Source organism: Acidimicrobiia bacterium (genome assembly GCA_035471805.1).
In the GTDB taxonomy this organism is placed as follows: Bacteria; Actinomycetota; Acidimicrobiia; order Spongiisociales; family JAHEDJ01; genus JAHEDJ01.
Window position 1 is genome coordinate 56,778 of the sequence record DATIPS010000023.1, and the last position, 57,671, is coordinate 114,448.

General features: G+C 63.4%; 49 protein-coding genes (2 of these 49 cut by a window edge). 18 read left to right on the top strand and 31 right to left on the bottom strand.

The window, feature by feature from the left end; all coding sequences use genetic code 11:
* From fabI to VLT15_05010, 4 genes are all read right to left on the bottom strand, one after another.
* Window positions 1–304, bottom strand: partial view of an enoyl-ACP reductase FabI gene (gene fabI, locus VLT15_04995; GenBank protein HSR44574.1) — the 5' portion only. It extends 479 nt beyond the left edge of the window; only the first 304 of its 783 coding nucleotides appear in the window; its start codon is at window positions 302–304; its stop codon lies beyond the left edge, outside the window.
* A gap of 7 nt (window positions 305–311) precedes the next feature.
* Window positions 312–680: a hypothetical protein gene (locus VLT15_05000; GenBank protein ID HSR44575.1), complete on the bottom strand. Its 369-nt coding sequence runs from the start codon at window positions 678–680 to the stop codon at window positions 312–314.
* Window positions 681–747: 67 nt separating this feature from the next.
* Window positions 748–1,026: a hypothetical protein gene (locus VLT15_05005; protein HSR44576.1), complete on the bottom strand. Its 279-nt coding sequence runs from the start codon at window positions 1,024–1,026 to the stop codon at window positions 748–750.
* A 115-nt stretch (window positions 1,027–1,141) separates the two neighbouring features.
* The gene (locus VLT15_05010; protein HSR44577.1) at window positions 1,142–1,744 is read right to left on the bottom strand and encodes a PH domain-containing protein; all 603 of its coding nucleotides are present in this window, start codon (window positions 1,742–1,744) and stop codon (window positions 1,142–1,144) included.
* Between the two features lie 974 nt (window positions 1,745–2,718).
* Here VLT15_05010 and VLT15_05015 point away from each other — a divergent pair.
* From VLT15_05015 to VLT15_05035, 5 genes are all read left to right on the top strand, one after another.
* Entirely contained in the window at window positions 2,719–3,507 is a 789-nt protein-coding gene (locus tag VLT15_05015) for a PD-(D/E)XK nuclease family protein (GenBank protein HSR44578.1), read from the top strand.
* 113 nt (window positions 3,508–3,620) lie between these two features.
* Entirely contained in the window at window positions 3,621–3,743 is a 123-nt protein-coding gene (locus VLT15_05020) for a hypothetical protein (protein ID HSR44579.1), read from the top strand.
* Window positions 3,744–3,767: 24 nt separating this feature from the next.
* Entirely contained in the window at window positions 3,768–6,767 is a 3,000-nt protein-coding gene (locus tag VLT15_05025) for an ATP-dependent DNA helicase (protein ID HSR44580.1), read from the top strand.
* Window positions 6,764–9,826: an ATP-dependent DNA helicase gene (locus tag VLT15_05030; protein ID HSR44581.1), complete on the top strand. Its 3,063-nt coding sequence runs from the start codon at window positions 6,764–6,766 to the stop codon at window positions 9,824–9,826. The genes VLT15_05025 and VLT15_05030 overlap by 4 nt, the downstream gene beginning before the upstream one ends.
* A 65-nt stretch (window positions 9,827–9,891) precedes the next feature.
* Entirely contained in the window at window positions 9,892–10,533 is a 642-nt protein-coding gene (locus tag VLT15_05035; GenBank protein ID HSR44582.1) for a DsbA family protein, read from the top strand.
* Between the two features lie 16 nt (window positions 10,534–10,549).
* Here VLT15_05035 and dtd read toward each other — a convergent pair whose 3' ends face one another.
* Together dtd and VLT15_05045 are read right to left on the bottom strand one after the other, a co-directional pair.
* Window positions 10,550–11,002, bottom strand: a complete 453-nt coding sequence (gene dtd, locus VLT15_05040; protein HSR44583.1) for a D-aminoacyl-tRNA deacylase — start codon at window positions 11,000–11,002, stop codon at window positions 10,550–10,552.
* Window positions 11,003–11,040: 38 nt separating this feature from the next.
* Window positions 11,041–11,502, bottom strand: coding sequence for a cyclic nucleotide-binding domain-containing protein (locus tag VLT15_05045; protein ID HSR44584.1), 462 nt, complete (start codon window positions 11,500–11,502; stop codon window positions 11,041–11,043).
* Between VLT15_05045 and VLT15_05050 the strand changes: the two genes are divergently transcribed.
* On the top strand, window positions 11,440–14,019 hold the full coding sequence (locus VLT15_05050; protein ID HSR44585.1) for a glycerol-3-phosphate 1-O-acyltransferase: 2,580 nt from the start codon (window positions 11,440–11,442) through the stop codon (window positions 14,017–14,019). The genes VLT15_05045 and VLT15_05050 overlap by 63 nt on opposite strands.
* Before the next feature lie 30 nt (window positions 14,020–14,049).
* Here the strand turns inward: VLT15_05050 and VLT15_05055 are convergent, their stop codons facing one another.
* The 3 genes from VLT15_05055 to VLT15_05065 are packed head-to-tail and all read right to left on the bottom strand — an operon-like array spanning window position 14,050 to window position 17,334.
* Window positions 14,050–15,207 (bottom strand): ABC transporter permease, encoded by a 1,158-nt coding sequence (locus VLT15_05055; protein ID HSR44586.1) that lies wholly within the window; start codon window positions 15,205–15,207, stop codon window positions 14,050–14,052.
* On the bottom strand, window positions 15,204–16,385 hold the full coding sequence (locus VLT15_05060) for an ABC transporter permease (GenBank protein HSR44587.1): 1,182 nt from the start codon (window positions 16,383–16,385) through the stop codon (window positions 15,204–15,206). Before VLT15_05060 ends, VLT15_05055 begins: the two co-directional genes overlap by 4 nt.
* Window position 16,386: 1 nt before the next feature.
* Window positions 16,387–17,334, bottom strand: coding sequence for an ABC transporter ATP-binding protein (locus VLT15_05065; protein HSR44588.1), 948 nt, complete (start codon window positions 17,332–17,334; stop codon window positions 16,387–16,389).
* A gap of 184 nt (window positions 17,335–17,518) precedes the next feature.
* On the opposite strand from VLT15_05065, the gene VLT15_05070 reads away from it, so the two are divergent.
* Window positions 17,519–18,166 carry a phosphoribosyltransferase gene (locus VLT15_05070; GenBank protein HSR44589.1) on the top strand — a complete coding sequence of 216 codons (648 nt, stop codon included), beginning with the start codon at window positions 17,519–17,521 and terminating at the stop codon, window positions 18,164–18,166.
* A 35-nt stretch (window positions 18,167–18,201) separates the two neighbouring features.
* Here VLT15_05070 and VLT15_05075 read toward each other — a convergent pair whose 3' ends face one another.
* The 5 genes from VLT15_05075 to VLT15_05095 form a co-directional block, all read right to left on the bottom strand.
* Window positions 18,202–19,506, bottom strand: coding sequence for a radical SAM protein (locus VLT15_05075; GenBank protein ID HSR44590.1), 1,305 nt, complete (start codon window positions 19,504–19,506; stop codon window positions 18,202–18,204).
* Window positions 19,507–19,543: 37 nt separating this feature from the next.
* Complete coding sequence (locus VLT15_05080) at window positions 19,544–20,461, bottom strand: 2Fe-2S iron-sulfur cluster-binding protein (protein ID HSR44591.1); 918 nt, start codon at window positions 20,459–20,461, stop codon at window positions 19,544–19,546.
* Window positions 20,458–22,296, bottom strand: coding sequence for an NAD(P)H-dependent oxidoreductase subunit E (locus VLT15_05085; GenBank protein HSR44592.1), 1,839 nt, complete (start codon window positions 22,294–22,296; stop codon window positions 20,458–20,460). The genes VLT15_05080 and VLT15_05085 overlap by 4 nt, the downstream gene beginning before the upstream one ends.
* Before the next feature lies 1 nt (window position 22,297).
* A complete protein-coding gene (locus VLT15_05090; protein ID HSR44593.1) occupies window positions 22,298–24,193 on the bottom strand; it encodes a molybdopterin-dependent oxidoreductase in 1,896 nt (631 codons plus the stop codon).
* A gap of 154 nt (window positions 24,194–24,347) precedes the next feature.
* Window positions 24,348–25,283: a pyridoxal-phosphate dependent enzyme gene (locus VLT15_05095; protein HSR44594.1), complete on the bottom strand. Its 936-nt coding sequence runs from the start codon at window positions 25,281–25,283 to the stop codon at window positions 24,348–24,350.
* A 73-nt stretch (window positions 25,284–25,356) separates the two neighbouring features.
* Between VLT15_05095 and aceE the strand changes: the two genes are divergently transcribed.
* Window positions 25,357–28,041, top strand: a complete 2,685-nt coding sequence (aceE, locus tag VLT15_05100) for a pyruvate dehydrogenase (acetyl-transferring), homodimeric type (GenBank protein HSR44595.1) — start codon at window positions 25,357–25,359, stop codon at window positions 28,039–28,041.
* Here aceE and VLT15_05105 read toward each other — a convergent pair.
* Window positions 28,031–28,975 (bottom strand): hypothetical protein, encoded by a 945-nt coding sequence (locus VLT15_05105; protein HSR44596.1) that lies wholly within the window; start codon window positions 28,973–28,975, stop codon window positions 28,031–28,033. The genes aceE and VLT15_05105 overlap by 11 nt on opposite strands.
* A 149-nt stretch (window positions 28,976–29,124) precedes the next feature.
* Between VLT15_05105 and polX the strand changes: the two genes are divergently transcribed.
* Window positions 29,125–30,855: a DNA polymerase/3'-5' exonuclease PolX gene (gene polX / locus VLT15_05110; protein ID HSR44597.1), complete on the top strand. Its 1,731-nt coding sequence runs from the start codon at window positions 29,125–29,127 to the stop codon at window positions 30,853–30,855.
* A gap of 128 nt (window positions 30,856–30,983) precedes the next feature.
* On the opposite strand, the gene VLT15_05115 is transcribed toward polX, so the two are convergent.
* Both VLT15_05115 and VLT15_05120 read right to left on the bottom strand, forming a co-directional pair.
* Window positions 30,984–33,182, bottom strand: coding sequence for an APC family permease (locus VLT15_05115; GenBank protein HSR44598.1), 2,199 nt, complete (start codon window positions 33,180–33,182; stop codon window positions 30,984–30,986).
* Between the two features lie 49 nt (window positions 33,183–33,231).
* Entirely contained in the window at window positions 33,232–33,720 is a 489-nt protein-coding gene (locus VLT15_05120; GenBank protein ID HSR44599.1) for a hypothetical protein, read from the bottom strand.
* Window positions 33,721–33,823: 103 nt separating this feature from the next.
* On the opposite strand from VLT15_05120, the gene VLT15_05125 reads away from it, so the two are divergent.
* The gene (locus VLT15_05125; protein HSR44600.1) at window positions 33,824–34,588 is read left to right on the top strand and encodes an NAD-dependent deacylase; all 765 of its coding nucleotides are present in this window, start codon (window positions 33,824–33,826) and stop codon (window positions 34,586–34,588) included.
* A 292-nt stretch (window positions 34,589–34,880) separates the two neighbouring features.
* Here VLT15_05125 and VLT15_05130 read toward each other — a convergent pair whose 3' ends face one another.
* Window positions 34,881–35,507 (bottom strand): NifU family protein, encoded by a 627-nt coding sequence (locus tag VLT15_05130; GenBank protein HSR44601.1) that lies wholly within the window; start codon window positions 35,505–35,507, stop codon window positions 34,881–34,883.
* 77 nt (window positions 35,508–35,584) lie between these two features.
* Here VLT15_05130 and VLT15_05135 point away from each other — a divergent pair, with 77 nt between their 5' ends.
* From VLT15_05135 to VLT15_05150, 4 genes are all read left to right on the top strand, one after another.
* Entirely contained in the window at window positions 35,585–36,805 is a 1,221-nt protein-coding gene (locus VLT15_05135; GenBank protein ID HSR44602.1) for an ATP-grasp domain-containing protein, read from the top strand.
* An 82-nt stretch (window positions 36,806–36,887) separates the two neighbouring features.
* Window positions 36,888–38,378, top strand: coding sequence for a 4-alpha-glucanotransferase (gene malQ, locus VLT15_05140; GenBank protein HSR44603.1), 1,491 nt, complete (start codon window positions 36,888–36,890; stop codon window positions 38,376–38,378).
* A gap of 24 nt (window positions 38,379–38,402) precedes the next feature.
* Window positions 38,403–40,364, top strand: a complete 1,962-nt coding sequence (locus tag VLT15_05145) for a S9 family peptidase (protein HSR44604.1) — start codon at window positions 38,403–38,405, stop codon at window positions 40,362–40,364.
* 110 nt (window positions 40,365–40,474) lie between these two features.
* The gene (locus VLT15_05150) at window positions 40,475–41,122 is read left to right on the top strand and encodes a thiamine diphosphokinase (GenBank protein HSR44605.1); all 648 of its coding nucleotides are present in this window, start codon (window positions 40,475–40,477) and stop codon (window positions 41,120–41,122) included.
* A gap of 75 nt (window positions 41,123–41,197) precedes the next feature.
* Here VLT15_05150 and VLT15_05155 read toward each other — a convergent pair whose 3' ends face one another.
* The gene (locus tag VLT15_05155) at window positions 41,198–42,178 is read right to left on the bottom strand and encodes a D-glycerate dehydrogenase (GenBank protein ID HSR44606.1); all 981 of its coding nucleotides are present in this window, start codon (window positions 42,176–42,178) and stop codon (window positions 41,198–41,200) included.
* Window positions 42,179–42,211: 33 nt separating this feature from the next.
* Between VLT15_05155 and VLT15_05160 the strand changes: the two genes are divergently transcribed.
* Window positions 42,212–44,260, top strand: a complete 2,049-nt coding sequence (locus VLT15_05160) for a prolyl oligopeptidase family serine peptidase (protein ID HSR44607.1) — start codon at window positions 42,212–42,214, stop codon at window positions 44,258–44,260.
* 33 nt (window positions 44,261–44,293) lie between these two features.
* Here VLT15_05160 and VLT15_05165 read toward each other — a convergent pair whose 3' ends face one another.
* From VLT15_05165 to VLT15_05180, 4 genes are all read right to left on the bottom strand, one after another.
* Window positions 44,294–45,613 carry a glycoside hydrolase family 3 N-terminal domain-containing protein gene (locus VLT15_05165; GenBank protein ID HSR44608.1) on the bottom strand — a complete coding sequence of 440 codons (1,320 nt, stop codon included), beginning with the start codon at window positions 45,611–45,613 and terminating at the stop codon, window positions 44,294–44,296.
* Window positions 45,614–45,637: 24 nt separating this feature from the next.
* The gene (locus VLT15_05170; GenBank protein HSR44609.1) at window positions 45,638–47,416 is read right to left on the bottom strand and encodes a long-chain fatty acid--CoA ligase; all 1,779 of its coding nucleotides are present in this window, start codon (window positions 47,414–47,416) and stop codon (window positions 45,638–45,640) included.
* Window positions 47,417–47,495: 79 nt separating this feature from the next.
* Window positions 47,496–48,623: a CaiB/BaiF CoA-transferase family protein gene (locus tag VLT15_05175; GenBank protein ID HSR44610.1), complete on the bottom strand. Its 1,128-nt coding sequence runs from the start codon at window positions 48,621–48,623 to the stop codon at window positions 47,496–47,498.
* Between the two features lie 2 nt (window positions 48,624–48,625).
* Window positions 48,626–49,702, bottom strand: coding sequence for an AI-2E family transporter (locus VLT15_05180; GenBank protein HSR44611.1), 1,077 nt, complete (start codon window positions 49,700–49,702; stop codon window positions 48,626–48,628).
* A gap of 224 nt (window positions 49,703–49,926) precedes the next feature.
* Here VLT15_05180 and VLT15_05185 point away from each other — a divergent pair, with 224 nt between their 5' ends.
* Window positions 49,927–50,112: a hypothetical protein gene (locus VLT15_05185; protein ID HSR44612.1), complete on the top strand. Its 186-nt coding sequence runs from the start codon at window positions 49,927–49,929 to the stop codon at window positions 50,110–50,112.
* A 21-nt stretch (window positions 50,113–50,133) separates the two neighbouring features.
* On the opposite strand, the gene VLT15_05190 is transcribed toward VLT15_05185, so the two are convergent.
* On the bottom strand, window positions 50,134–50,904 hold the full coding sequence (locus tag VLT15_05190) for an SDR family NAD(P)-dependent oxidoreductase (GenBank protein ID HSR44613.1): 771 nt from the start codon (window positions 50,902–50,904) through the stop codon (window positions 50,134–50,136).
* A gap of 66 nt (window positions 50,905–50,970) precedes the next feature.
* On the opposite strand from VLT15_05190, the gene murI reads away from it, so the two are divergent.
* Window positions 50,971–51,744 (top strand): glutamate racemase, encoded by a 774-nt coding sequence (gene murI / locus VLT15_05195; GenBank protein ID HSR44614.1) that lies wholly within the window; start codon window positions 50,971–50,973, stop codon window positions 51,742–51,744.
* Here murI and VLT15_05200 read toward each other — a convergent pair.
* The 5 genes from VLT15_05200 to ychF form a co-directional block, all read right to left on the bottom strand.
* Window positions 51,741–52,052: a cytochrome c gene (locus VLT15_05200; GenBank protein HSR44615.1), complete on the bottom strand. Its 312-nt coding sequence runs from the start codon at window positions 52,050–52,052 to the stop codon at window positions 51,741–51,743. The two genes, murI and VLT15_05200, sit on opposite strands and share 4 nt — an antisense overlap.
* A 4-nt stretch (window positions 52,053–52,056) precedes the next feature.
* A complete protein-coding gene (locus VLT15_05205; protein HSR44616.1) occupies window positions 52,057–52,560 on the bottom strand; it encodes a small multi-drug export protein in 504 nt (167 codons plus the stop codon).
* 263 nt (window positions 52,561–52,823) lie between these two features.
* The gene (locus VLT15_05210; protein HSR44617.1) at window positions 52,824–53,027 is read right to left on the bottom strand and encodes a flagellar biosynthesis anti-sigma factor FlgM; all 204 of its coding nucleotides are present in this window, start codon (window positions 53,025–53,027) and stop codon (window positions 52,824–52,826) included.
* A gap of 48 nt (window positions 53,028–53,075) precedes the next feature.
* A complete protein-coding gene (locus tag VLT15_05215; GenBank protein HSR44618.1) occupies window positions 53,076–53,252 on the bottom strand; it encodes a flagellar biosynthesis anti-sigma factor FlgM in 177 nt (58 codons plus the stop codon).
* Between the two features lie 31 nt (window positions 53,253–53,283).
* Complete coding sequence (gene ychF / locus VLT15_05220) at window positions 53,284–54,360, bottom strand: redox-regulated ATPase YchF (protein ID HSR44619.1); 1,077 nt, start codon at window positions 54,358–54,360, stop codon at window positions 53,284–53,286.
* Between the two features lie 73 nt (window positions 54,361–54,433).
* On the opposite strand from ychF, the gene VLT15_05225 reads away from it, so the two are divergent.
* Window positions 54,434–55,426: an NAD(P)H-dependent glycerol-3-phosphate dehydrogenase gene (locus VLT15_05225; protein HSR44620.1), complete on the top strand. Its 993-nt coding sequence runs from the start codon at window positions 54,434–54,436 to the stop codon at window positions 55,424–55,426.
* Window positions 55,427–55,429: 3 nt separating this feature from the next.
* On the opposite strand, the gene VLT15_05230 is transcribed toward VLT15_05225, so the two are convergent.
* Together VLT15_05230 and VLT15_05235 are read right to left on the bottom strand one after the other, a co-directional pair.
* Window positions 55,430–56,344: a hypothetical protein gene (locus VLT15_05230; protein ID HSR44621.1), complete on the bottom strand. Its 915-nt coding sequence runs from the start codon at window positions 56,342–56,344 to the stop codon at window positions 55,430–55,432.
* A protein-coding gene (locus tag VLT15_05235; GenBank protein ID HSR44622.1) for an SMC family ATPase crosses the window boundary here: on the bottom strand, window positions 56,341–57,671 show its 3' portion. It continues 1,054 nt past the right edge of the window; 1,331 of the gene's 2,385 nt are visible here — the last part of the coding sequence; its start codon lies beyond the right edge, outside the window; its stop codon occupies window positions 56,341–56,343. The genes VLT15_05230 and VLT15_05235 overlap by 4 nt, the downstream gene beginning before the upstream one ends.

Here is a 57,671-nt window from a genome sequence, read left to right on the forward strand (position 1 = left end):
TGCCGCCAAGCGCATCCTGCGGTGCGAACGCAATGGCGTGAAGCGCTCCGTCGACGACACCCCAACGTGAGTGGAGATCGGCGGCAAGCGCATCCATATGCGACTGGTCGTTTATGTCGAGTTCGAGAACATCGGCAGCCTTGGGAAGGCGCTTGGAAGCTCGTTCCGTCAATCGCATACCGCGTCCGAAGCCCGTCAGCACGATCTCGGCTCCCTCTTCCTGAGCAATGCGCGCTGCATGCCAGGCGATTGACGTATCGGTTACGACTCCGGTAATGACGAGTTTCTTTCCCTCTAGCAGCATGCCTCTCCTATCCACCAAAGTCCGTGCCGATATTGGCGACTGCGCGGAAGCCGGCACCCATCAGAAACAGCAGGAGCAACCCCCAGGCCAGAGCAGCACGTTTCTCGATCTCGGCGCGATATATGTAGGCAAACGCCACCGTCGCGGCGATGATCATTCCGTAGAAGAGGTGTCCCGACCCCGGTTCGCCCTCGCCGGCGAAGAGCACCAAACCGACTGCACCTTGCGCGAGCATCACCGCGACCGCCACAAGCGAGGCCCGCTTGAACAACGGTCCTGGTTGGCGCTTGATAGCGGCAAGAAAGAGACCCCATATCCCGGTCGCCCCGGTCAATCCGATCGCGATCCAGGCACCGATACCGTGGAACTCGGTCACGCTCCTCCTCTCAATGGTCGGAGGGACCTTACCTGCTGACGGCCGCCGGCGAGCGTCGCGCTTCTGCTCAGTCGACTTCGACCAGCTGGCCGGTGCGCAAATCGAGAACGAACTCCTGGTTGTTGGAGGAATCCGCTATCCAGTTCGCCAGTTGGGCTCCCGGACTTCGAACAACCCACCAGGCATACTCGGATCGCCCGGCCGCGTGGAAGTCCTGTTTGGCGAGTCGGCCGGCGGCGACAGCTTCTCGTTCGTCGGTGAAGGTGCCGATGACTCGCTCGCTCGGAGTCGGGTTTGGGCGGCCGACAACCTCTTCGATTTCGACGAATTCAACAGCTTCGAACATCTCGCCCTCCCGATGACCGACTGACCCATATGTTACCGGCCCGCAACGATTCGCGACAGGTTATCCGCGCCTTCCGATGAATGGCTAGTGCGCTCGAATCTCTGCCCGCTGCAGATCAGATCTCGTCGAGGAGCTTCTGCTTCTTGGCCGCGAACTCCTCGTCGGTCAGGATGCCGTCCTTGTGAAGACGAGCGAGTGCCTCCAGTTGCCCGGCCGCTCCTCCTCCTCTGCCGCCTTCGAGCTCGACCGTGCGCTTTTCCCGGAGTTGGTAGATCACAGACTGGACGTCCTCGGGGCGCGGGATGTCGGTGAAACGGCTCTGCCCGTGCTCTCCCGCCGACTCGATCAAGAGATCTCCCGACCGGACCAGCCGCTCCAGAATCGACTGGGAGAAGGCAACGTCGTTGATCACCTCGAGCGGGATCTCCTTTCCGCGACGGGCGAGAACTCCGGATCGGGCTATCAAGCGCTCGGTCGTGATGATGTAGCGGGTGAACCACCAATCCAGGTAACGCGGCAGCGCAATGACGAGCCAGACGAGTGCCAGCGCGGCGATGGACATCCACCTGGCGACGTCCTCGAGCAGGACGGCGACGGCCACCTCGGCGGCAATCGCGACGACCGTCACAACAGCAGGCACGATTATTCGCTGCCAGTGCGGTCGGAACTCGACTTGAACCGTTTCCCCGGGACTCAGCAAGCGTTCTGGATATGGCATGGGCACATAGTACGCGAGTTGCGAGTCGCGAGCCGCCTCCGCGGACGCGGAAAACCCCGAGAAAGCTCTGACCGAAGTCATCACCCTCTCGGGGTTCCCGAACCCCGCTCCGGTTCGAGTCCCGAAGGACCCAGCGCCGAGGCGAGTTCCGAAGCAGTGTTTCCACTACTCCAGACCCAAAGCCTTTCAGCTCCAGGTGCCCTCCACCAGGCCCGAAGGTCCGGTGTCGAACATCTCCTCTTTCGAGGAGCCTCTCGTTTCGGATCGACACCACCCGTTTCCAGGAAGTGCCTCTCGTTTCCGAGAGGGTGGCTTCCCGTTTCCGAGAAACCCGGTCGCCTCCGAAGAGGAAACCAACACTTCAGCCGGTCGCCCGCTCGACCCGAAGGTCTCCCGGAACGGGCGATCCTTACGAACCGCCTCTCCCTTTCAGGAGTCCACCGAAGTGGTTGTCCCTTCCAAAACCGCTCGGTTTCCCAAACGGACCCTTCCGGGACGATGCCGTCTCGGGGTCTCCCCCAAACCGGCAGAACGGGAACTTATCTGCCGTCCCCGCCCAGCGCAAGCCAGGAACGAACCTAGATTTCGCGACCCTAAAAATAGAATTCGCGGGCCACCCGATCCGCGAACCGGTAGGCAGCAGCATCAGCGACTCACCTCCCCCGGACGCGGAAAACCCCGAGAAAGCTCTGACCGAAGTCATCACCCTCTCGGGGCTACCGGTCCCGGGAACTCCTGGCCCGAAGGCTCGGTCTTCCCGAAACTGCCTTCACCGGCGTTGCCGCCGATGCCGGCCCGAAGAGTCCTCTCGGTCTCTTCAGTTCGCTGTGCAGTTTCCTGCGCTGCGATAACTTGAACATAACGCCCTGCGTCGGACGGCGTCAAGGCACAGCGCTGTGTTCTTTTCGCGACCTAACTGGAGTTTTCGCGACCCAGATCTCAGTTCTGTCATTCCCGTGCCGTATAGTCCTGACATGCCATTAGAAACCCTGTCGCCGAGCAGAGCGAGCGACTTCAAGCAGTGTCCGCAGCTCTTCAAGTTCCGCTCGATCGACCGCATCCCGGAGCCCGTGACCGTCCATCAGGCTCGCGGGACGACGGCCCACCTGGCCCTGCAGGACCTGTACGACTTCTCCCCCGAACAGCGCACTCCGGAGGCCCTCTTCGACCTCTTTCGCAAGGCGTGGACGGATCTACGGGCAACCGACGAGTACGCCGACCTGTTCGCCTCGGACGAGGAAGAACGCTCGTGGGGAATCGAAAGCCTCGAACTACTGGCCAACTATTTCGCGATCGAGAACCCGAGCGAGGTAGCCCCTCTGGAACGCGAGATGGACATGCTCGAGGATCTCGGCGGAATCACAATTCGCGGGATTCTCGACCGAATGGACGAACTGCCGGAAGGCGACCTGGTCATCACCGATTACAAAACGGGGAAGGCGCCACCCGAACGTTTCGCTCTCTCGGCTTTCTTCGCACTGAAGATCTATGCGCTCTTGATTCGACACAAGACGGGCCGATCACCGGTCGAGGTCCGCTTGTTGTATCTCAATGGACCAACGCTCTATCGACTCCCGATCAGCGATGGCCACCTGAATGGAATGGAACAGCAGCTACGAGCACTGTGGGCGGCGATCGACAGAGCAATCGACACGGGCAGCTTCCCTCCCCGCCCCGGACCACTCTGCGACTGGTGTTCCTTCCAGGATCGATGCCCGGCATTTGCGGTCGAGGAAGTAGAAGTCCCGACGAGGCAGGCGTGATCTCCGGCACGGACCTACCGGTGATCCTTCGTTCGGCGGCGTGACGAGCTTGGATAACGCCGTCTCCCGTTACGAAGAGTTTTTCTGTCACAGCCATCCGATACGTTGGTGTCATGAACGAGATACAAGCCATCCAGCGAATGCTGTCAGAGGTCGGAATCGAAGCCGAAGAAGTGTTCACCGGAGAGAGCCGGGCATGCCCGGTGTGCCGGTGCGAACGGCCACTAGCGGCATAGCCGAACGCTCGGGATCGAGTGGAGATGTCTGAGTGGCGGATTGGTCCTGAGGATTGGCCGGAAGCCGTCGCACGGGTCGGCGGTTCGCAGATAGTCGTGGCGGGACCGGGGACCGGCAAGACAGAGTTTCTCGTGCGCCGCTTCCTGGAACTCACCGAGCTGCACTCGGTGCCGGCGGAGCGTATCGCGATGCTGACCTTCTCCCGGCGAGCTGCCTCAGATCTCAAGGACCGGGTACTCAAGCGGTCCGGCGGCTCGACCACCGAAGTCCCTGCCTCGACATTCCACTCTCTCGCCTTCCGACTCCTCGAGCGACACGGTCGGGATTGCTTTGGCTGGGAAGAGATGCCTTCGCTCCTGACGGGCCCGGAACAGGTCGCCCTCGTCTCAGAACTACTCGCTTCGGAAGAACCCGATCGATGGCCGGTTCTGTTTCGCCCGCTCCTTGGTTCGGTTTCTTTCGCAGAAGAGGTCGCCGACTTCATCATGCGAAGTCGCGAATATCTGCTCGGTGATGCAGAGCTTCGCTCACTGGCCGGCCGAAGGGACGACTGGCGGGCGCTTCCCGACTTCCTCGAACGATACGCAAAGGAGTTGACCAGAAGGGGAAGGCTCGACTACGGATCACTCCAGATGCTCGCCGTCGAGCTCCTTCAGGATCCCGGTGTCCGGGAGCAGGTGGCAGAGCAGTTCCACTACCTGATCGTCGACGAATACCAGGACACCACGGCCGCCCAGTCCGAGATGCTGGCCAGGTTGACGGAAGGCCACCGCAACATCACCGTGGCAGCAGACCCCTATCAATCGGTCTACTCGTTTCGGGGTGCCGAGCTTCACAACGTGGCAGATTTTCCGGGACGGTTCACCAACCCGGACGGATCACCGGCAGCGAGACTGGTCCTGACCACCTCCTTCCGTGTCCCTCCTGAAATCCTCTCGGCTGCCGTGCGGCTGACTGCCGGGGGCGATCTGCCCGGTGGGACGGGTCCGGTGGTCCCAGCCTCGCATTCCGGCCGGGTCGAGGTCCGCAGGTTCCGGCAGCAATCAGAGGAAGCCGAATGGATCGCCGGTGAAATCGAACGCCTCCATATCGAGGAAGGGCTCCCGATCAGGACCATCGCCGTATTGGTGAGGTCCAAGCGCAGATTCCTTCCGGAACTGTCGCGGGCACTGGAGCGCCGATCGATCCCACATGATCTTCCGGATGCCCGGCTCGTCGATCATCCCGGCGTGAGGCTCATCTTCGATATCGTCCTTGCCGCGCAGGCCGACGACACAGCCGGAGGTAGCCTCGACGCCGACCGGGTCATCAGACGCCTGCTTCTCGGACCGCTATTCGGTGTTCCGCTGAGCATCGAGCGAGAGGCATACCGGCATCGCCTCCGTTCCGGCCGGCCCTGGCCGGCAATCCTCGAGGAATCGGTTCCGGGAGCCGATGCACTGGCCGCGTTGCTGTCCGACTCCTCCTGGGCGACTTCGGGCTCGGCCGCCGCCGGGTTCTGGGTTCTCTGGAACACGCTCCCGCAGTTCGATGCGCTTGTCCACGACCAGGACCGGGCGGATTATCGTTCGGCGTGGTCGGCGTTTGCCCAGGTCCTCAGCCGCCAGGAGGCTCGCGATCCGCATCTCACGCTCGCCGGCTACGTCAACCTGGCCGAGCGGGAAGACTTCGAGGCGACTCCACTGCTCCGCTACTCCGGCGACGCGAGCGACCGGTTGACCCTGACGACGCTCCACCAGTCGAAAGGCCTCAGTTTCGAAGTCGTCTTCATCGCCGACGCAGTTGAGGGTGTCATGCCCGACCTGCGAAGGCAGCGCTCCATTCTCCAGACACGGCTGCTTTCTCCTCACCACGATCCAGACCCGCTCGCGGCACGGCAGTTCAGATTGCAGGAGGAAATGCGGCTCGCATATACGGCAATGACCAGGGCAACCCGCCGGGTCGTCTGGACGGCGACGGACGCTGGAAGTGAAGACCCGCGCCGGAGGCCCAGCCGATTCCTTTCGGCGATCGGTATCGAACCGATGGATGCGGCGGCTGAGCGGGAACCCCCGATGGACTCGAACGAAAGAGCCCCGGTCACCCCGGCGGAGGCCGAAGCCCACCTCCGGCGTATGCTGGTGGACCCCGCAACCGCACCCTCGCGCCGGTTGGCGGCGGCAGCAACCCTCCATCGTCGGCCCAATCCGGCGATACGGCCGGTGGACCAGCTGGCCGGAATGAGGCCGCGCGGGGTCGATTCCGGGATCATCGACTCCGGCCTGACCCTCTCCCCCAGCCAGGCAGACACCTACGCGACCTGTCCGAGGCAGTATGCGCTCGGACGGCGGCTCGATGCTGCCGGAGACGCCGGACCGTACGCTTCCTTCGGACAGCTCATCCACGATGTTCTCGAACGAGCTGAACGCGCGGCGGTCGACGCGGGCGCTGCCCACGGCTCCGTCGATGTTGCGCTCGGGCATCTCCGAGAGCTCATCTCGTCGACCGACTTCGGACCGGCTGCCCGCCGGGAGGCCTGGCGCAAACGAGCCGAGCGCCTGCTGGTCGGAATGTATGAAGCGTGGATCAGGCCCGGTTCGGTGCCCGTCCTTTTGGAACACCCGCTCGAGGCAACCATCGACGGTATCCGATGGAGAGGCAGGGCAGACCGAATCGAACTAATACCTTCGGGCGGAGTACGCATCGTCGACTACAAGACAACAGCTTCACCCAAACCGGCTGCCGAAGCTGCGGTATCCATCCAACTGGCGTTCTACTTGTTCGCTGCAAAGGGCGACCCTGCGGTCCGAGAACACGGCGAGCCGACCGAAGCCGAGTTCTGGTATCCGCTCGCCAATCGGAAACAACGGTGGTCGGCCCTGGATACGGCCCAGATGACCGGTGTCGTGGAAAAGATGGCCGAGATCGGCCGATCGATCGCCGCCGAGAACTGGACGCCCACTGTGAGCGCCGCCTGCCCGGGATGTCCGGTTCGGACCGTTTGCCCCGAATGGCCGGAAGGACGGGAGTCGTTCACGCGATGAAGCTGATCCCGACGCCCGAGCAGACCGAAATAGTCGAGTACCCCCCATTGCCGCTCCGCATCGCCGCCGGAGCAGGGACCGGAAAGACCACTACCCTCGCAATGCGGATCGCTCATCTGGTTGCGACGTCGGCCGCGCAGCCCGAACAGATCCTCGGCATCACGTTCACCAACAAGGCTGCTCAGGAGTTGGGTGAGCGAATCGCCGAGATGCTGGACGGAACCGTTCAACCGGGTCGCGATGTCGAGATCCACACCTACCACGGTTTCGCAGCACTCATACTGAGTGAGTTCGGGGCACTGGCCGGGGTGGAGCACGACGCGAAGATCATCACACCGACCTTCGCACGACAACTGTTGTTCGACTCAATCGAATCGGGGTCGTATGAACACCTCGACATAACCTGGCGCGGCATCGTCGACCGGCCGGAAAAGCTCGCATCCGATCTGGGAGACAATCTCCGGACCGCAGCAGACCTGGTGGAACATTCTGCCGAAGGCTCCGGCGACCCCTGGAACGAGCGGGGTGAACTGGCTGCAATCGTCGCCAGATTCGAAGCGGAGAAGAGACGCCTGGGAACCGTCGACTACTCCGACCTGGTACGGCTGGCCTACGACGTTGTCGCAGATCACCCGGACGTCGGAGCTCGTATTCGCTCCCGCTATCGGATCGTGCTGCTCGACGAATACCAGGACACAAACCCGGCCCAGCGCGAGCTCCTGTTGAGGATTTTCGGAGAGGGATTCCCGGTCACGGCAGTGGGAGATCCGGACCAGACCATCTACGAATGGCGCGGGGCTTCGTTGGAGAACTTCGCCGCGTTCCCCGAACACTTCCCACAGACCGATGGCTCCCCCGCCAGGACCCTATCTCTGACGGTGAACAGACGATCGAGCCAACGGGTGATCGCACTCGCAAATGCAGTTCGGAAAGGAACGGGCGAGAGTACCGGAAGGAACCTGGTCGCGGTCGACGGGACCGGCCCCGGCTTTGTCGCTACCCGCTGGACTCGCACCGCGATCGACGAAGCCGAATTCATCGCCGATACGTTGCTCGACCTGCGAGCCGAAGGTTACGAGTGGCGGCAAATGGCCGCCTTGTTCCGCAAGAACAAAGACATAACCCTCATACAACAGGCCCTCGAGGAACGTCAGATTCCTGCCGAAGTGGCGAGCATCGGGGGCCTGCTCGCCATTCCCGAAGTCGTGGAACTGCACGCCTGGCTGAAGATCCTGAACAACCCGGCCGCAAGCCCGGCCCTCATGCGCATCCTCCTGGGCAGCCGCTACCGGCTCGGTTTCGCAGACATCCTGCCGCTCACACGTTGGGCACGATCCCGCCTCACCGGCCACGAGGTTCTCAAACCCACACTGCTGGAAGCCATCGACAACCTCGACTCCATCGTCGGGCTCGAGTCGGCGGCCTACAACGCTTTGGAAGCATTCCGATCGCTGTATCGGAGCCTCCTCCAGGACGCCCAGGGGGCCAGCCTCGTGGAGCTGGCCAGGCTGATACTTCAAGCCACCGGATCCTGGCAGGAGATCGAAGCGATGCCGGATCAATCCCGATTGTCGGTTCGCTTGAACCTCCACCGATTCCTCGATCTCGCCGAGGAGTGGAGTCCGTTGGAGGGCCGCCCGTCCCTTCCCGCCTTCCTCGAATACCTGGACGTCATGGCGGACGGCAACAGCGAGGAACTGACCCCGGCCAGGCTGAGCGGCCAGGATGCCGTCGCGCTGCTCACCGTTCACCGGGCCAAAGGACTGGAGTGGCCGGTCGTATTCGTTCCCGGCCTCTACCACAACAACTTCCCGTCGGGAGTGCGGTCGTACGAGGACCCGTTCGAGAAGGCTCACGTTCTCCCATATTCTCTCCGCCTGGACGCCGACCGGCTGCCCCGCCTTACTGAGTCCATGGATGTCGCTGAACGACAGGCAGTCCTCAAGGAGCAGCATTCCCGTCAGGAGTGGCGAACAGCCTATGTGGCCGTTACCCGGGCAAAAGAGAGGCTCTACCTGTCGGGTGCTCACTGGTACGGAACGCCCGAACCCCGCAAGCAACCTGTCCGGCCGAGCGAACTGTTCGAGCTGGCAACCGGGTACGCCGATGACCTGGGTACGGACGAGGCCGGCGAACGCCCACAGACTCTGAAATACGAGGCGATCGGCGAAGGGGCCCCGGATCCTGTCTTTCCCGAGGGTTGGGATACAGCCATGCGCAAGATGACCGAGGATCCGGCCTGGGCCGACAGGCGATCAACCGAGTTGGGAGTCTCCGAGGCATACCATGACCGGGTGCAGCATTACCAGGACAAGCTGTTCAGGATTCCAGAGACTCCGAAACTCGACGAGCCCGACCCGTTTTCTACCTCCGTTACGGGGCTGGTCACCTATGCGATCTGCCCTCAACGGTTCTACTGGTCCGAGGTCGACCGCCTGCCGAGACGGCCGTCCGGCGCCGCGCGACGGGGGGTCGAGATCCATCGACGCATCGAGTTGCACCATCGCGGAGAGGTGCCACTCGACGACTTCGTTGAGGATGCATACGACGTTGGCCCGCCGGACACCGACCGGGCCGGCACCAAGCCCTTCGATGCTTTCCTGGCCTCGCGATTCGCCAAGTCCAAGCCGGTGCTCATCGAAGCACCGTTCGACCTGAAGATCGGTTCTTCGAACGTGCGCGGGCGAATCGACGCTGTGTACTCACCGGCGCCCGGTCACTGGGAGATCGTCGATTTCAAATCCGGGAGACCCTCCAAGCTCGCCGCCACGGCCGTCCAACTCGAGGCGTACGCCCTGGCGGCGACCGAGGTTCCGTTCACCGTGAATAGACCTGATGTAATCGACGTGACGTTCGCCTACCTCGGTGATGGGCTCGAGACGGTCAGCGAGCGAGCGGACGAACGGTGGATCGAGGAAGCGAAGCTTCACCTCACCAAACTCATCGGGAGGATCGAGGCGGAGGAATGGAACGCGGAGCCCTCATCGGCTTGCCGGCATTGCGACTTCGCCAGATTCTGCGAACCCGGAAGCAGGTGGCTGGCGGATCGGGATCGATGACTGCCGCATCTCCCAGGTCGACCGGCTCCCCGAGGACTAGGTTCTAGGGCAAGGAGGTTAGGAACATGGCCGTCCTGAGGATCTGGAGCGACTTGCGCTGCCCGTGGGCATATGTTGCCACCGTGCGACTGCACCGCATGCGAGACCATCTGTCCGCCGACGAAGTCATCTTCGATCACCGCGCCTATCCAATGGAGTTGACCGAAGGAGGCCTGCACAGCGAGCACACCACGCGCGCCGAGATGGTTGCCGCAGCTCAGCTCGAATCGAGCGTGTTCTCTGCCTACCAGAACCCGACCTGGCCGGCGTCCTACCTCGCGGCCTTCGAAGCTCAGAAATGGGGCTACTCGCTGAGCCAGGAAATCGGAGAGGAGTTCGATTTCGCCCTGCGAAAGGCATTCTTCCTCCACGGACACAACCTGAGCATGCGCGCTGAGCTTCTGGAAGTTGCCCGCATCCAGCAGTTGCCCGTTGATCAACTCGCCGGCGCTCTCGACGATGGTCGATTTCGCAAGGCCGTAATGTCTGACTTTCACGAAGCGACAGACCTCGGCATTGAGGGGTCGCCCCAGGTGTTCCTTCCCGACGGCACCACCCACCACAACCCCGGTACGACGGTCCGTTGGGAGCGAGGGCTCCCGATCATCGAAGCAGACCACCCGTCGGTGTACGAAGAGTTGATCCAGTCCAGTGCCGTTGATTGGTAGCCGGCGGCCCTGCTTCCTAGGTCACCCGGCCGCCGGCAACGTCGACGACCATCGTCACGGGCCCGTCGTTGACGAGTTCAACGGACATCGACGCTCCGAAGCGACCCGAGGCCACCGGCACCGACTTCCCGACATGCTCTATCAGCAAATCGACCAGTGGCTCGGCTGCCTCGGGAGGCGCGGCCGCGTCGAATGAGGGCCGGCGACCTCTTCGAAGGTCACCATGCAAGGTGAACTGACTGACGACCAGCACCGAGCCCCCGGCCTCTGCAACGGAGAGGTTCATCTTTCCGGCGTCGTCCCGGAAGATCCTGAGGCCGACCACCTTCTCCGCCAGGACGCGGGCGTCGGCCGGTGAGTCACCGTCCGCCACTCCGACCAACACCAGCAACCCGGGCCCGATAGACCCGATGACTTCCCCGGCGACCCTCACCTGCGCTCTCGCCACTCGCTGAATCACCGCTCGCATGAAGTGAATCTAACGAGTGAATCCGGGGAGTTGCCAGGTCAGGTTGCGGCCCTCTTCAGGATCTCCAGGAGTTGAAACCTCGTGGCCTGAAGTCTCGATCCGAGGGCGACCACGAACAACCCGAGTAACTCGAATCCGAGCGTGTGATCCTCGTCGCAAGCAGCACGGACTGCATCTCCGTCGAATCGAAAGGCGCGTGTGGGCGCGATTGCCTTGGAATCGAACTGCCACCTGTGCGGCGGATACAGCCAGGAGACTCCGAGGAGATTGCCGGGCCTGAGAGTCTGGATGGCAATCGGGCCGCCCGGAGAGTCGATCTCGACGGCGACCTTCCCCTCGTAGATCAGGAAGAAGTCGAGGGCCGGTTCACCCTGCCTGAACATGATCTCGCCTTCGGCGTAGCTCACCTCATCGACGAAATTGGAGAGAAACCTCAGATGCTCGTCACTGAGACCGTCGAGGAAAGGCTGTCGCTCGAGTTCGTCTATCAGGCTGGTCATTCTGCGGTTCTCGAGTCTTTCGGCACCCTCCGCACACCGGCGTTGGTGGTGATCAAGAACGGCTGCATCCTCCAATCAAATTACGACTACCGCCTGCGAACAACTAGAGGCGACAAGCAGTATTCGCCACAGACACTCGGCCCGTTGCTCCACCCGCAGGAAATGAGACATACAATCTGTGAGGTGAACGCCATCAGAGACACGCTCGATCGCGAACCGGATTGGCCGGTCGCCGGGCGCCCGACCGTGTTCCTGGGTGACGCATCATCTGTGCTGGAACGACGCCTGATCGAGGAGTGGGCCGAAAGACGGGCTCGGGGAGCCGCCTACGATCTGATCTGGCTGCCTCCTTCTCGCCGCGCACGCCCCTCCCGGTACGCCGACCCGATACTTGAACGCCGGCTGCGAGTCGGGGACAACGCAGTCTTCGTGCCGCTCCGGGTCGCATGGCTGCCCCCGGAACGACAAGGCAAACGATCCGTGACGCTCGTCGACCTCCTCAAGTTCGGCGATCCGCGTGATCCGGATCCGATCCGGCAGTACCTGACCCTCTCCAGGAATCCGGACAAGTGCCGGATCGTGGTCGGACTCTCTGCCTCGAGCGAGGAACTCCTCGAAGCCCACAAGCAATCCGTGGAGATCCGCACACCGGGCGAGTTCGTCGTGCACCGGGCATGGCTTGCCTTGGAGCGTGCCGAACGGAAACTGCGCGGCAACCGCTACAAGGTGCCCAAGTTTGTCGCCGAGGACCTGACCGGATCGCAGGAGTTTCTCGACACTCTGGCGAAGGTGGCGGAGAACGAAGGCCGGTCATTCGAATCCGCCCGCCGGCGTGCTCGACGGTACATCGCCGAGATCGCCGCTTCCCACTCGCCGCTCGTCATCGATCTCATCGCCAACGCGATTCATTGGCTCTATCGACAGGGTTACGGCGCCATCCACTACAACGACCAGGAGATCCGCCGTTTGTATGAACTCGGGCAGGAACACCCGCTCGTCTTCCTGCCGTCCCACAAGTCGCAGCTGGATCGACTGGTACTCCAGTACCTGCTCTGGGAGAACGATCTGCCTCCCAACCACACCGCGGGAGGGATCAACCTCAACTTCTTCCCCGTTGGTCAGTTGATCCGGCGCACGGGCGTCTTCTTCATCAGGCGCTCCTTCAAGGACAACGACCTTTACAAGCATGTGCTCACGAGCTACATCGACTACCTGGTCGAGAAGAGGTTCCCGCTCGAGTGGTACCTGGAAGGTGGAAGATCGCGCTCGGGCAAGCTCCTCCCGCCTCGATTCGGCATGCTCACCTATGTCGTCGATGCCCACGCCAGAGGGAAAGCGGACGACGTGTTTCTGATTCCGACGTCGATCGCCTACGACCAGATCTTCGACGTAGGGTCGTACGCCGCAGAGCAGCGTGGCACCGACAAGCAATCCGAGAGCTTCGGATGGCTGATCGATTCGATCCGCACCCTTCGCCGTCGATACGGCGACATCTATATTCGATTCGGCCGGCCGATTTCCATGAAGGCCGAGCTCCTATCCGATGCTTCGCCGGACACCCGCTCCCTCAACGTCCAGAAACTGGCTTTCAAGGTGCTTCGCGGGGTCAACAAGGTCACACCGATAACTCCGACGTCGGTGGTGGCAATCGCGCTCCTCGCCAACGAGGAGAGAGCCATGACGGTCGAGGAGATCCGCGAAGAGCTGCGGGGCCTGGTCGGCTACATACTGCGCCGGCGCCTCCCGACTACCGAACGGGTCCGCTTCGGCGGCACCGCACAGGTCAAGGAAGTGCTGGATCGGCTTCGAGAACACAACATCGTCACACGCTTCGATGAAGGACCGGAACCGGTCTACCGGATACAGGACGAGCAGTACCTCGCCGCCGCCTACTACCGCAACACGATCGTCCACTACTTCGTCATCGGCGCCATCGCCGAACTGGCACTGCTCCATGCGGCCGAGTCCGGTCGGGCCGATGAGACGGAGGCTTTCTGGCAGGAGGCCATGCGATTGAGGGACTTGCTCAAGTTCGAGTTCTTCTTCTCCGACAAGGAGTCTTTCGTCGCCGAGATGCGCACCGAGTTGAGCCGTTTTCGGGAGAACTGGGAGTCCTCCCTACGGGAGGGCGCCGGCGGGGCTCGCGGCCTCCTCGGGCGCTTGCGTCCGCTGCGCGCTCACTGGGCGCTGGGGCCGTTCCTGGAAGCCTATCTGGTCGTGGGCGATGCCCTCGAGAGCCGCCCGCACGGTGAACCGATCGAGGCGAAAGAGTTCCTGGCGGCGTGCCTGGGTCTGGGCGAGCAGTACCGGCTCCAGCAGAAGATCACGAAGGCCGAGGCCGTGTCGCAAGTCTTGTTCAAATCGGCTCTAGGGCTGGCGAGCAACAGACATCTGCTCGACGACCGGGACGGAATCGCCGCCGAGCGCAGCATCTTCGCCGCCGAGATCCGCGATGTCGTGAGGCGTGTAGACGTGATAGGCACCCTTGCCGCGGGACGGAAGGTCGGCCTTCACTGAAGCAGCCGCGCCGGCCTTCACACCCGTGCACTAGTCGGTCAATATCCGCCTGAACCGGTAGACGGCCACGGCTATGAGGCAAACGGCGAACCCGGCCAGAACCGCGAGTTCCAGGGAAATCGAACCGAAGCTGCCTTCGCGGTAGATCAAGTCCTTGAATCCCCTCAAAGCCCAATAATGGGGTGTTGCCTTGGAGATCGTCTGCATCGTCGTCGGGAAGATCTCGAACGGGACCATCGCTCCGCCGACTGCCGCGAGCATCAACCCGGCCAGGACACCGAAAGAGCCCGCCTGTTCGGCGGTGCGGAACACGGACCCGGCGAGCATGGCGATGCCGGTACCGACCAGTGCAAACACCGTCACCACGACGATGGCGAGCCAGACATTGCCCCAATCGATGTTGAACCCGAATGCGGTGCCCAACAGTATCAAGAGGCCCTGGAGGAATGCGATGGCGAAACGGCCGAGCCCTTCTCCGATCAAGACCGTGCCGGCACCCGTTGGCGTCGACAGCATGCGACGGGAAACTCCAAGCGTTCGCGAGAGAATCAGCTTGTCCGCCGCCGTCAGCGAAGTCAGGAACATGAACAGCACCAGCATGCCCTGGGCGGAGTGATCGATCGGATCGAAACCTGCCGGAAACACGGACTCCCCCGCAGTCACGGTTTCCACTCGGACTCCCGGCACCGTCTCTCGCATGGATTCGACCATCGCCAGGTTCGACTCGAGCTCTCCGATACCTTCTGAAGCTGCGAAACGGGCTGCCCTGACCGTGGCGCTCTGCACCGCGATCGCTGCGCCGACGGACTCCTTCAACGTCCCGCCGAGGGTGTTGGGTGGTGCGTAATAGCGCAATGAGACCGACTCGCCGGTCTCCACGGCGTCGCTGTAGTCGGCGGGAACCACGAGGCCGGCATCAACGCGGTTGCGGGCTACACCGTCGATCAAAGCCGCTTCATCGGCGAAGGCCACGAGGTCAACCGAACTGCTCTCGAGGGTATCGAGCAAATCCACTCCCAGAGATCCTCCGCTGCCCTCGATGACGCCGAGCTTGGGATTGAACGAACCTCCGAACGCCGCACCCATCACGAGCACAATGATGAACGGCAGCAGGATGATGAAGAACAAACCCAGGCGATCACGCATCAACCGGATCAAGTTCACCCGGGCGATCGCGAAGGCTTTCATCTTCCCATCACCAACCGTCTGGCGCGCATCAGCCCGACGGTCCCGGTAGCCGCACCGATCGCCACCATCACTCCCACCGCCGGAAGCGCATCGGCCACCGTGCCCGAGACGGAGGCCAGTTCGTCGAGCCCGCGCAGAAACCAGGCATGCGGTGTGATCAAGCTCAGACTCGACACGAACTCGGGGGCCCGATCGAGGCTGAAGAACGTTCCGCCGAGGATCGCCAGTGACATAGCCAGAATGGCATTCCAGCCGGAGGCCTGCTCCTCGGTCTTTGCCATCGTGGCGGCCATGGCCGACACGCCGGTGGCGGAAACAACTCCACCGAAGGTCAGCAATGCAACCCCCAGGGGACTCCCCCATTCGGCCCCCAACAACAGCGTCGAGGCGACGATCAGCACCGTCATCGCCACCACTCCGAGCACAAAGCCGGTCAGCGCTTTGCCTATCACGATCGTCCAGGGGCCGAGGGGCGCGGCAACGAGGCGCGGCAGAGTTCCCTGCCGCCGCTCCGAGAGCAGGCTGAGGATCCCGAACTGAGCGGTGAAGAACAAGAACATGATGGCCATGGACGCGGAGTAGAAGGTCTTGTCCGACATCTGTTTGGAGTCGGCCTCGGCCTCTTCCACGAGGATCGAGGGCTCGAACGCCGCGGCCCGCGACGACAGGTCGGCGATCGCCCCCGGCTGCACGGTCGTGAATCCACCCAGCGCGGCTGCCACGGACAGAGAGACTGCGTTGACCTCCTCTGCGTATCCCGTTGCGATGGCCTCGGCGATCTGCGTCGCCAGTGCCGCGTCGATGTTGCCGATGATCGTCAGCGTGGCATCCCGGCCGCTCATGATCGCCTCCGAGAAACCTTCCGGAATGACGAAGGCTGCGCCCATCTCACCGCCCTCGACCAGGGCTGCCGCGCCGGCCCGGTCGTCGACCACGGTGAGGTCGGCAAAACCGGCCTCCACTACACCGGGTAGCACCTGCGAGGTCAGCAGAGCTGACACCGGTCCCCCATCCAGGTCAACTACCGCATATTGCGTATGGAAGCTCTGAGCGGTCGGCAGCAGCAATGAGAAGACCGTCGCGAGCGCAAACGGTGCGATGATCCCCATGATGATGGCGGAGCGATCCCGAATTCTCTGCCGGAGGTCTTTGGCGGCGATGATCAGTACGGCCCGCACCTCAGTCCCTCAACGCCTTTCCGGTGAGGTGCAGGAACACCGCCTCCAGGTCGGGTTCGACTACGTCCACACCTTTGACCGAGGCGCCGGCCTCTGCGATGGAACGAAGCAAAGAGGGAAGTATCACGCGTGCGTCGTTGGTCAGGATCTCGATGCCGCTATCGGAACGATTCGCCTCCTCAACTCCGCCGACCAGGCGAGCCGCGGCCGCTGCGGCATCGATGTCGCCGTCTGCGGCAACTCGAACCCGATCGCGTTGCCCGACCAGCTCAACCAGTTCCCGGCGCGTGCCCTCGGCCCTGATCAGGCCCTGATCGATGATGCCGACCCGGTCGCAGAGACGCTCGGCTTCCTCCATGTAGTGAGTCGTGTAGAGGACGGCCATGCCTTCCCCGGACAGGCGTTCGACACTATCGAGGATCGCATTCCTGCTCTGCGGATCGACACCAACGGTCGGCTCATCGAGGATCAGAAGACGCGGTTCGTGGATCAGGCCGATGCCGATGTTGAGCCTTCGCTTCATACCCCCGGAGAACTCCTCCGTCTTGTCGTCGCGACGGTCGGCCAGCCCGGTGACCTCCAGGACGGCATTGGTTCGTGCCTTCAACTGCTTGCCCGTCAACCCGTAGAGCCTGCCGAAGAAAGCGAGGTTCTCCTCCGCAGTGAGGTCGGGATAGATGGCCAGATCCTGAGGAACATATCCGATCCACTGCTTGGCATGAATCTGGCCCACGTCGATTGGCTCGCCGATCACGGTGACTTCCCCCGCATCCCTGCTCAGGAGGCCGCAAACCATCGAGATCGTCGTCGTCTTGCCGGCTCCGTTGGGTCCCAGCAGACCGTACGTCTCGCCGAGATCGATATGGAAGCCGACCCCTGCGACCGCTTTGCGGTCGCCGTACGACTTGTGGAGGTCGCGACAATCGAGCACTCTCGAATCACCGCTCATCGTGTTATCCCCTTGGTTGTGCTCGGCTACAGCGTGCAGGAGCAGCAACCAGACCAGCAGGAGCCGCGTATGCTGCCCACCGCACACGGCGCGAGACTACCCGCCGCGCCGCCGCCCGACCTCATCGAACAGACCCCTGCCAAACCTTGTTCGAAGAGCGCGGCAGAGGGATACTGACTGAACAGTGTTTTACGACCGGCGCAACGCAGGGGAACAACTCGCCGTCGAGCTCCGCTCCTACCGGAGCGAGAAACCTGTGGTTCTCGGGCTCCCGCGAGGAGGCGTAGTCGTCGGAGCTCCGATCGCAGCCGAGTTGTCCTGCCCGCTCGACATCATTGTGGTCCGGAAACTGGGTGCTCCCGGCCGGCCCGAGCTCGGAATCGGGGCAATCGCCGAACACGGCGTGCGGGTACTGAACGATGACCTCATCGGATACTTGCGGGTGTCCGAGGAATACGTGGCCGAGGTCACCGGGCGCGAACGGATCGAGTTGGAGAGAAGGGTCGAGCAGTACCGGCGGGGCAAGCCCGAGATCGAGCTCCGAGAAAGGACGGCCATCGTCGTCGACGACGGATTGGCCACCGGATTCACCGCCCGGGCTGCCGTTCTGGCCGCTCGGGAACGCGGCGCCCGCCAAGTCGTTCTCGCAGTCCCAGTCGGAGCAGAGGACACGGTCGCGGCACTCGCCGACCTGGCCGATCGCGTGGTGGCCCTGTCGGTTCCGAGAGACTTCCAGGCGGTCGGATTCTGGTATCGAAACTTCACACAAACCAGCGACAAGGACGTCCTCAACGCACTGTCCGGTGGCGGGAACACCCCGCTCAACCACTAAGACGGGCCGCCGGACCGGCGGCTGGAAGGCTCAGCTCAGCAGAACCACGGTTCGGTGAGCCGCGGCCTCCCTTCGCCGCTTGCCAGCCGGACTGCGTCCTCATTCATTCCGGCCGCGTTGAGTATCGCCCGGGTCATGGCCTCGAGAACCTCGTCCCGGGGTCGACCTTCCATCCGCTCCATCAAATCAACGAGCCGGCCGTGTAGTTCATCCAAGCGCCGGTCCGACGCCTCCCACGCAAAGGTGAGTGCGCCCGGATCAAACTCACCGACTTCCAGCTGATCGGGTGGGAGATTCAACAGCAGCGAGCCGCGCGGAATGAGGAGACGGATGGTCAGCTGGATCGGGTCGACGTCGACGCCGTGCAGTTCCATGAACTGCAGCATTGCTACCAGATCCTGCATAGTGGTCCAGGGAGTGAACGGAAGCCAGGTGGGGCGAATGTCGATAGCGGCGGCTCGCAGGAGATGCACAGATTCGGCCATGTCGGCGACCGTGTGGCCCTTGTCGAGTCTCTGCAGCGTTTCGTCGTTGGTCGACTCGAACGCGGAAACCACAAACACGAGACCCAGCTCGGCCATCCGCGGAAGGAGATCACGGTGGCGGAGAATGTGTTCCACCTTGATGGTGGCATCGAAGGTGAGATCGGGATGCCGGCTGCGCGTTTCCTCGAGAACTCGCAGCGCGTGCGACGGTCCGTTGAGGAAATCCGGGTCGGCGAAGCTGATGTGCCTGGCCCCCGCCGCCACCTGCGCATCGATGTCTTGGGCTATCAGCCGGCGGTCGACCACTCTGAAAGCACCGTCGTAGACCGTCGGGACCGGGCAATGCCTGCAACGGTACCGGCAACCGCGCGATGCCGTGGTCGAACCGGCCACTCGGCGCTCCCCGCCCAGCTCGACGCCCACGTATTCCGTCAACCCGGCGAGGCCCGTCCTGTCGGGCGCGACCGTTATCGCCGATCTCTCGAGGTCCACGTGTGATCCGCGGCGGACGCCGGCCGCCCAGCGAAGGAGCCCCGGCTCGTATTCCCCGGCGACCGCGCTCGCTCCGGCGGGCAGATCCGCGGCGGCCGCATACAAGCCGTAGAAGCACAGGGGCAGTTCCGGACGGGATGCGTTCAGTTGCCTGCTCGCCTGCAATGCCACTTTCATCGCCGTGTGCATCGGAACCGCGAAGGCGACTGCCTCGGCCCATTCGACATCGAGCGGTTTCAGAGGCCCGAGGGAGAGATCACAGGTGCGGATGTCGTGCCCGGCCCCGCCCAGCGCCGATGCAGCCGAAGCGACGTGAAACGGCTGATGACCCAGTTCGTACGACGAGACGAGAAGAATCTTCACAGCGCCGCATCCTACGGTCGAAGCGAAACAACCGTGCCTACGGCTGCTCCGGCTTGGGCTGCACACCGGCGTGGGTAAATCCGAACCTGCCCTTTATGCAGAGGTTCCCGGAGGTCACATCGTGGTCCGGCGGGGAGTCCACCCTCACAATCACACCATCCTGAACGGTGAGCTCGAGGTTGCAACCGACACCGCAGTAGGGGCAAACGGTACGCGTAACCGACTGCCGATCCGCAGCCCATCCGCCGGCAGCACGTAAATCGAACTCCGTCTTGGGAATCAAGGCGCCGGTAGGACAGACGGCGATGCAGTTCCCGCAGTAGACGCAGGCAGAATCCGGCAGTTCGATCTCGAACTCCGTTGATATGCGGGCCTCGAACCCGCGACCGGCGACGCTGATCGCGAACGTGTTCTGGGCTTCCGGTCCACATGCGTTCACGCACTGGTAGCAGAGGATGCACTTCGCGTAGTCCCGCACATAGAGGTCGTCCTGGATCAGCGGCGGCCGGGCGACGCTCGCAAATGAGAGCCCATCGGGTCGATCATGCTGTCCCGGCCTGGTTGCAACGGCCGTCCCTCCGGTGTCGAGGGTTGGCCCGAAACGACCCGGGTCGACGTCGTACTCCCGCATCCAGGCTCCGGTATCTTCTGAGACGAGTGACAGATCGACCGACGAGGCGAGCATCTCGAAGACCAGCTTGCGAGCGTGCCGCACGCGCGGGCTGTCTGAGGAGACAACCATCCCCTCTTCGAGCAACCGTGAACAGGCCGGAACCAGCGGGCGACTCCCCTCCACCTCGACCACGCACACACGGCAGACATTGGGAGCAGTCGTATGCTCGAGGTAGCAGAGCGTCGGCGTTTGGACGCCATTGGCGGACAGGGCGCGAATCAGCGTGACTCCGGCGGGCGCAACGGCGCGCTCTCCGTCGAGAATGAACTCGAGGCTGCTCATGGGTCGCCTCCGATGAGGCCGAGGTCGAGAGCGGATACGACCGCATTCGCGGCCGTCTGGCCCAGACCACAAATCGAAGCGTCCGTCATCGCCCGGCCGACCTCTCTGATCAAACCTCCGGAATCGAAGCCGGATCCGGCTCGCACCATGAGCTCCTCCTGGCGCACGGTCCCGATACGGCAGGGTGCACATTGACCACAGGACTCATCCCGGAAGAACGCCGCGATACGAGAAACCACGTCGAACATGTCTGCTTCGGTATCGAACACCACTACCGCCCCGGATCCGAGAGAGGCGTTTCTCTCGATCGCCGCTTCGTTGGCAAGCGGCAGGTCGAGTGCCTCCGGTCCGAGGAAGGTTCCCGCCGCCCCACCGAGCAACACCGATCCCAGAGACGTCGAACGCCGCATGCCGCCCGTTTCCTTGCGCATTCCGCCCGCCAGGGCCACGAGATCTCCCAGCGGTGTCCCGAACGGAACCTCGTATACGCCCGGTTTCGCCACGTGTCCGGAAACCGAGAACACTTTGGTGCCCGGCGACTTCGGCGTCCCGAGCCGGCGATACGCATCGGCCCCTTCGGTGATGATGAACAGCACATTGAGCAGAGTTTCCACGTTGTTGACCACGGTCGGCCGTCCGAACAAGCCGACCTGGGTCGGGTAAGGAGGCTTGTTGCGGGGTTCGCCCCGATATCCTTCGATCGAGTTGAACAACGCGGTCTCCTCACCGCAGATGTAGGCGCCTGCGCCGATTCGCAGCTCGATGTCGAAAGAGATTCCGCGGCCGATTAGATCCGCGCCGAGCAAGCCGGCCTCCCGGGCGGCGGCAAGCGCAACTTCGAGCCTCCGCCGGGCCACCGGATACTCTCCACGCAGATATATGAATCCCCTTTCGGCACCCACCGACACGCCGGCAATCGTCAATGCTTCGATCAGCGCGAACGGGTCCTGCTCGATCAGCACGCGATCCTTGAACGTTCCGGGCTCGGATTCGTCGGCATTGGCGATCACGAAACGGGGCGCCGCCTCAGCGGCCGCCATCTTCCACTTGACGCCGGTCGGGAAACCGGCTCCGCCCCGCCCGGTCAAACCTGATTCTGAGATGAGTTCCCGGACGCTCTCTGCACCCATCTCCACTGCTCGATGGAGTGCGGCATATCCGCCGCCGGCCCGGTAGTCGTGGAGGGAAGAGGGATCGACTCTGTCGATGATTCGCCGGAGCAACCGCACCTCAGCCTGCCCCTGGGGAGTGGCAGACCGCTCGATGCCCAGGTCGACGTTCATCGCCCCGAGTTCGGCCAGGCCGGCGATCGCCCGGCCAGACAGGTCGGCGTGAACAGGCCCGTGGTCGAAATCCTCCGCACCGGTTCGTTGGACGAACAGAGCGGGAGCCCTGTCGCACCTGCCGAGACAGGGGCTGCGATGCCAGGTGACGGAATCGCCGGAACCCTCAGGACCGAAAACCCTCTCGCACTCGTCGACGACTTCCAAGGCTCCGTTGGCACGGCAGGCGATGTCGTCGCATATGTGCAGAACGTCGGGCGCCTGCGGAGTCAGCGAGAACATGCTGTAGAACGAAGCCACTCCGTAGGCGTCGGCCGGCGGCACCGCGATCGCCGCTCCGAGGTAGTTCAACGCGCCGTGGCTTATCCAGCCGACCTCGGCCTGCAAAGCATGCAGGCCCGGCAGCAGAAGGTCCCGCCGCTCGCGACTGCGGGGACGCTCCAGTCTGGCCACTTCTGTCGGCCCCGTCTCCGAGGTGTGAGCCGACATGAAACGATCGACTGCGGCCCGTTCGGCCTCGGTCGCTTCTGCGTCTGCAAAGTGGAGATCCAAGTCAGGCCCCGATCTTCTCTACCCGGATTGCGGAAGCCTTGAACTCTGCGGTTCCGGACCGTGGATCCCAGGCGTCGATCGTCAACACGTTGACGTCCACCTCCGCCGGAAAATGAAAAGCCATGAAGGCCAGTCCCGGCCGGAGATTCCGATCCACTCGTACGGGCGCCTCCACTGCACCTCGCCGCGAGACCACCCTCACCACCTCGCCGGCTTCGACCCCGAGGTTGCGGACGTCGTCCGGATCGAGATCGATCGTCCCTCCCAACCGCTTCGGCGACGACATCTGCCCGGTCTGGACGCCTGTGTTGTACGACTCGAGGTGGCGGCCCGTTGTCAGCCTGATCGGATACTCCTCGGTCAGTTCATCCACGGGTGCAACATGCTCGACCGGCACGAACGGGGCAAGCGGACCCTCGGGAGGATCCGCCCACAAGCGTCCGTGGAGAAACAGATCACCCGGATCATCCTCAGAACGGCACGGCCACTGCAGGCCACCCTCTGCCTCCAGCCGGGCATAACTCATTCCGGCGTGCATGGGAGAGAGCTTCCGGAGTTCGTCCCAAATCTCCTCGGCCGACGGCTCGCCCAGGTCGGTGCCCAGTCTTGAAGCGACGGCAGAGATGATGTCGGTATCGGTTCTTGCCCCTCGGGGAGCTTCCACGGCCTTGCGCACTCGCTGGACGCGACGTTCCGATGAGGTGACCGTGCCGTCGGCCTCGGCCCAGGATGCCGCAGCCGGCAGCACAACGTCCGCCATCTCGGCGGTCTTGGTCAGATAGAGGTCCTGAACGATGAGCGAATCGAGACCTCCCAGCAGATCCCGAACCCGCTCGGCCTGCGCCTCGCTCTGGGCGGGGTTCTCACCGATCACGTAGAGACTGTGCAGGTGGCCCTGCTCCATCGCATCGAACATCTGGCTGATATTCCAGCCGGATGTTGCCGGAAGCGGCTTTCCCCAGGCGACCTCGAACTTCGATCTGAGCTCGTCGTTCTCGACGTCCTGAAAGCCGGGGAGCTTGTTCGGCAAGGCTCCCATGTCGCCTCCACCCTGCACGTTGTTCTGTCCTCGAATGGGCACCAGCCCAGACCCGTACCGACCCACGTGCCCGGTGAGGAGGGCGAGGTTGATGAGAGCAAACACGTTGTCGGACCCGTTGTGGTGTTCGGTGATTCCCAGGGTCCAGCAGAGTTGGGCGGTGCCGGCCTTGGCGTAGGCATGGGCGAGTTCGCGGATTCCTTCCGCCGGGACACCGGTGACGGCTTCCGCTCGCTCGAGTGTCCACGGTTCGACCGATTCCCGGTACCGATCGAAGCCGGTGGTTGCAGATCGAATGAACTCGTCGTTGGTCAAACCGGCCGCGATGATCTCGCGCCCGACCGCATTGGCGAGGGCGATATCTGAGCCAACGTCGATTCCCAGCCACAAATCGGACCACTGCGCCGAAGAAGACCTTCTCGGGTCGATCGTGTAGAGAGGGGCTCCGTTTCGCAGCCCCTTCAGAAGGTGGTGGAAAAAGATCGGGTGGGTCTCGCGGGCGTTCGAACCCCACAGGATGATGAGATCCGTCTGCTCGATCTCCTCATAGGAGCTGGTTCCGCCTCCCGCCCCAAAAACCGTCGCCAGACCGACGACGCTGGGAGCGTGTCAGGTGCGGTTACATGAATCTATGTTGTTGCTGCCTACCGCCACACGGATGAACTTCTGTGCGAAGAAGTTCATCTCGTTGGTGGCTTTCGAACAGCTGAACATCCCGAACGAGTCCGGACCGTGATCCTCCACGGCGCTCCGGATGCCTTGAGCGGCCCGGTCTAGCGCGTGGTCCCACGAGGTTGGACGGAGTTCGCCGTCCTCCCGGACCAGCGGCTGGGTCAGCCGCTCGTTTCGTCGGTTCACACTGCACCTCCTTCACACAGAAGCTAGCGCGTCCTCCCGGTTTCTCGGCAATGTTGTCAATCCCCGAGAGCAACAGCATTGCTGAGAAAGTCGGAGGGGGTTTCTCGGCAATACTGTTGTTCTCCGCCAACGTCTGTATTGCTGAGAAAATCGGTCAGCGGTCGAGCCAGCGGAAATCCGTGTTACCCCCACTGATGATCACGCCCACCCGGCGCCCTTGGATGTTCATTTTGCGAACGGCGGCCAAGCCGACTGCACCGGAGGGTTCCACAACGACCTTCATCCGTTCGAGGTGGAATCGGGCCGAGTCGACGATCTCCGCTTCGGATACGGTCACGATTTCGACCAGGTGTTCCTGCAGAATGGCGAAGTTCCGCCTTCCCAAACCGGTGAGCAGGCCGTCGCCGAGAGTCTGAGGATTCGACACGGCCGGGTACAGCACCCCATCCCGCAATGATCGGAAAGCATCATCGACTGCCTCAGGCTCGGCTCCGATCACGCGAATCTGATCGTCGACGGCATGAGCCGCAATGGCTGATCCGCTCAGAAGTCCGCCTCCTCCGACGGGCGCAACGAGGACATCCAGGCCGGGCGCGTCTTCCAGCAGTTCCAAAGCAGCCGTCCCCTGGCCGGCTATCACCATTGCATTGTCGTACGGGTGGATGAGTACGGCACCCGTCTCGGCAACCAGCCGGCGCGTGGTTTCCTCCCTCTCGGCCTGTTTACAGAACACGATTTCCGCGCCGTAGCCGCGGACAGCATCGACCTTCACGGCCGGCGCGTGATCCGGCATCACGACCCAGGCGCGAATTCCCCGCACCGAGGCGGCATAGGCAAGTGCCTGACCGTGGTTTCCCGATGAGTGGGTGGCAACACCCCTACTCGCCTCGTCTGCAGACAACGCAAGCACGGCGTTCGTTGCGCCCCGTGCCTTGAAAGCTCCGACCTTCTGCAAGTTCTCACACTTGAAGAACACCTCCGCGTCGAGTTCTCGATTCAGGGTTGAGGAGCTCAATACAGGCGGCCGCCGCACGAACGGCTCTATCCGTTTGGAGGCCGCCAGCACGTCGTCGAAGGTGGGGATGTCCATGGCGGAGAGTGTACGCGGCACCGTCAAAACCGTTGTGCAGGTATTCTCGGTGTTCACCGTTTCTAGGGGCCCAATGATCATCGACGAGTTCATCCAGCAGTTTCCGGATGCCGATCCCGACGAGACTCGCGAGTGGCTCGACTCACTCGACGCGGCCGTCGGCCATGCGGGCCCGCGGCGCGGACAGTATCTGATCAGCCGGTTGATAAAACGCGCCAGGGAGATCGGCGTCGATGTTCCTGCTCTGGTGTCGACCCCGTACATCAACAGCATTCCGCCCGAAGAAGAACCCTGGTTCCCGGGCGATGAGCAGATGGAACGGCGGATTCGCAGAGCCATCCGGTGGAACGCGGCAGTCATGGTCATCAAAGCCAACTACGTAGCGGAAGGAATCGGCGGACACCTTTCGACCTTTGCGTCGTCTGCTGCGCTCTACGACGTGGGATTCAATCATTTCTTCCGTGGAAAGGAGGACGGCCTGCCGGGCGACTCCGTCTATTTCCAGGGCCATGCCGCCCCCGGAATATACGCACGGGCCTACCTCGAGGGGCGGATCACCGAGGAGCAACTGGATCACTTCCGGCGCGAGATCGCCGGCAACGGGCTTTCGTCGTACCCCCATCCCCGGCTGATGCCCGACTTCTGGGAGTTTCCGACGGTTTCGATGGGACTCGGACCGATCAATTCGATCTATCACGCCCGCTTCCTGAAATACCTGCACAACCGTCGTATCGACGACGCAGGTCAATCCCGGGTTTGGTCATTCCTGGGAGACGGCGAGACCGACGAACCTGAGACGCTCGGATCAATCACGCTCGCCGCTCGGGAGAAACTGGACAATCTGACCTGGGTCATCAACTGCAACCTTCAGAGGCTCGATGGACCGGTACGCGGCAACGGGAAGATCATTCAGGAACTCGAAGCGATATTCCGTGGGGCAGGCTGGAACGTCATCAAGGTCATCTGGGGCTCGAACTGGGATCCGCTGCTCGCGGCCGATGCCGGCTCGGTACTGGTCGACAACATGAACCGCCGGGTGGACGGCGACTACCAGCGCTACAAGGCTCACGACGGCGCCTACGTGCGGGAGCATTTCTTCGGCCCCGACCCACGCCTCCGCCACATGGTCGAGCACATGACCGACGATGAGATCTGGGCACTCCGTCGCGGCGGACACGACTACAAGAAGCTCTATGCGGCATACAAACGAGCCACGGAACTCACCGGAGCCCCGACCGTGATCCTCGCCAAGACGATCAAAGGATGGACGCTTGGACCGGATGTCGAGGGCCGGAACGCGACTCATCAGATCAAGAAGCTGAACAACGCCCAGCTGATGAAGCTTCGCACGCGGCTCTCGCTCGACGACGTCATCCCGCCGCTCGGCGATGACGATGAACCTCCATACCTGAAGTTCGAAGAGAACTCCCCCGAGTACAACTATCTGATGGAACGTCGCAGGGCGCTCGACGGACCACTCCCCTCGCGTCGAACGACCATCAGACGGCCGCTGACCCTGCCGGATCCCGCCGTGTTTGCAGAGTTCGACGGCGGATCGGGAAAGAACGAAGTGTCGACGACCATGGCGTTCACGAGACTCCTCCGCAACATGGCGCGTGATGAGCAGTTTGGACCGAGAGTCGTCCCGATCATTCCGGACGAGGGCCGGACATTCGGGATGGACGCGCTCTTCAAAGAGCTCGCCATATACGCCTCTGAAGGCCAGAAGTACGAACCGGTCGACGCGCAGCTGCTGCTCTCCTACACGGAGCGGAAGGACGGACAAATCCTCGAGGAAGGCATCACCGAGGCCGGCTCCATGGCAAGCTTCACCGCCGCCGCCACGTCGTATGCGACCCGGGGCGTACCGATGGTTCCATTCTTCGCCTTCTATTCGATGTTCGGATTCCAGCGAGTCGGTGATCTCATCTGGGCCGCCGCCGACAGCCGGGCGAAGGGTTTCCTGCTCGGGGCCACAGCCGGGAGAACCACGCTGGCCGGCGAAGGACTCCAGCATCAGGATGGCCATAGCCTCCTGCTCGCCTCGGCTGTCCCTGCCTGTGAGGCCTACGACCCGGCCTTCGCCTACGAGATGGCGACAATCATCCGTAGGGGCCTCGATCGGATGTACCGCGACAACGAAGACGTCTTCTACTACCTCACGATCTACAACGAGAACTACGTCCAGCCTCCAAAACCGGACAACGTCGATGATGGAATCATGGCCGGCCTCTATCGGTGGGATGGCGCTCCAGAAGGTGCCAGCCACAAGGCAGCGATTCTCTTCTCCGGTTCGACGCATACCGCGGCTCGTCTGGCTCGCCAAGAACTGGCCGAGAACTTCGATGTCGGTGCAGAGTTGTGGTCGGCAACTTCATACAAGAAGCTGCGTGAAGACGCGCTGGCCACCGATCGATGGAACAGACTCCATCCCGGTGAGGAGCAACGCTATCCCTACGTCGACCGGCTGTCGGCGGTGGGTGGTCCGATCGTTGCGGTCACCGATTTCGTGCAGGCCGTCCCCGATTCAATCGCTCGGTGGGTTCCCGGAACGTACCTCACGTTGGGGACAGACGGCTACGGGCGCTCGGACACGAGGGAGGCGCTGCGACGCTTTTTCGAGATCGATGCCGGACACATCGTCGTTGCCGTTCTGTCAGGCCTCGCCCGTGACGGCGAGATTCCGACCGAGCGGGTCGTCGAGGCGCTCGAGCGATACGACATCGATCCGGATCAACCTGATCCGTTCACGGTCTGAGCAATCCGAATGCCGCCTCCAGTCGGTTCTGCAGCGCGGCCAGGTCCTTCGCGTCCCAGTATTCCGGTTCGGAACGTAGGAACGAAGTCAAGTCGCTCGAGTTGTCGAAGACCGCGGCGGGTACCTGATAGGTGTCGGAACCACTGACTACGTCGATCGTTCCGGGTCGCGTCGCCGAGTCCATCAACCAGACGGCATCATCCCCTCCGTAGTCGCTGATCATCACCTGTTCGGGAACGCCGTGGTACAAGATCGAGCCCTCTTCACCGGTCACTGTGCGCTCCCGATTCTTTCGCCTGCTCTCTTCTGGAGTAACCCTCACGTACAGAATCCGGGCTCGCTCCAGGATCTCCGGAGCGAGCAGCGACAAAGAGTGCCGGTATCCCATGGGCGGCACCGGCGGCAGCGAGGAACCGGCCGACACGCCGCGCGCAAACTCAATCACGATCGTGTTTCCCGGCTCCCATCGGCGCGCTGCGATTTCCTCGAACAGCACCCCGGCCTCGGCTTCGATCCCGAGCTCGATGCGCCTTCTCGAGTGCGGTTCCAACGAGGGGAAGTACGGATCACCTCCGGACTTGTTCCTGGCCGCCGCCAGCCTATCCGTCAGCCAACGACCGGCCGACGTTTCACGAACAGGACGGTGGGTCAGGAAACCGAAGTCCTCGTTGATCAGGTGAATCAGCGTCCCCCAATCACGCGGGTCGACGAATGTGCCGTCGTCGGACGCGAAGAAAGGCGGCTCCAACCCCAGTCCAACTGCTTCTCGAGATAGGCGACGCATCAGGTGCACATAGGGGAAGTCGTCGACCTGGACGGTCGCCCCGATTCCGAGGCTGTGACGGCCGACCTCGGGATCGAGCCATTCCAGGTAGCGGCGAAGCTCGGATTTACCGGAAGCGGGAAGAGCCAGAAGCAGGAGTATCTCGATCATTCGGGGGGAATCTACAGCAGAGAGCGGATCGGCCGAACACGGACGTTCATCCGACATGCGCGCCGATACGGCCGTGTGATCCCGATGTGGTGGATCTCCGAATGGTCGACCCACGTAGATCCAGAGGGCCGGCTAGTAGATTCGATTCGGTGGTCACCAAGCGCGACATTCTCTCGCTTCTCGACGAGCTGACCGAACTGACGATCCTCGATGAGGGCGATCCGCAGTCGTTCCGCGTCCGTGCCTACGAGAACGCCAGGCGCGCCATCGAAAGCCAGACCGACGGTGTGGTGAGCATGTCGGAAAAGGAGTTGGTTGCACTCAAGGGGATCGGCAAGGGCACCGCCGCCAAGATCACGGAGTTCGTTTCGACGGGTCGCTCGGAGAAGCTGGAGAGTCTTCGAGCCGAGTACCCGGCCGAGTTCGTGCGACTGACCAAGATTCCGGGCATCGGGCCCAAAACAGCGCGACGCCTTCGGGATGAGCTGAACATTCATGACCTCGCCGGCCTCGAAGCAGCACTCGATCAGCAACTCCTCCGGAATCTGCCGGGATTCGGCGCCGGCAAAGAAGAGAAGATCGGACGCGGGATCGACCAACTCGGACTCCGCGGAAAAGAGCAGCGATTCCCCATATCCGAAGCATGGCCGGTGGCGACGGCCCTGGTGGGAACCCTCGAGAGCCTGCCCGCCGTGGTTCGTGTTCGGGTGTGCGGGAGCCTCCGACGCCTTCGCGAAACGGTGGCCGATCTGGATATCGTCGTAGCCACCCATGACCCGGACGCCGTCGGCGCGCACGTAGTCGGCCTGCCGATTGTCGGCGAGGTCCTCGGGCACGGGTCTACCAAGACGTCTTTCGTCACGGCGGCCGGGCTACAGGTTGATGTACGTGTCGTGACACCCGATCAATTCGGTGCAGCGGTGCAGTATTTCACAGGGTCGAAAGCCCACAACGTCTCGGTCCGGCAAGTCGCCCTCTCGCAGGGCATGACCCTCAATGAGTATGGGTTGACGAGCATCGAGACCGGTGAGGTCATCGCCTCGGCAGCCGAGGAGGACATCTACCGCTCTCTAGGACTCGAATGGGTTCCACCTCCGATGAGGGAGGGAACCGGCGAGATCGAGGCGGCCGCGACGGGAAGACTGCCGGACGTCGTCACACTGAACGACATCAAGGGCGATCTGCACGATCACACTGATCGGTCCGGGGACGGACGAGCGTCTCTCGAGCAGATGATTTCCGCAGCGCAGGAGCATGGGTTCGAGTACCTGGCGATCACCGATCACGGGATCAATCTGACGATCAACGGAGTGGACCGCGCCGGGATGCTGAAACAGAGGCAGGAGATCCAGGAGATACAGGATCGGTTCTCCGATCTCCGGATATTGCACGGCTGTGAGTTGAACATCGGCCTCGATGGGACGGTCGACTTCGACGATGCATTCCTGGCCGGATTCGATTGGTGTGTGGCAAGCATTCACGACGGCTTCGACCGGCCGGCCGCCGAACAGACCATCCGGCTCATCACCGCGATGCAGAATCCGGCAGTGAACGCCATCGGCCATCTCAGCGGTCGGATGATCGGGCGGCGACCGGGAATCGCGTTCGACATGGAGGCCGTCCTCGAGGCCGCCGCGCTGACGGGAACTGCCCTCGAAATCAACGGCGCATTGGAGCGCCTCGACGCGACGCCGGAGGTGATCCGGGCAGGGATCGACCTCGGAGTCCACTTCGTGATCTCGACGGACTCCCATCATCCGTCCGAGCTGCGCCGAATGGAATGGGGCGTCGCCAACGCGCAACGCGGCTGGTTGACGCCCGATCGGGTCGTCAACACGTGGCCGTTGAACCGAGTCCTCGACTGGATAGGTTCCGTCTGAGCGGTTGGGACACTTTTCTCCGCAATACTGTGGTTCTGGGGGATCAACAGCATTGCCTGGAAAACCCCAATGAAGTTCTCGGCAATACTGTGGTTCTGGGGCATCATCAGCATTGCTGAGAAACCTGATCAGTAGATGAGGCGTTCGAGAGCCGCCCTCAGCAACCCCGGCCGTCCCGGCTCACGGGTGGATACCACAAGCACCGGTGCGTCCATCGCTTCGGCAATGGTGTCGGTCAACTCGGTCCCGAGGCCCGTAGTCCGTCGGGATGCGCCGAGTATCACCAGATCGGCACCCCGACCCCGTTCTGCAATGGCTTCGATGAAGTTCGGGGCGCGCTCCACGATGCTCGACGTTCCGGCGCTGCACAGTTCCTCCAGCCGACCGTGGTAGCCCCTGATCGCTTCGACCTGAGGATCGGTCGCGTCTTCAGGCAGCACATGCACGAATGAAAGCGAGGCATCGGGCGAGGACGCGAAGCGATTCCCGACGTCGATCTTCATCATGTCGTAGGGGGAACCTGCGCCCATTACCGTGATGTTGCGAAGCCCCTCGAGCCGGCGTCGATGAAGCACGGCCATATCGCACGGAGCATTCTCCTGGAGCCACCGGATGTCGGCTGAGAACCCTCGTCTTCTTCTGCCCACCTCCGCCTGGTAACTCAACACGAGATCCACCGCGTGCCTGGCTATGTAGTCGTTTATCCCCTCGCGGACGTCGGAGCCGCGCGGCCGGACCACACCAACGTCGATCCCCAGTTCGTCGGCGATTCGCCGGACGCCCACCCGGAAAGGATCGCTTGCCTCCGGATATACCGTTCGCCGCCACCACAACGTACCTGCAGTGTCGCGATCCACCCGGGCAAGGGTGATTCGGCCATCTTCGGCGGCGAGGCTCGATGCCAGCCGGAGGAGGTTGCGCAGACGGGTGGATCCGATCGTGTCCGACAGCGGTATCAGGATGTGATCCCGGCCCGGACGGGCCAGTGCATCACGAGTCAGATCGATGAGACGAGCCGTAGCGCGGAGGCGCAGCGCGTCCAGCAGAGCACTCTCGTGCGAAACCCTCGATTGCCCGAACATCCGGTACCAGAACACGCCGATTACGACTATTCCGACCGCCCCGAAGATGGGGAAGAACCCGAGCTGTGTGAAGAGGACCAGAACCCCGAGAATCCCGGCGATCTGGACCCACGGGTATAGCGGCGACTTGAAACCGGGCTGATACCACGGAACCTCGGCCTCACGAAACGCGATGACCGAGAGATTGACGATCGAGAACACGAGCACCTGGAATGCAGAAGCCAGCTTGGCCAGTTCCAATAGGGGGACCGTGGCGATCAAGACGACGAGCGTCGCCCCGGTGACCAGCACAGAGGCCGTCGGTGTTCCGCTCCGGGCACCAACTCGCTCGAAGAACCGGGGGGCCAGCGCGTTGCGAGCCATGGCGAACGGGTAACGGGAGGAACTCAGCAAGCCGGCGTTGGCCATGCTGATGAGAGCAAGGATGGCGGTGACCGCCACCACATCCTGACCGATCGTATCCGAGAAGTTGGCTGCCGCAGTCACCATGGGAGCGTTGTCGGTCGTCAGCCGGTCGAGATCGACGTTGCCGACGACCACCGCTATCAGCGCCGGATAGAGGACCAGCATGAGGCCGATGGATCCGAGCATTCCCATCGGGAGCGACCGTGACGGGTTCTTCACCTCCTCCCCGATCGAGGCGACCTTCGTGACCCCCGCGTACGACACGAATACGAGCCCGGTGGCGGCGAGGATGCCGCCGATGCCTTCGGGCGCGAACGGCGTGAACGCCGATGCGTCTGTCGAGCCTGCACCTCCGACGACTACGAAAAACAAGACCCCCAGAACGGCCGCCACGATTGCAGTCTGGAATCGGCCGGACACCCGCACTCCGATCGAGTTCAACGAAGTGAGCAGTACCGCAAGCCCGATTCCGACCAGCTCAACCGGGAGATCGACCAGGAAGTCGAGGTAGCCCTCGAAACCCACCAGCGCGAAAGCCGATTTGAACACGAGGGCGAACCAGACTCCGAAACCGGCGATGGTTCCCATCAAGGGGCCCATGGCACGGTCGATGAAGACGTATGTACCGCCGGCCATAGGCATCGCCGAGGCCATCTCCGCCATGCTGAGAGCCGCAGGAACCACGATCAGACCGGCGAGGAAGTAGGCGACGACGGCGGCCGGTCCCGCCAACTCCGCAGCCAGCCCGGGAAGCACGAAGATCCCGCTCCCGATCATTGCCCCGAGGCTGACTGTGAAGACGGCAGGAAGGCTCAGATGGCGTCGGAGGCTGGTGCTCAACTGTCATTCCTCGCTGTGAACGTACGCAGTCCCGGTACCGGTAGAAGCTTCAGGCGCGGGACTTCGAGCCGACCTTCTCGAGACTCTCAACAAGACGGCCGAAGAACCGTTCCAGACACTCGTCGGCTATTCGATGCAGATACACGGTGTCGACGAGCGCCCCGACGGCCTTGAGGGGCGGCCGGTAGTGAGAGGTGAAGGCCACCTGTGTTCTTGCTCGTCCGACCGGGAAGACTTCCAGTACCCCCGCCAGGGCGGGGAAGAACCCGCGACGCTCGGCCGCGCGCCATCCGATCTCCCGCCTGGATAGCGGAAGCGGTTCGGTCACTTCGTCGAAGTCACCGATTTCGAGAGTGACGTCTGCCCCGAGGATGACTCCATCAACTTCGACGTCCAGTATTCCGGAGGTCTCATCCCGGTTCTGTGAGGTGCCGTCGAGGCAGGCGGCCAGCAGCCGGGCCGGATCATCTCGCATCAGCCTCCTGGCGGTTTCATAGGGGATGTCCACCGTTGCGAAGTGGAACTCGTTGCGCTGCATACCGGACTCTCGGCGTTCTGCTCTAACCCAATCACAAAGGACTTGCCGGTAACAGGGTCGAAGGTGAGTTCCAGTCCGGAGGGCGCGCCTAGCCTCCCGGAAGATGAGTTCATTGGAACACGCCCGTGCCCTCGTGGCCGAAGCCGGACGAGTTGCTACCTTCACCGGTGCCGGTCTGAGCGCTGAATCGGGCATAGCGACGTTCCGGGACCCGACCACGGGCTACTGGGCCCGCTACGACCCGGCGGAACTGGCCAGTCCGGTAGGGTTCGCTGCCGATCCGGAGCTCGTCATCGATTGGTACAACCACCGAAGACGAACCCTCGCCGCGGCCGAGCCGAACGCCGCCCACCGTTCCCTGGCCGAGTGCGCCGACCTGATCCATGTGACCCAGAACGTCGACGACCTGCTCGAGAGGGCCGGGGCAAGGCGAGTTCTCCACCTGCACGGATCCATCGGCCTGGACCGCTGTGATCGAGCCTGCGGTTACGAGGAACGGATCGACCTCGCTGCTCCGCCGGGCCTCAGGCCGTGCCCATTCTGCGGGGCACCTATTCGTCCCGCCGTGGTCTGGTTCGGCGAGACTCTGCAAGAAGCCGTTTGGAACGCATCCGTCGAGGCAATCAGCCGAGCAGACTTGCTGCTCGTCATCGGAACCTCCGGTGTCGTGTACCCGGCCGCCGGCCTCATCGACCATGCACGCAGCACCGGTGCGGCCGTGGTAGTTGTCAACGCCGAGCCGATCAGATCTCCTGCTGATGTCGTGCTCATCGGCTCGGCTGTCGAGTTCGTGCCGAAGATTCTCGCCGGTCGACGCACCGGTGGCCCGGGCGGATCGCCCGGCTCAGACGTCGGCCGGCTCGATTAGGAGAACCGGTCCGGATGGCCGGCCGGTACCGGTTCGAGGGGCGCAATGAACCGGAGCCGATCGATGAGGCAGACCGATTCAGGGTCTTTCTCATCAGAGATGATCCGATCCCCTCCCGACGGACCCCGCCACCGTGTTGTTTCCCCGAAAGCAACGCGATCCGAAGGGCAAGCCACCACCGGCGACGGCGAAGCGAGCCGCGGCCGCGTCTTTCAGATGGGCATCGAGTAGGTCAAAGGCGGGCGGAGCGCCAATGGGTCCGCCGTTCGCCGCCCCTCGACGTGAAACCGCCCTACTTCTTGGCCTGCTGGTAGTAGGGGTTGTTACCCGAGTCGTGATCGGTCACATCGACCACTCTGGATATCTCCGGAATCGCCTCGGTGATTATGCGCTCGATTCCGTGTTTCAAGGTGACGGTTGCCATTCCACACCCCTGGCAGCCGCCCATGAGCTCCAGGTAGACGGTGTCCTCCTCGACCGAGATCAACCGGGCGCCTCCGCCGTGAGAGGCTATCGCCGGATTGACTTCGTGTTCGAGGACATGCTGGACCTGCTCGGCCAGAGGTCCGGTGAGCTCCGCGCGATCTGCGCTCGGAATCGTCGGACTGACCGGGTTGTTGGGGTTGTCGATGGCGAGGCCGGGGTTCATCGGATCCGAGCCCAGGTTGATGTTGGCGCCACGCAGTTTGTCCACGTCTGCCGAGCGAATCAGCACCGCCAGGTCGCCGATTCGCTCGATCACATCGGTCGGCTGCGCATCGCCAACCGGCACGAAACTGAGTTCGTAGTTGTAGAGCGGGCCGCGCGCGCCGGTCACCTCTATGAAGAGTGCGAACTCGTCATCACCTGGTTCGGCATCGCGGATTTCAGCGATCATCCGCAGGGCGTCATCGGTTATTGAAAGAATCGTGTCGTTCATTCCGCTTCCACTGGGTTGGGCATGGTGCATGCTAACGGTTCGCATGTTTTGCGCACCTCGGTAGGGTGCAAGCCTCCATGCCGCACATCGTCCTCATTCTGCCAACGTCCACATACCGGGCCACCGAGTTCGTCGACGCCGCCGAGCGGCTGGGGGTGGAAATCACGGTGGCGTCGGAAGATGCACCACCGCTCGCCGCAACAGCCGGGGCGCCCCATGTGCTCATCGACTGCAGTTCCCCTGAGACCTCCGCCGCGACCATCGTCGAGCATGCCGACGGCCATCCGATCGATGCGATCGTGGCCGCCGACGATCAGGGCGTCGAGATCGCCGCTCTCGCCGCCGCCCGGCTCGGTCTGCCTCACAACCCGCCCGTCGGAGTGGCCGCCACCAGGAACAAGGCAATGCTGCGACGGGCGCTCGCCAGGGCAGAGGTTCCCCAACCGGCGTTCGGTGTCGTGAATACAGCAGAAGATGCCGTGGCGGCCGTCGCCGATCTCGGCGCCCCCGCAGTCCTGAAGCCTCTCGGCCTCAGTGCCTCCCAGGGCGTCATTCGGGTCGATGATGCAGAGGAAGCGTTCGCCGCAGCCGAACGTATCCGCCGAATACTGATTACCGAGGGCCACTCTCCAGGTGAACCGATCCTCGTCGAGCGGTTCGTGCCCGGAATAGAAGTTGCGGTCGAGGGTCTGCTCTACGACGGGAAGCTCGAGGTTCTGGCCGTCTTCGACAAGCCCGATCCGCTCGACGGCCCGTATTTCGAGGAGACCATTCTCATCACCCCGTCCCGGCTCCATCCGGAGATGATCGACGAAGTCGTACGCGTCACCGAGCGCGCCATCGGTGCCCTCGAGTTGCGCGAGGGCCCGATACACGCCGAGCTGCGCGTCGACGGCCCGCGCGTGATTCTGCTCGAGGTGGCCGCCCGCTCCATCGGCGGTCTGTGTGGGAGGTCACTCCGTTTCGGTTTGCTCGGCTCCTCACTCGAGACGCTGATACTTCGACGGGCTCTGGGTATGCCGGTCGCAGGCCTGCGCAGGGAGGATCGGGCATCGGGAGCGATGATGCTCCCCATTCCGAGATCCGGAATCCTCCGTTCCGTCCGGGGACGCGAGGCGGCGCTGGCGGTACCCGGGATCACGGGTCTCGAGATCTCGATGCACCCGGGAGACGTGATTCGGGCGCTGCCCGAAGGAAACCGCTATCTGGGTTTCCTCTTCGCGAAGGGGCCGACTCCGGAGGATGCCGAAGCTTCACTGCGGGCCGCGCATGCCGAGCTGGAGTTCGTCATCGATTGAGTGGCGTCGACCGATCCGAGGTCCACGGCACACGCCGGTAACCGTTTTGTCCGCAAGGTGCCGGAGCGGCGAGAATCGGGGAATGCACCTCACCAGGTCCTCCGGCGTCCTTCTACATCCGACGAGCCTTCCGGGCCCGTACGGCGTGGGCGATCTGGGCCCCGCCGCTCATCACTGGATCGAGATGCTGGCCGAGACCGGGACCGGGGTCTGGCAACTGCTGCCGCTCGGCCCCACCGGCTACGGAGATTCGCCGTATCAGTGTTTCTCGGCGTTCGCCGGCAACCCATTGCTGGTGAGCCCGGACCTCCTCGTCGAGGACGGCCTGCTCTCCGAAGCCGACCTCATCGAGTTCCCCCGCTGTGAAGAACGGGAAGTGGACTACGGCGCCGTGATCCCGGCCAAGCTCGCTTTGCTCGACAGGGCCTACCGGCGCGGCGCCCGCTCGGATTGGTCCCGAGAAGTCGCAGCCTTCCGGGCCGAGCAGGCCACATGGATCGAGGACTACTCGCTCTTCATGGCACTCAAAGACATCCACCGGGGACGCCCGTGGTGGACGTGGGACCCCGAGCTCAGAGATCGGGAGGAAACGACGATCGCGCGCTCCCGCGGCAGGCTCGAGGATTTGGTCGACTCACACATTTTCAGGCAGTTCCTGTTCGCCCGTCAGTGGAAGAGAATCCGCAGCAGTGCAGCCGTCCACGGGTTATGCATCGTCGGCGATGCCCCCATCTTCGTCGCGGAGGACTCGGCGGACGTCTGGTCGAATCGGGACCTGTTCCAACTGGACGAGTTAGGTCGCCCGACTGTTGTCGCGGGTGTCCCTCCCGATTATTTCTCCGCGACCGGACAGCTGTGGGGTAATCCGCTCTATCGCTGGGATCTGCACGCCGCAACCGGCTACCGCTGGTGGCTCGACCGGATGCAGGCGGTGCTCGACCTGGTGGATGTGGTCCGGCTGGACCACTTCAGAGGATTCGCCGGCTACTGGGAAGTGCCGGCAGGCGAGGACACTGCGATCAACGGGCGATGGGTCGAAGGCCCGGGGGTCGAGTTCCTCGAAGCGCTGACCGGTGAGTTCGGTGAACTCCCGATCATCGCTGAGGATCTCGGCGACATCACGCCGGATGTCATCGAACTGCGGGACCGCTTCCGGTTGCCGGGCATGAAGATCCTTCAGTTTGCCTTCGACTCCGGTGAGGAGAACGATTTCCTCCCTCACCGTTTCCCGGAGCATTGCGTTGTCTACACCGGCACTCACGACAACGACACCACCCGCGGCTGGTTCGATTCGGCAGATGAATCCGACAGGAAGCATGCCCTCGAGTATCTGGGCGTCGACGGTTCCGACTACGCGTGGGACCTGATCGAGGCAGCATGGAAGTCACGCGCTGCCTGGGCGATAACCACGATGCAGGACGTCTTGAGCCTGGGCAGCGAGGCGCGGATGAACTTCCCGAGCGTTCCGGGGGGCAACTGGAGGTGGCGGATGAAACAGGGCGCTTTCACGGAGGAGCTACGAACCCGACTGCGCTCCCTCAACCGGAAGACCGGGCGACTGTCCGATGCGTGAGCGCACGGTGCTACCTTCGTCCGCATGAGCCGACCCATCACACCAACGGATCTCTGGAGACTGCCGCGAGTAGAGGCACCCGCGGTTTCCGCGAACGGAGCCACCGTCGTCGTTCCGGTGACCCGTTACGACATCGATAAGAACGAGGGAAACACCGTCCTCTACCTGCTTCAAGACGGCGACCCGGCCCCAATCACCGATCCGGCCCGCAGCGCCACCTCCCCCGCCGTCAGCGCCGACGGCCGTTCTATCGCTTTCCTGCGCAAGGACGAGGCAGGAAAGCAGCAGGTCCACCTGCTCTCCTTGGACGGTGGCGAGCCGTTGGTGCTGACCGACCTGCCAATGGGCGCGGCGGGACCGAAGTGGCTTCCGGACGGCCGGCTGGTCGTAGTCGTCAAACTCACTACCGAGGCTCCGACGATAGACGGTACGCGCGAATGGTTGGGCAAGAACGGGTCAAAGTCGCCCCGTGTGACCGAAAGAAGGGTTTACCGGTACTGGGACACCTGGCTCACGGAAGGCGACACGTGGCACCCTTTCGTGCTCGATCCGACGACGCGTGCTCTGACGGACCTCACCCCCGACAGGGACTGGTGGTGGCGTCTCCCTTCACAGGGGGAACAGGGCGATGCGTACGACGTTGCCCCCGACGGCTCGGAAATCACCTTCTCGGCTTGGGAGATCGATGACTCCGACGAAGTCCCGGTCTGGCGCCTCTACGCAGCTCCGATCGACGGCGGTGACGTGAGATGTCTCACGCCCGAACTCACAGGGGATGCGACCTGGCCGCGCTACACCGCGGATGGCAGCCGTCTCGCCTACCTGTTTCAACGAGAAGCCGACTTCTACGCGGACCGCCGCCGGCTGGCCGTAGTCGACAGGATCAGCGGCGAACACCATGTCCTCACCGAGGATTGGGATGCGTCGATCCAGACGGTCGCTCCGGGGCGGGCTGCCGACGAGCTCTTTCTCACCGCAGAAGAGTCGGGACGCGTGGTCCTCTACCGGATCGGACGAGAGGGCGGAACACCGGCGGTCCTGACCAGACAGGGCAGTCTCACCAACCCGGTGGTTGCCGGCGAAGGGACTCTGTACGTTCGATGTCAGAGCCTCTCCCAGCCGCCCGAGATCGGGCGCATCGACCTTTCCGACGGCTCCCTTGCGCGGGTCACCCGGTTCACGGACGAAGTTCTGAGGGACGTGACCCTCGGGTCCGTTGAGGAACTGGTCGTGGAAGGCGCGGAGGGACACGAGGTTCGGACCTTCTTGCTGTTTCCACCCGGGTTCGATGAGGCCGGCGGGCGGGTGCCGCTCGTTCACCTGATTCACGGCGGCCCCCATTCGACCTTCGGAGACAGCTGGCACTTCCGGTGGAATGCCCAGGCGTTCGCGTCGCCAGGGTACCTGGTGGCGATGGTCAACTTCCACGGATCGACTTCCTTCGGTGATGCTTTCACCCGCAGCATCCAGGGCAGCTGGGGTGACCAACCGACGACCGACATTCTCGCCGTCACAGACGCGCTCATCGACCGCGGATTGGTCGATCCGGGCCGGATGGCCGTGACGGGCGGCTCCTACGGGGGATACCTGACCGCCTGGTTGATGAGCCAAACGGATCGGTTCGCCTGTGCAGTCGCCCACGCGGCGGTCACCAATCTGGCCGGAATGTACGCCACCGACATGACATACGGATTCTCCCGCTCGCGCGGCGCCGAAGTCTGGGAAGACCCGGGCCGCGTCGATCGCTGGAGCCCCTCGGCCCATGCCGCCGGGTACAGCACGCCGACTCTGGTCATACACGGCGAGCAGGACTACAGAGTCCCGATCACCCAGGGCCTCGAGCTGTACGGCGTGCTCAAAGCCAAGGGTGTCCCCGCCCGCCTGGTGTACTTCCCCGATGAGAACCATTGGATTCTCAAACCCCAGAACTCCCTGGCCTGGTACGGGGAAGTCCATGATTGGCTGGCTCGCTGGCTCGCTGAGTGACGTCTTACGCGCAGAAGTGCGCGTAAGACGGTTTTGTCATTTTCCGGCATCGGATAACTCCCCCGGGGCGCAACTCGCCACGTCTTCTCGAGGCGTATGCTGAGCGGGCGATGGACGAACCCACAACAGCAGTAGTACTGGCCGGTGGCGACATCGTCGATCCCGACGTCATTGAAGACCTGCCACACGACGGATTCAACGTGGCCGCGGACTCCGGACTCGATCAAGCTCTTGCGCTGGGATTGGAAGTCGATTTGATCGTCGGTGACATGGACTCGGTTTCTGCAGAGGCGCTGTCCGTCTATCGAGACATACCGATCGAGTTGCACCCGGCCGACAAAGACCACACCGACCTGGAACTGGCGCTGCGTGCTGCTATTCGGATGGGAGTTGAGCGGATCATCATCGTTGGCGGCTCGGGTGGGCGTCTCGATCACTTCCTGGCCAACGCCCTGCTCGTTTCGTCGGCCGAGTTCGCAGAAGTCGATGTCGAATGGTTGACGGGTGACGCACGGCTCCACGTCATTCACGGCACGTCCCGGCTTCATTGCGCTCCCGGTCGTCACATCTCTCTACTGGCCGTACACGGACCGGCACAAGGAGTTCGGACCGAGGGACTCAAGTGGGAACTCGACGACGAAGACCTCTTGCCGGGTGCCACGCGCGGGGTGAGCAACGTCTTCGCACAACCCGTGGCGACCGTGACCGTTCGCCGGGGGACCTTGCTGGCGATCATGACCGGGGACATGTCCGTCTAGATCCACCGTCGGCAGCCCACCGCCGCGCGGAGGCCATACCTCCCGGCCAGGACTCCGGAGCGGAACTCCTGCCTCCTAACCGTGGACCTCCGGATTGGCGCATGCCGTCATCGGCCGTCCCTCGAGTCCGGCGATCAGGTTCTCTGCGGCCAGTTCCGCCATCGATATCCGGGTGGCAACGCTTGCAGACCCCAGGTGGGGAATGATCAGGCAGTTATCCAGGCCGAGCAGCGGATGGTCCGGCGGGATCGGCTCCGGCTCGGTGACGTCCAGCGCGGCACGGGCGATCCACCCTTCACGCAGAGCTCGCTCGAGCGCCTCCAAATCGACGAGTCCTCCCCTGCTGCCGTTGACCAAGGTCGCCGTCGGCTTCATCAATCGCAGTGCAGGTTCGTCGATGAGGTGGTAAGTCCCTGAGTTCAGCGGCGCCATGACCACAACATGGTCCGACTCCCGCAACAGATCCTCGAGAGTTCGATGCTGTGCACCGAGTTCGCGCTCGGCCGCCGGGTCGGGGTGCCGGTTCGAGTAGAGGATGCGCACATCGAAACCTCTTGCCCGTCTGGCGATTGCCGAACCGATTCGACCCATTCCGATGATTCCCAAGGTCGTTTGATACAGGTCGCCGCCGAGCAGCAGATCAGGTTGCCATGGTCCCCACCGCCCGGCTCTTACGTAGGCGGCTCCTTCCCCGATACGCCGGACCGAGGCGAGCAAGAGCCCGAAGACCGTGTCGGCGGTGGTCTCGTTGAGGACCTCCGGGGTGTGGCCGACCGGGATCCCCAACCTGGTGGCAGCAGCCAGGTCGACGTTGTCGACACCGACGGCCATCTGACTCACGGCCCGCAACGACGACCCGGCTTCGAAGAGCTCGGTATCGATGAGGTCCGTCAGCATCGAATAGAGCCCGTCGACCTTGCGGATCCGATCGAGCAACCTGTCCCTTGGCATTGCGCGGTTTTCGTCCCAGAGGTCGACCCGAAAACGTTGCTCGAGCATGCCGATCGCGCGACCGGGTGGTCGGCGGGTGACGAGGACGTTCGGGCGATTCTTCATCTAGGCGATCGTAGCCTCGTAGACTCGCCGGCCATGGCCTACTCCTATCCCACCACGAAACGTGACTCCACCGCCGACGACTTCTGGGGTACCCGGGTAGCCGACCCCTACCGCTGGCTCGAAGACACGGAGTCGTCGGATACGAAAGCGTGGGTAGATGCGCAGAACGAGCTCACGTTTGCACACCTCGAGCAGATAGAGATCCGCCGGCGTCTGCGGGACCGCATGGAGCAGTTGTGGGACTTCCCGCGCTGGACGGCACCGATCCGACGGGGTGAGCGGCTCTTCTACACCAAGAACGACGGACTCCAGAACCAGCCTGTTCTCTTTCGACAGGACGGCCGCGACGGGCGGCCCGTGGTGCTGCTGGATCCGAATACCCTCACGGACGACGGCACCGCCGCACTGATCGCATCGGCTCCAAGCGACGACGGCTCGCTGCTCGCCGTCAGCATCGCGGAGTCCGGGAGCGACTGGCAGACCATCGAGATCCTCGACGCCGAAACGGGTGAAGCACTTCCGGACCGGCTGGGCAATGTGAAGTTCACCTCTGTCGCCTGGCGGCCCGATGGCGGCGGGTTCTACTACTCCCGGTTCCCGACGGAGGAGGAGGTCCCGGGTGCTCCGCCCAGCACCAACCAGCGCGTCTACCTTCATCGAGTCGGTACCGGCCAGGAAGAGGACGAGCTGATCTACAGCCGCCCCGACTCGCCGGGTCTGGGTTTCATGCCGTTCGTGACCGCCGACGGTCGTTTTCTCGTCCTGCACGTTTGGGACGGAACGGATACCCGCAATCGGCTCTATTACCGACCCCTGGAGGAAGGCGGGGAGTTCATCCGGCTACTAGACGACTTCGACGCCAGGTACGAGTTCATCGAACACGTCGACGGTCGGTTCATGGTCCTGACCGACCTCGACGCTCCGTTGGGACGGATAGTCGCCATCGACCTCTCCTCTCCCGCCCGCCCCGGATGGGAGGAGATCGTCCCCGAAGGCGACGACGCACTGGTTCACGGAGCTCTGGCGTGCGGACGATTGATGACGATGCGGCTCCGTCACGCCAACCATGTGATTCGCGTGCACGATTTGTCCGGCAACGTGATCGAGGAACCCGATCTTCCCGGAATCGGCAGCGTCGTCGAACTCAGCGGCCGGCCCGGTGATCCGGACGTATTCATCGGATACCAGTCTTTCACGCAGCCGCCCACCGTGCTGCGCTACGAGCCGGGGAGGCGCGGGTTCGAGACGTTCTGGGCGTCGTCCGCCGGTGAAGACGAACGGTTCACAACGCGTCAGGTGTTCGCAACCTCCCCGGATGGGACGCAGGTGCCGATGTTCCTCATCAGCCGTTCAGACCTGGAGACGGATGGATCGACACCGACGATTCTCTACGGATACGGCGGATTCGACATCAGCCTGACACCAACCTATGCACCGGCTCGACTCGCCTTTCTCGAAGCCGGCGGTCTCTTCGTTGTCGCCAACCTGCGCGGCGGTGCCGAATACGGCCAGGACTGGCACCACGCCGGCATGCTGGGAAAGAAGCAGAACGTCTTCGACGACTTCATCGCCTGTGCGGAGTATCTGATCGATGAGGGCATCACCTCGGCCGATCACCTCGGGGTCCTGGGCGGCTCGAACGGAGGCTTGCTGGTGGCCGCAGTGGAACTGCAGCGCCCCGAACTTTTCGGAGCGGCCGTTCCGATGGTTCCGGTTACCGACATGCTGCGCTACCACCTGTTCACGGCGGGGCGCTACTGGACATCCGAATACGGGAATGCCGAAGAGAGTCCGGACCACTTCGAGTTCCTCATCGAGTACTCGCCGGTGCACAACGTGTCCGAGGGAGTGGTGTATCCGCCGACGCTGATCACGACGGCCGACACGGACGATCGAGTTGTTCCGATGCATGCCTACAAGTTCGCGGCCGTCATGCAGGAAAGGGCCGACCCGTCCTCTCCGGTCTTACTGCGAGTTGAGACGCGAGCCGGCCACGGGCTCGGCAAGCCGACCTCGAAGTTGATCGACGAGGCGGCGGACGTGTACGGGTTCTTCCTGCACCACCTGGGCGTTACGCCGTAGGTGACGAGCGGAAAACCACCACGGTTGCTGATATCAGCAATCGAGACCGACCGCCGCGCACGCATCCGCCACGGCCATCCGGGCCGCGGCGACGGCCGCGCGGGTTTCCGCGTCCATCGGCGACGGTCGAGGCTCGGAGAGGCCCAGGTCGAACTTGAGATCGAGGATCCGGACCAGGGCGGCATCGATCAGCTCCTCCGATATTCTTCCGTCGGCGACCGCCTCAACGATCGCGGAAACGGCGGCTTCTATGTCGCCCGGGTTCAGGATGAGGTCGGATCCGGCTTCCAATGCTCTCACGGCCCGCTCTCCCGGTGCCCAGGCCGCAACGGCGAGCATGTTGGCCAGATCGTCGGTCACGATCACACCCGTGAAACCGAGTGCCGCCCGCAGTTGGCCGGTAGTTATCGCCGGGGACATGGAGGCCGGAAGTCCGTCGGCATCGAGTGCCGGGAAGGCCACGTGGGCGACCATCACCATGCGGGCACCGGCCCTGATCGTCGCCTCGAACGGCACTCGATCGGTCGCGGCCCACTCCCGGATGTCGGTGAGAACCACCGGGAGGCCCAGGTGGCTGTCCACAGCTGTGTTCCCGTGCCCCGGGAAGTGTTTGACCGCTGCGGCGATTCCCGCCCTCTCGAAACCCTGGACGGCTGCCACCGCCATCGCCGCCACCAACTCCGGATCACTTCCATAGGAACGGTCACCGATCGCAGGGTTGTCATCTCCCAGGACGTTTACGTCGGCGACGGGTGCGAAATCCAGATTGATGCCGAGCTCGGCCAGCTGCACACCGGTTGCCCAGGCCGCCTGCTCGGTCAGGGCCGCGTCTCCGAGCTCTCCGAATATCCGCGCGGACGGGAATCGCCGGACGTCTTCGAATTTGACCCGATCGATCCTGCCGCCCTCTTGATCGACGGCGATGAAGAGCGGGATGGCACTTGCACTCTGAAGCCGGGATGTCATGTCCGTCAGCGCGATCGAGGAGGCGAGATTCCCGTTGGCAGACTTCAACAAGAAGCCGCCCAGGGGGTAGGTTGCGAGCAGATCGAGCGCAGCGGAACCGTCGCTCCCCACGAACTCGACGATCAGCAGCTGGGCGGCCTTGCCGGCGAGGTCCAGCGAAGCGATGGAGTCTTCGATGAACGACTCCCGCGGCTCTCTGATCGTTGTCGAAGTTGAATCGGGAACAGTCGTCTCGCGGACTGTTGTGCTGGTAGAGGTGGGAGGTACCGACGACGTCGTCGTCGTCGGCACCGTCGTGGACGCGGCAGGGGACGAGCAGGCGACCAGGACTGCAGTCAACAGCACCCCCAGCCCACCGCGCGACGAGATGCCCCGTCTGGCTTCCATCGAACCGCCTATCGCCGGCTGCGCCTACTTCGTGTAGATCGCTTCGATCACGTCCGCATACTTGTCGGAAACGACTCCCCGCTTGACCTTGAGCGTCGGGGTCAGCTCGCCTCCCTCGATGGTGAAGTCTTGCGGGAGAATCCGGAAGGTCCTCACCGACTCCGCCTTTGAAACCGCCTTGTTGGCATCGTCGACGGCTTTCTGGATCTCGCCCCGGAGATCCTCGTCGTCGAGGGCATCAATCAGATCCAGAGGTTTGCCGTGCTCGGCCGCCCAAGCCGGATAGACATCCGGATCGATAGTCACGAGCGCCGAAATGAATGGTTGCGCATCGCCGACCACCATGCACTGGCTGATCAGGGCGTGAGCCCGCATCCTGTCTTCGAGAACCGCCGGCGCGACATTCTTGCCGCCGGCCGTCACGATGAGCTCCTTCTTGCGGCCCGTGATGCGCAGGTATCCGTCTTTGTCGATCTCGCCGATGTCCCCCGAATGGAACCAGCCGTCTTCGTCGAACACCTCCGCCGTGGCCCGCTCGTTCTTCCAGTAGCCCCGGAAGACGCAACCGCCCTTGATCAAGACCTCACCGTCCTCGGCAATGGCCACGCTCCCGCCCGAAACGGGCCGGCCCACCGTCCCGATGCGGATGTCATCCGGCCTGTTGAAGAACGTTGCCGCCGTTGTCTCGGTCAGTCCGTATCCCTCGAGAACGGTTATGCCGAGGCCCTTGTAGAAGAATCCGAGCCGGTCGCCGAGGGCCGCCCCGCCGGAGATCGCATACTCGAGCCGGCCGCCGAAGATGCCGCGCAACTTCCCGTACACGAGTCGGTTGAAGAGCCCGTGGGCGAGTCTCGTGCCGAGTTTGACGGAACCCCGTTGATCTTGCCCGGCGTACGAGATCGCGGTCTTGGCCGCCAGGTCGAAGATCGATCCCTTGCCGTCTGCATCTGCTCGGGCTTTGGCAGTGTTGAAGACCTTCTCGAAGACACGGGGCACCGAGAACACCCAGCGCGGCTTGAAGATGGCGAGTTCCTCAACGAGCTGCGGCACACCGGTCGAATACCCGATCGTGACACCAGTGGTCACGCATCCAAACTGGACGACCTGGGCAAAGCTGTGGGCGAGCGGCAGGAACATCAAGGTCGAGTTGCCCTCGGTGAAGAGATCGTGCAGCTCCTGCATCACCTGGCGGCCGCCCCAGATGAAGTTGTAATGAGTGAGCATGCAGCCCTTCGGTTTCCCGGTAGTACCGGAGGTGTAGATGAGAAGTGCCAGATCGTCGTGCGACACCGAAGCTATGCGTGCGGCGACCTCGCGAACAGCATCATCAGTGGCGGAGTCGGCGAGATCGACGAGGCCGCCGGAGTCGATCACGAACACGGCTTTCAGCCCGTCTGCGGCGCCGTCGACGACGGCTTTGAGCTCATCGTTTTCGCAGAACACCATCATGGCCCCGCTGTCGCTCAAGATCCACTCGACCTGTTCCGGTGATGATGTTTCATAAATCGTCACGGGAACCCCGCCGGCCAACCACACGGCATACTGAGCCAGGGTGAACTCCATCCGGGTACCCGAGTAGATGGCAACCCGATCGCCCTTGTCGAGACCGCCGGCGATCAATCCGGCGGCCATCGCCTCCACCCTCTCGAGCATCTCCCTGGTCGAAACGTTCACGAAGCGGTTCCCGTCCCGATAGGCGAGAGCAGGAGCGTCCGGATGAGACTCGGCCCGGCTGATGAAGGCGGAGACAGCGTTGTCGTCGAACGCAACCGGCGTCTCACCGGGGCTCGTGTACTTCTTCATGACCGTCCTCCCTCGGACCGTGATCGGCAGCGCGGCGCACACCGCGCTCTCGATGCTAGCCAGCGGGAATGGGCCAAACTCAGGCCACCGCGGATGCGACGCGCAGTGCTTCGATGTCGGCCGGAGAAAGCCCGAGCTCGGCCAGTATCTCGTCCGTTTGTGCACCCGGTGGGGACTTCTCGCCTGCGAGCGCACCCGGCGTCCGGGAGAATCGTGGAGCAGGCCCCGGCATCAGACCTTCACCGGTGGTGACGAACAGCCCGCGCGCAACGTTGTGCGGGTGGTGAGGAGCCTCCTCCCAGGACAACACCGGGCTCACACACGCGTCGGTGCCTCCAAACACTGCTTCCCACTCGGCGCGGGTCTTCTTGGCAAACACCAGGGCGAATCGTTCACGTAGGACTGACCATCCCGACCGATCCATCTGCGCCGGCAAGTCGGCTTCGCCCAGGCCGAGCCCGTCCAGCAACTCGGCGTAGAACCGGGGTTCGAGAGCCCCGACCGCCATGTACCCACCGTCCGCCGTCGCATAGGTCGCGTAGAAGGGCGCGCCGCCGTCGAGGAGATTGGCCCCTCGCTCATCCTCCCAGAGCCCAGAAGCTCGCATCTCGTGAAACATCGTCGTCAGCAAGGCGGAGCCGTCGACCATCGACGCATCGACTATCTGCCCGATCCCGGAAACCCGCGCCTCGTGGACTGCGGCCAGCAAACCGACCACCAGAAACATCGCTCCGCCACCGAAATCACCCACCAGGTTGAGGGGAGGCGGAGGTGGACGATCCCCCGAGCCGATCGGCCACAACGCGCCCGATATCGCCAGATAGTCGATGTCGTGCCCGGCCGTGTGGGCAAGTGGACCCTCCTGACCCCAGCCCGTCATCCTCCCGTAGACCAGTCGGGCATTCCGGGCCAGGCACTCTTCCGGGCCTATACCAAGCCTTTCGGCGACACCGGGCCGGAAACCCTCTATCACGACGTCCGCCCTTTCCACCAACCGCATAGCCAGGCCCAATCCGTCGGGATGCTTGAGATCGACGGAGATGCGACGCCGGCCTCTCGCCATGAAACCGGGAATCCAACTCGAGCCGGCCGCGGTTCGATCAACCTGTATTACCTCTGCGCCCATGTCCGCCAGCAGCATCGCCGCGAACGGTGCCGGACCGATCCCGGCGAACTCGACCACGGTGAGGCCGGCCAAAGGTCCCATGTTCAGGAAACCGCACCCGGCTCATCAACGAAGGGATGCAGCTCCAGGTAACCGGAAATCACCGCCTGGATGATGGCGGCCGTCGGAAGGGCGATCACGGCTCCGAGCGCACCGAGCACACCGATGCCGGCAATGGCCGATCCGAACGCCACGGCAGGATGAAGCGACATCGTGCGGGCGGTGATACGCGGCGCAAGTAGATAGTTCTCAATCTGCTGATAGGCGATCAGCACCACCAGCACCCAGAGCGCCTTGACGGGAGACTCGAAGAACGCCGCCAGAACCGGAAGCACAGCGGCTATGTAGGTGCCAACAGCCGGAACGAACTGGGACACGACACCCACCCAGATGGCCAGGGCCAGGGCATTCGGGATGCCGAGTATGCGCAGCGCTATCCATGCAATGAGGGCCGACGCAGCTGCGAGTAGCAGCCGCGAATAGACGTATCCACCGGTCTTCTCGACCGCGATCTCCCATATGCGGAGCATTTCCCGTTGACGGTCGGGGCGGAAGACTCGCAGGACCACCCGCCTGAACTTCGGGCCTTCGGCCACCATGTAGAAAGCGAACAGTGCGACGGTCAGGCCCGTGATTACCGCTCCCAGCAGAGCCGAACCGAAGCCGAGAAGGCCGGATGCCACGTCTGATCCGTAGTCGGAGAGAAGCGCTGCGAAATCAGGGGAACCTCCCTCGAACATCGACTCGGCGATGGTGATATCGAGCCATTCGTCGAGTGCCGAAGTCACCTCGTCGACATAGTCCGGAAGATCCTCGGCGAAGGCGGTGCCTTGATCGACGATGGCCGGAACCATGATGGCGACAAAGGCGACGAAGAGTACGCCGGTGACGATGAACACGATGCCCGTTGCCACTCCGCGACTCCAGCCGCGCCCTGCGAGGTACTTGACGGCGGGTTCGAGGGCAAACGATACGAAGACCGCCATGAGCAAGGCCAGGAACAGCCCGGTCACCCTGGAGAGAAGCCACAGAACCCCTGCCGTCAAGAGGACTGCGGAAATGGCGTACCAGACACCCCGGCGGAACCACCGGGGAACGTTCACGAGTTCGGAATCCGTCATGCACCGCGCAGGATACGGCCTCCGATGCGCCGAAGCGCGGATTCACTTTCCGGGAATGCTGCGTCTGGTGCGGCCGACGGAGAACCAGAAACCGGTCCGTGGAACCTGTTCGGCGGGCCTGGACGCACACGGGTTGCCGGTCCGCGGCCTCTACCCCGGAGGCATCCTGGATCGCGATTCGAAATCGGAGTAGCTTCCTCCAATGCCGCCGGGAGGAGCTGATTTTGGGTAGCAAACCCAGCAAACCGAGCAAGGAATATCGCGCCCGCATCTGGGTCAAGCTCAGCGACGACTTTCTTCCGCATCCTTTGCTGTCGAAGGCCGAGCTCGAAGCCCGTCTCACCGAGGCTCTGGGAGCCGGAACCGACGACTCCCCCATCGCGTCCGTTCAGGTCGACGACCCGAGGTGATGGAGGCGCCTTGCGGACCGGCTAGCGCGGACCCATCCGCGCTCCTGCATCCAGCCTGATCACTTCACCGTTGATCATCGGGTTCTCGAAGACGGCGATGGCCAGATGCGCGAAGTCGTCTGCTGTGCCCAGTCGTCGGGGGAATACGTGCACCTGGGCCAGCGAATCCTTCAGCTCCTGAGGAGCACCGGCCAGCATGGGCGTATCCATGATCCCGGGAGCAATCGTGTTCACGCGGATACCGGTGCCGGCCAGATCACGGGCCAGCGGCAATGTGAGGCCGACGATTCCGCCCTTCGAGGCAGAGTAGGCCGCCTGGCCGACCTGGCCTTCGTAGGCTGCTATCGAGGCCACGTTGATGATGGCGCCGCGTTCTCCGCCCTCGTTCGGTTCATTCCGGCTCATGACGCCGGCGACCCGACGAAGCACATCAAACATTCCGATCAGGTTGACCTCGATGGTGAATCTGAAACGATCGAGCGGAAACAGTTCACCTTCCCTGGTGACTACCCGGTGGGCAGTCACGACTCCGGCCGCGCTGACGAGGAGATCGATCTTGCCGTGGGCCGCCTCGGCCCCGGCTACGGCCCCGGCGACTTGTTCGGTATCGCGCACATCTGCGGGCACAAAGACGGCCCCCGCTCCCATGCTCTCGGCAACTGCCGCGCCGTCCGACGTCGGCAGGTCGAGAATGGCGACCTTGCCGCCTCGCGCCGCCAGCGCTTCAGCCGCACCCCGGCCCAATCCCGATGCTCCACCTGTGACCAATGCAACAGAACCCTCGATACGCACAATCCGCCTCCCTGTACTCGTGGATTTGACGCTACCAGCCGCAGGATCTGCTGAGATAGTCGTCGTATGACAGCCATCGGAATGTTCGATTCCGGGGTGGGCGGGCTCTCGGTACTCCGGGAGACACGCCGGCTTCTCCCCGACAGCCGCATCGTCTATGTGGCCGATCAAGCCTATGGACCCTACGGCGACAGAACCCTGGATGACGTCCGGCAGCGCGCCGATCTCATCACCGAGAGGTTGACGAACGAAGGGGCCGGGATGATCGTGATCGCCTGCCACACGGCATCGGCGGCGGCACTCCACTACCTGCGCGAGCGCCGTCAGCCGCTGCCGGTTGTGGGCATCGAACCGGCCGTCAAACCAGCCGCCGAACGTACGGCTACCCGCACGGTCGGCGTGCTGGCCACTACTGCCACCTTTCAGGGCGAACTGTTCGCGAGCGTCGTGTCCCGGTTTGCGGCCGGAACGAAGGTCATCGCCAGGCCGTGTCCGGGACTCGCCGACCTCGTCGAAACGGGAGCCGAGCGGTCGAAGATCGAACGCGCCGTGCGGGAGCACCTGGAGCCCTTCCGGGGACGCAACGTCGATCAGATCGTTCTCGGGTGCACCCACTACTCGTTCCTGGGCGATCTCATCGCCGAATTGTCGGGGGTCCAGGTGGTGGATCCCGCTCCGGCGGTGGCGGCGCAGGTGGAACGGGTGGCGAGGCAAAACGGTCTAGACCGGGGCGGATCAGCGGCGCTCCGGTTACTGACAACCGGGGACCCGTACTCGTTCCGAGAGCGCGTCACCGCCCTCATCGGTCCAACCGGTGAAGTGGCGGGGATCGACGTCTAGCCGGACTCTTGCTGAGAGCGAAGGTAGTCGGCGACCCGCTCGATCTGGGCTTCAGACAGGTTGAACCCGAAGCCGGGCATCCGCCCCAGGCCGACCGAGATCGTCTGCACAAGGTACGCATCCGGCTGGTCGACGAGATCGCTCCCTGCCCCCAGAGCCGGACCGATTCCTCCGGACAGGTCACCTCCGTGACAGCGACTACAGAGTGTCGAGTAGATCTCAGCTCCGGAGGCGTCCTCTGCCAGGTTCGAAGAGCAACCGGCTGTGATCGTCGCCACCAGGAGAATCGCTGTGATCGTCTTTCTCACACCATCAACCTTCCGCCAGCATCACGCCGGCCTCGACCAGTAAGGATACGACAACACCTGCGACCAGCACCCCGACCGCAATCAGGGCCAAAGCTCGCCGCCGCTCTACTCCGAATACGAACGCAGCCAGAGAACCGGACCAAGCACCCGTGACGGGGAGAGGAATGGCCACGAAGGCGACCAGAGCCAGATCGCGGAGGCGATCAAACCTGGCAGTGTGGCGTTTGCGGGTGTGCGAGAACAACCTCTCGAGAAACCGGTGCAACCACGACCAGTGGGCTTCCGCCCATGAGGTAACGGGCCCCAGGAGCCACAGGATGAACGGAACCGGCAGCAGATTACCGAGCACCGACCAGAAGAGAGCCGGCAGCAGACTCCATTCGAGCACTCCCCTGGCGAAGGGAATGGCCAGTCGCAGTTCGGTGATCGGCAACGCAGCCAGGAGCATTACCGCGACCGGTTCCGGTATCGGAAGACTCTCGACCCACTGTTGTATCTCTTCACGCACGGCCGATGAGTATGGCACGTCTCGGAGGTCGGGCCGGCGGCGAAGGATATCGATTGACGGCCAATTCGCCGGGGCGTAGGATCACCGAGGGAACCCGGCCCGGCCGGTTTCCTGCCACGCAACCCTCATTACCCGGGGTCGTGAGGACGGGTTATCCCTGGCGCCGTGCTCAACACTACGACCCCAACGGAGGCTCCGGTCAACCCCCCTTGCCGGAGCCTCCGCCATAGGAAACCGCCCGCACTCGCATTTCCCGGAAAACCTCAGCGTGAAATGGCGGTCGCTCTCTCGGCCGACCATTGGTTCGGTCTCTTGGCAAGCTCGGGATTCTCCCCCCACTTCGGCCGCCCAAAGAGAATCGCAGCAGCAATCTCTTCTGCAGGCACGAAATAGCTGCCGGCTCTGATCTCCTGAGCGAGTTCATCGAGCCGGCGCTGCCACCAACTGAGGCTTACGTCTTCCGCCATTACAGAAACCCATCGGCACGGGGAGTGTCCATATTGACAGAAATCTCACTAAAAGCGGTATTTCTCCGTGATTTGTGCCAGAACGGCCCGGGCAATGTCTTCAGGAGTGACGAAATACTCGCCTGCGTCGATCCGCGCCTTGAGGTAGCGGACGTACTCCGCACGGCCTTCGGGCGAGGTCATCGGACTGAGCCGCGGCGTCTCCTCTTCGGTTGGATCGGCCATCGCAGGAAAATAGCAGCCGCCGGGCCCCGCCTCACACCGAGAACCGAACCAGAACCACGTCACCCTCGGACATCGTGTACGCCTTGCCTTCGACCTTCACGATCCCGGATGCTTTCGCGGCATCCCAGCCCCCTGCCTCGATCACGTCGTCGATAGGCGCGATCTCGGCACGAATGAAGCCGCGTTCGAGATCCGAATGGATCTTCCCGGCCGCCTCCGGAGCCTTGGCGCCCACCCGAACGGTCCAGGCATGAGCTTCCTTGGGCCCGAGTGTGTAGAACGACTGAACACCGAGGGCCGAGTAGGAGGCCCGGACCATGCGGCTCAACGCACCTTCCCCCAGCCCCAGTCCTTCGAATAGCTCGGCTCTGTCTTCGGGGTCGAGTTGGGCGGCTTCCTCCTCGAGTAGCGCGGACACCACGACAACGATGTCACCTTCCGGCACGACCTCCTCAACCGCATTGGCCAACGAGACCGCATCTGCATCCTCTGCCGCGTTGATCACCCAGACTGCCGGCTTCATCGTGAGCGGAGCCAGGTCACGGAAGGCCCTGATCGCATCCGGCTCCCATTTGTGCTGCCGGAGAGCCTCACCGGCCTCCAGCACCGCCGTGGCCGACGCGATCGAGTCGGCCGCCCCGCGTTTGGAGGGATCCGCGGTTGCCTCCTTGGCGATCTTGGCCTTGCGGCGGTCAAACACATCGAAGTCGGCAAGGGCCAGCTCGAGGAGCAGTTCTTGGGCCTGTGCGACGGGGTCGACGCCGGATTCCTCATCCGGTACCCCGGGATCCTCAAAGGCTCTCAGCACGACTGCGAGCGCCTCTACATCGCGGAGCCGGCCGAGGAACTGACCGGCAAGGCCGCCCCCGTGACCCGGTTTGGCCAGAGCAGGAACGTCCAGAAGCTCCAGCTGCGCGTGCACGATCTTGGCAGAGCTCTCGACGGCGGCCGCCCGTTCCAACTTCTCGTCCGGAACCGCCGCCACTCCCACATTCGGCTCGGTTGTTGAGAACGGATGCGGGGCGGTCGGGGCCCTCAAGCCGGTCAACGCGTTGAACAGGGTGGTTTTGCCGACGTTTGGGAAACCGAGGATGCCGATCTTTGCCACGGCGGGCGAGTGTAGCCGGGGCGGGCACGGATCAAGTCGAAGGCGTATCGTGGGGAACTCGAAAGGATGCTCAATGAATATGGCCGTAATCGGAGCGGGTTCTTGGGGTACAACGGTGGCGGCGCTCGCAGCTCGCAGACAGCCGGTCACATTGTGGGCACGACGACCTGAACTCGCCGACGCGATCAACCATGGGGAGAACCCGGACTATCTCGCCGGGTTCCGCCTCCCCTACGGCCTGCGCGCCTCGACCGACCTCGAACATGCCGTGTCGGCGGTTGAGGTCATCGTCATGGCGGTACCTTCGCACGGCTATCGGGCGGTCATGAGCGATCTGGCTTCGTTCGTCGACGACGACACGCCGATACTGAGCCTCACCAAGGGAATCGAGCAAGAGTCCCTGAAACGAATGAGCGAGGTGACGTTGGAGGTGCTCCCGACGCACGATCCGGCCAGAGTCGGCGTGCTGACGGGACCCAATCTCGCCAACGAGATCATGCAGGGCCAGCCTGCCGCCACCGTCATCGCCATGGAGGATCTAGAGGTCGCCGGCCTGCTACAGCAGGCGTTCATGGATCCGACCTTTCGGGTCTATACGAATAGAGACGTGGTCGGATGCGAGACGGCGGGCGCACTCAAGAATGTGATGGCGATCGCGGCAGGCATGGCGCGCGGGCTCGGACTCGGTGACAACACCCTGGCCGCCCTCATCACTCGCGCCATCGCCGAGCTCACCCGTCTCGGCGAGACACTCGGCGGTGAGCCGGCCACGTTCGCCGGCCTGGCAGGAGTAGGCGACCTGATCGCCACCTGCATGAGTTCCCAGAGCAGAAATCATCGGGTGGGTGTTGAGCTTGCCAGAGGTCGCTCGCTGGATCAGATCATCGAGGACATGCGGATGGTCGCCGAAGGGGTCAAGACGACCAGAGCCGTGCTCGATCTCGGAGCGAAGGTGGGAGTCGAAACGCCCATCGCCGAACAGGTCGGCCGGGTCCTGTACGACGGGGTACATCCACGCGAAGCAGTGCTGGCGCTCATGACCCGGCAGGCAAAACGCGAGGTCTGACCCTCAAGCCATTGCGGCTGCCGCACGCAAATCGCGATAGAGCAGTCGGGGATCGCCCAATCTCCTCCGCAGCTCTCGTTCGAGGCCGGCAATCGGATATAGATTCTGAGGTGCTCTGGGGTCCTTGTGACCGTGGGATGCAAAGCGCGGCAGGGAGGAGCTGACCAGGTCGGCCAGTGCGGCTGCCGCGGCCGGAGATTGGTCGGCCGAGGTCTCGAGCCGCACAACGGACGCCAGAGGATGCCCTGCGGGTCCTGGTAGACGGAGATACCACATGAAGCGCGACCACGAGGTGGTCGACAAGAAGATGGGAGTCCGCTGCCCGGCGTCCAGCGATCCGAGGATGGGGCGCACGGCCGGCGGCAGGTAGTGGACATGATGGGTCTTGATGTACCCAACGGACGACGGAACGTGCCGTCCCGCTCGCAGTGGACCATCCGCCACGACCAGGTCGGCCCCCTCGTGTTTGGTGACCACGGCGTTCTCGAGTTCACCCATCCGTTGCTGCAATGCCAGCCAGAGGGCCTCGGGAGTCTCCCCCGCCGCGGAGCGGGCCGCATAGGTCGTGTGCACCGTCGCAATGTCCTCCGCCCGTCCGGCCGAACTGAATAGCCCTCGCTCGACGACCGCTTCCACGACCTCGGCGCTCCCGTCCGCTCTGACGGCTCCGGCTGCGTACGACGCACATATGCCGAGCGTCGCCGTCCCTTCGGGTTCGGCGATCCAGACGTTGGCATCGATCCGCCGAACGCCGTCGACGAAGAGCACCGATTCGGCCGCTCTCCCGGATGGTTGGATCGGCGCCCAGTCGGCTGCCGGTACCTCGACATCGAGGGAGGGAGGGGCGGTCGTCTCGTCCATATCCGCGCTGACAGCCACCCCGTAGTCCGGCGCCCACGGCTCGATCGAGAAGTTCATCCGTCCGTCCTTTCGACCGTGGCTCCGGCCGGGCCCTTGCGAACCTCGAATCTGACCGGCACCTGTTCGGCGAGGTCTTTCACGTGAGTGATCAATCCGATTGTGCGACCGTCGGACCCGAGTTCATGGATCACTGCGGCGACGACGTCGAGAGACTCCGAGTCCAGGGATCCGAATCCTTCGTCGAGGAACATCGACTCGAGCCGGGCCACCCCATGCACCGACATCGAAGCCAGTTGCTCTGCGAGTGCCAGGGCCAGCGCCAGCGAGACGAGGAAGGTCTCACCGCCCGACAGAGTCTTGACCGAGCGTCGCTCATCGGCGTTGCGATGGTCGATGATGCGAAAGTCGCGTTTCTCGAGTTCGAGCGAGAACGCACCACCGGATAGATCGTCGAGGCGTTGATTCGCACCATCGACGAGAGCTTCGAGCGCTTCGGCCATCAGCCAGCCCTCGAATCCGCCGGCGGCCAGGTGCTGGGCCAGCGTCTTCGCAACCACAGACTGCTCCTGATGGCGATCTCGTTCCCCGGCGAGTTTGCCTGCCTTGGATCTTGCTTGAGCTATCCGCTCGACCTCCTGTGCAGCAACGGCCACCGCTTCGACACAGACGTCGCGGAGTCTCTGACCCCTTTGACCGTCGAAGTCCAGGTCCAGTCCCCGCAACTTCTCGATCACCAGTCGCTCCTGTTGATCGATCCTGTCTCTGGCTTCGATCGCCACCCGCTCGAGATCCTTCGCCGACTGCACACGGGATCGAGCCGTCTCGGCCGCCCATTCGACCAGGGTGGTCCAATCCTCTTCGAGATGCTTCCGTTCGGCGACGGGAGGCACAAGGGCCGCCAGGCTGTCGCGCGTGATATCGAAATCCCGCCGTGCCGTTTCGATCGTCTGACCAACTCCCCGCTCCTGAGCCCGGGCCGATTCGACGCTCCTGCGAGCCTCCTGCTCCACCTCGATGGCGCTCCGAAGGCGCAAGTCCAGATCCCGCCGAGCCGCCATCAGGCGTTCACTGTCGGACGCCTCCGGCCGACCGGCCAGAGATTCGCGGAGCTCGGCGACCCGCCGCTGCGCCTCCACACGGCGCGATGCGGCCGAAGCCAGCTTCTCCCCGCTCTCCACAGCTGCTGCTGCCGCAGCCGTACTCCGCTCGCGGAGCTGCTGCACGAGAGCTTCCGCCTCGGTCAACTCGTCTGGAGTTGACTCGTCGTCTGGAAGCTCGTCAACGGTCCGGCGGCACACCGGACACGGCGCGCCCACTTCGAGATGCTCAGCCAGGCTGTGAGCCGCGTGCCTGCGGCGCACCTCCTCGAGTCGGTCGAGCGCCG

Bases quoted from the DNA above. Each gene is read 5' to 3' on its own strand.
- VLT15_05120 (HSR44599.1), bottom strand. From the start codon at position 33,720: ATGCAGCGCAACGAGTTCCACTTCGCAACGGTGGACATCCCCTATGAA.
- VLT15_05035 (HSR44582.1), top strand. From the start codon at position 9,892: ATGGCCGTCCTGAGGATCTGGAGCGACTTGCGCTGCCCGTGGGCATAT.
- VLT15_05215 (HSR44618.1), bottom strand. From the start codon at position 53,252: ATGGCCGATCCAACCGAAGAGGAGACGCCGCGGCTCAGTCCGATGACC.
- VLT15_05125 (HSR44600.1), top strand. From the start codon at position 33,824: ATGAGTTCATTGGAACACGCCCGTGCCCTCGTGGCCGAAGCCGGACGA.
- VLT15_05030 (HSR44581.1), top strand. From the start codon at position 6,764: ATGAAGCTGATCCCGACGCCCGAGCAGACCGAAATAGTCGAGTACCCC.
- VLT15_05080 (HSR44591.1), bottom strand. From the start codon at position 20,461: ATGAGCAGCCTCGAGTTCATTCTCGACGGAGAGCGCGCCGTTGCGCCC.
- VLT15_05180 (HSR44611.1), bottom strand. From the start codon at position 49,702: ATGACGGATTCCGAACTCGTGAACGTTCCCCGGTGGTTCCGCCGGGGT.
- VLT15_05055 (HSR44586.1), bottom strand. From the start codon at position 15,207: ATGAAAGCCTTCGCGATCGCCCGGGTGAACTTGATCCGGTTGATGCGT.
- VLT15_05175 (HSR44610.1), bottom strand. From the start codon at position 48,623: ATGGGACCTTTGGCCGGCCTCACCGTGGTCGAGTTCGCCGGGATCGGT.
- VLT15_05105 (HSR44596.1), bottom strand. From the start codon at position 28,975: ATGATCGAGATACTCCTGCTTCTGGCTCTTCCCGCTTCCGGTAAATCC.
- VLT15_05150 (HSR44605.1), top strand. From the start codon at position 40,475: ATGGACGAACCCACAACAGCAGTAGTACTGGCCGGTGGCGACATCGTC.
- VLT15_05170 (HSR44609.1), bottom strand. From the start codon at position 47,416: ATGAAGAAGTACACGAGCCCCGGTGAGACGCCGGTTGCGTTCGACGAC.
- murI (HSR44614.1), top strand. From the start codon at position 50,971: ATGACAGCCATCGGAATGTTCGATTCCGGGGTGGGCGGGCTCTCGGTA.
- VLT15_05010 (HSR44577.1), bottom strand. From the start codon at position 1,744: ATGCCATATCCAGAACGCTTGCTGAGTCCCGGGGAAACGGTTCAAGTC.
- VLT15_05045 (HSR44584.1), bottom strand. From the start codon at position 11,502: ATGACCAGCCTGATAGACGAACTCGAGCGACAGCCTTTCCTCGACGGT.
- VLT15_05225 (HSR44620.1), top strand. From the start codon at position 54,434: ATGAATATGGCCGTAATCGGAGCGGGTTCTTGGGGTACAACGGTGGCG.
- VLT15_05020 (HSR44579.1), top strand. From the start codon at position 3,621: ATGAACGAGATACAAGCCATCCAGCGAATGCTGTCAGAGGTCGGAATC.
- dtd (HSR44583.1), bottom strand. From the start codon at position 11,002: ATGCGAGCGGTGATTCAGCGAGTGGCGAGAGCGCAGGTGAGGGTCGCC.
- VLT15_05155 (HSR44606.1), bottom strand. From the start codon at position 42,178: ATGAAGAATCGCCCGAACGTCCTCGTCACCCGCCGACCACCCGGTCGC.
- VLT15_05095 (HSR44594.1), bottom strand. From the start codon at position 25,283: ATGGACATCCCCACCTTCGACGACGTGCTGGCGGCCTCCAAACGGATA.
- VLT15_05130 (HSR44601.1), bottom strand. From the start codon at position 35,507: ATGAACGACACGATTCTTTCAATAACCGATGACGCCCTGCGGATGATC.
- VLT15_05160 (HSR44607.1), top strand. From the start codon at position 42,212: ATGGCCTACTCCTATCCCACCACGAAACGTGACTCCACCGCCGACGAC.
- VLT15_05015 (HSR44578.1), top strand. From the start codon at position 2,719: ATGCCATTAGAAACCCTGTCGCCGAGCAGAGCGAGCGACTTCAAGCAG.
- VLT15_05005 (HSR44576.1), bottom strand. From the start codon at position 1,026: ATGTTCGAAGCTGTTGAATTCGTCGAAATCGAAGAGGTTGTCGGCCGC.
- VLT15_05065 (HSR44588.1), bottom strand. From the start codon at position 17,334: ATGAGCGGTGATTCGAGAGTGCTCGATTGTCGCGACCTCCACAAGTCG.
- malQ (HSR44603.1), top strand. From the start codon at position 36,888: ATGCACCTCACCAGGTCCTCCGGCGTCCTTCTACATCCGACGAGCCTT.
- aceE (HSR44595.1), top strand. From the start codon at position 25,357: ATGATCATCGACGAGTTCATCCAGCAGTTTCCGGATGCCGATCCCGAC.
- VLT15_05210 (HSR44617.1), bottom strand. From the start codon at position 53,027: ATGGCGGAAGACGTAAGCCTCAGTTGGTGGCAGCGCCGGCTCGATGAA.
- VLT15_05025 (HSR44580.1), top strand. From the start codon at position 3,768: ATGTCTGAGTGGCGGATTGGTCCTGAGGATTGGCCGGAAGCCGTCGCA.
- VLT15_05135 (HSR44602.1), top strand. From the start codon at position 35,585: ATGCCGCACATCGTCCTCATTCTGCCAACGTCCACATACCGGGCCACC.
- VLT15_05050 (HSR44585.1), top strand. From the start codon at position 11,440: ATGCTCGTCACTGAGACCGTCGAGGAAAGGCTGTCGCTCGAGTTCGTC.
- VLT15_05230 (HSR44621.1), bottom strand. From the start codon at position 56,344: ATGAACTTCTCGATCGAGCCGTGGGCGCCGGACTACGGGGTGGCTGTC.
- VLT15_05165 (HSR44608.1), bottom strand. From the start codon at position 45,613: ATGGAAGCCAGACGGGGCATCTCGTCGCGCGGTGGGCTGGGGGTGCTG.
- VLT15_05145 (HSR44604.1), top strand. From the start codon at position 38,403: ATGAGCCGACCCATCACACCAACGGATCTCTGGAGACTGCCGCGAGTA.